At 56.1% G+C, this 57671-nt stretch carries 48 protein-coding genes and 2 tRNA genes (2 of these 50 running past the window's edge); 31 read left to right on the top strand and 19 right to left on the bottom strand.

Annotated features, from left to right (window positions below; translation table 11 throughout):
- The 5 genes from P8A25_RS06410 to P8A25_RS06430 all read left to right on the top strand — a co-directional run.
- Window positions 1-583, top strand: partial view of an autotransporter-associated beta strand repeat-containing protein gene (locus P8A25_RS06410; protein ID WP_215442639.1) — the 3' portion only. Its footprint begins 2795 nt before the window's first position; 583 of the gene's 3378 nt are visible here — the last part of the coding sequence; the start codon falls outside the window, past its left edge; the stop codon is at window positions 581-583.
- A 23-nt stretch (window positions 584-606) separates the two neighbouring features.
- Window positions 607-2049 (top strand): glycosyl hydrolase family 18 protein, encoded by a 1443-nt coding sequence (locus P8A25_RS06415; protein WP_215442638.1) that lies wholly within the window; start codon window positions 607-609, stop codon window positions 2047-2049.
- A gap of 154 nt (window positions 2050-2203) precedes the next feature.
- Complete coding sequence (locus P8A25_RS06420) at window positions 2204-3121, top strand: dihydrodipicolinate synthase family protein (RefSeq protein ID WP_022398258.1); 918 nt, start codon at window positions 2204-2206, stop codon at window positions 3119-3121.
- A 15-nt stretch (window positions 3122-3136) separates the two neighbouring features.
- Complete coding sequence (locus P8A25_RS06425) at window positions 3137-4318, top strand: AGE family epimerase/isomerase (RefSeq protein WP_022398257.1); 1182 nt, start codon at window positions 3137-3139, stop codon at window positions 4316-4318.
- A 337-nt stretch (window positions 4319-4655) separates the two neighbouring features.
- A complete protein-coding gene (locus tag P8A25_RS06430) occupies window positions 4656-6467 on the top strand; it encodes a DUF262 domain-containing protein (RefSeq protein ID WP_022398256.1) in 1812 nt (603 codons plus the stop codon).
- 36 nt (window positions 6468-6503) lie between these two features.
- On the opposite strand, the gene P8A25_RS06435 is transcribed toward P8A25_RS06430, so the two are convergent.
- Both P8A25_RS06435 and P8A25_RS06440 read right to left on the bottom strand, forming a co-directional pair.
- Window positions 6504-7118, bottom strand: coding sequence for an aminotransferase class IV (locus tag P8A25_RS06435; RefSeq protein ID WP_404838603.1), 615 nt, complete (start codon window positions 7116-7118; stop codon window positions 6504-6506).
- The gene (locus P8A25_RS06440) at window positions 7099-8115 is read right to left on the bottom strand and encodes an aminodeoxychorismate synthase component I (protein WP_215442636.1); all 1017 of its coding nucleotides are present in this window, start codon (window positions 8113-8115) and stop codon (window positions 7099-7101) included. Before P8A25_RS06440 ends, P8A25_RS06435 begins: the two co-directional genes overlap by 20 nt.
- 30 nt (window positions 8116-8145) lie before the next feature.
- Here P8A25_RS06440 and P8A25_RS06445 point away from each other — a divergent pair, with 30 nt between their 5' ends.
- Together P8A25_RS06445 and P8A25_RS06450 are read left to right on the top strand one after the other, a co-directional pair.
- On the top strand, window positions 8146-8742 hold the full coding sequence (locus P8A25_RS06445; RefSeq protein WP_404838604.1) for an anthranilate synthase component II: 597 nt from the start codon (window positions 8146-8148) through the stop codon (window positions 8740-8742).
- Between the two features lie 123 nt (window positions 8743-8865).
- A complete protein-coding gene (locus P8A25_RS06450) occupies window positions 8866-10002 on the top strand; it encodes an NADH:flavin oxidoreductase (RefSeq protein ID WP_251827978.1) in 1137 nt (378 codons plus the stop codon).
- Window positions 10003-10012: 10 nt separating this feature from the next.
- Here P8A25_RS06450 and P8A25_RS06455 read toward each other — a convergent pair whose 3' ends face one another.
- From P8A25_RS06455 to ybaK, 3 genes are all read right to left on the bottom strand, one after another.
- Window positions 10013-10759, bottom strand: a complete 747-nt coding sequence (locus tag P8A25_RS06455; RefSeq protein ID WP_215442634.1) for a TIGR02206 family membrane protein — start codon at window positions 10757-10759, stop codon at window positions 10013-10015.
- Window positions 10735-11223: a pyridoxamine 5'-phosphate oxidase family protein gene (locus P8A25_RS06460; RefSeq protein ID WP_215442633.1), complete on the bottom strand. Its 489-nt coding sequence runs from the start codon at window positions 11221-11223 to the stop codon at window positions 10735-10737. Before P8A25_RS06460 ends, P8A25_RS06455 begins: the two co-directional genes overlap by 25 nt.
- Before the next feature lie 180 nt (window positions 11224-11403).
- Complete coding sequence (gene ybaK / locus P8A25_RS06465; protein ID WP_215442632.1) at window positions 11404-11904, bottom strand: Cys-tRNA(Pro) deacylase; 501 nt, start codon at window positions 11902-11904, stop codon at window positions 11404-11406.
- A 156-nt stretch (window positions 11905-12060) separates the two neighbouring features.
- Between ybaK and P8A25_RS06470 the strand changes: the two genes are divergently transcribed.
- Entirely contained in the window at window positions 12061-13482 is a 1422-nt protein-coding gene (locus P8A25_RS06470; RefSeq protein ID WP_215442631.1) for a cytidylate kinase family protein, read from the top strand.
- A gap of 110 nt (window positions 13483-13592) precedes the next feature.
- On the top strand, window positions 13593-14030 hold the full coding sequence (locus P8A25_RS06475) for a pyrimidine dimer DNA glycosylase/endonuclease V (RefSeq protein ID WP_215442630.1): 438 nt from the start codon (window positions 13593-13595) through the stop codon (window positions 14028-14030).
- A gap of 21 nt (window positions 14031-14051) precedes the next feature.
- Here the strand turns inward: P8A25_RS06475 and P8A25_RS06480 are convergent, their stop codons facing one another.
- The 3 genes from P8A25_RS06480 to P8A25_RS06490 form a co-directional block, all read right to left on the bottom strand.
- Window positions 14052-15965, bottom strand: coding sequence for a hypothetical protein (locus tag P8A25_RS06480; RefSeq protein WP_404838605.1), 1914 nt, complete (start codon window positions 15963-15965; stop codon window positions 14052-14054).
- A gap of 127 nt (window positions 15966-16092) precedes the next feature.
- Window positions 16093-17787, bottom strand: coding sequence for an NACHT domain-containing protein (locus tag P8A25_RS06485; RefSeq protein ID WP_404838606.1), 1695 nt, complete (start codon window positions 17785-17787; stop codon window positions 16093-16095).
- Window positions 17788-18168: 381 nt separating this feature from the next.
- Window positions 18169-18244: transfer RNA gene (locus tag P8A25_RS06490), tRNA-Ala, on the bottom strand.
- Here P8A25_RS06490 and P8A25_RS06495 point away from each other — a divergent pair.
- The 10 genes from P8A25_RS06495 (at window position 18245) to P8A25_RS06540 (ending at window position 29101) form a co-directional block, all read left to right on the top strand.
- Complete coding sequence (locus P8A25_RS06495) at window positions 18245-18460, top strand: hypothetical protein (protein ID WP_215442628.1); 216 nt, start codon at window positions 18245-18247, stop codon at window positions 18458-18460.
- A 3-nt stretch (window positions 18461-18463) separates the two neighbouring features.
- The gene (locus P8A25_RS06500; protein ID WP_215442627.1) at window positions 18464-18736 is read left to right on the top strand and encodes a hypothetical protein; all 273 of its coding nucleotides are present in this window, start codon (window positions 18464-18466) and stop codon (window positions 18734-18736) included.
- Window positions 18737-18808: 72 nt separating this feature from the next.
- Window positions 18809-19423: a PA14 domain-containing protein gene (locus P8A25_RS06505; protein WP_215442626.1), complete on the top strand. Its 615-nt coding sequence runs from the start codon at window positions 18809-18811 to the stop codon at window positions 19421-19423.
- A 577-nt stretch (window positions 19424-20000) separates the two neighbouring features.
- Window positions 20001-20531, top strand: coding sequence for a hypothetical protein (locus P8A25_RS06510; RefSeq protein ID WP_215442625.1), 531 nt, complete (start codon window positions 20001-20003; stop codon window positions 20529-20531).
- 93 nt (window positions 20532-20624) lie between these two features.
- Window positions 20625-24386: a methionine synthase gene (gene metH, locus P8A25_RS06515; RefSeq protein WP_215442624.1), complete on the top strand. Its 3762-nt coding sequence runs from the start codon at window positions 20625-20627 to the stop codon at window positions 24384-24386.
- A gap of 31 nt (window positions 24387-24417) precedes the next feature.
- Window positions 24418-25194 carry a threonine/serine exporter ThrE family protein gene (locus P8A25_RS06520; RefSeq protein WP_022398239.1) on the top strand — a complete coding sequence of 259 codons (777 nt, stop codon included), beginning with the start codon at window positions 24418-24420 and terminating at the stop codon, window positions 25192-25194.
- Window positions 25191-25694 carry a threonine/serine exporter family protein gene (locus P8A25_RS06525; RefSeq protein WP_022398238.1) on the top strand — a complete coding sequence of 168 codons (504 nt, stop codon included), beginning with the start codon at window positions 25191-25193 and terminating at the stop codon, window positions 25692-25694. Before P8A25_RS06520 ends, P8A25_RS06525 begins: the two co-directional genes overlap by 4 nt.
- 95 nt (window positions 25695-25789) lie before the next feature.
- Window positions 25790-25864: transfer RNA gene (locus P8A25_RS06530), tRNA-Gln, on the top strand.
- 669 nt (window positions 25865-26533) lie between these two features.
- Window positions 26534-27862: a homoserine dehydrogenase gene (locus P8A25_RS06535; RefSeq protein WP_022398237.1), complete on the top strand. Its 1329-nt coding sequence runs from the start codon at window positions 26534-26536 to the stop codon at window positions 27860-27862.
- Window positions 27863-27883: 21 nt separating this feature from the next.
- Window positions 27884-29101 carry an aspartate kinase gene (locus P8A25_RS06540; RefSeq protein ID WP_404838607.1) on the top strand — a complete coding sequence of 406 codons (1218 nt, stop codon included), beginning with the start codon at window positions 27884-27886 and terminating at the stop codon, window positions 29099-29101.
- 202 nt (window positions 29102-29303) lie between these two features.
- On the opposite strand, the gene P8A25_RS06545 is transcribed toward P8A25_RS06540, so the two are convergent.
- Window positions 29304-29903, bottom strand: a complete 600-nt coding sequence (locus tag P8A25_RS06545; RefSeq protein WP_215442622.1) for a hypothetical protein — start codon at window positions 29901-29903, stop codon at window positions 29304-29306.
- Between the two features lie 91 nt (window positions 29904-29994).
- Window positions 29995-30873 carry a T6SS effector amidase Tae4 family protein gene (locus P8A25_RS06550; RefSeq protein ID WP_404838608.1) on the bottom strand — a complete coding sequence of 293 codons (879 nt, stop codon included), beginning with the start codon at window positions 30871-30873 and terminating at the stop codon, window positions 29995-29997.
- Window positions 30874-30961: 88 nt separating this feature from the next.
- Between P8A25_RS06550 and P8A25_RS06555 the strand changes: the two genes are divergently transcribed.
- Window positions 30962-31111, top strand: coding sequence for a hypothetical protein (locus tag P8A25_RS06555; protein WP_215442620.1), 150 nt, complete (start codon window positions 30962-30964; stop codon window positions 31109-31111).
- A gap of 216 nt (window positions 31112-31327) precedes the next feature.
- Here P8A25_RS06555 and P8A25_RS06560 read toward each other — a convergent pair whose 3' ends face one another.
- Window positions 31328-31837: a co-chaperone YbbN gene (locus P8A25_RS06560; protein ID WP_022398232.1), complete on the bottom strand. Its 510-nt coding sequence runs from the start codon at window positions 31835-31837 to the stop codon at window positions 31328-31330.
- Window positions 31838-31940: 103 nt separating this feature from the next.
- Between P8A25_RS06560 and P8A25_RS06565 the strand changes: the two genes are divergently transcribed.
- Window positions 31941-32660, top strand: a complete 720-nt coding sequence (locus P8A25_RS06565) for a TIGR02206 family membrane protein (RefSeq protein WP_215442619.1) — start codon at window positions 31941-31943, stop codon at window positions 32658-32660.
- A gap of 103 nt (window positions 32661-32763) precedes the next feature.
- On the opposite strand, the gene P8A25_RS06570 is transcribed toward P8A25_RS06565, so the two are convergent.
- A complete protein-coding gene (locus tag P8A25_RS06570) occupies window positions 32764-34137 on the bottom strand; it encodes an NADase-type glycan-binding domain-containing protein (RefSeq protein ID WP_215442618.1) in 1374 nt (457 codons plus the stop codon).
- A 730-nt stretch (window positions 34138-34867) separates the two neighbouring features.
- On the opposite strand from P8A25_RS06570, the gene P8A25_RS06575 reads away from it, so the two are divergent.
- The 7 genes from P8A25_RS06575 (at window position 34868) to P8A25_RS06605 (ending at window position 42552) form a co-directional block, all read left to right on the top strand.
- A complete protein-coding gene (locus P8A25_RS06575; RefSeq protein ID WP_215442617.1) occupies window positions 34868-38413 on the top strand; it encodes an adenosylcobalamin-dependent ribonucleoside-diphosphate reductase in 3546 nt (1181 codons plus the stop codon).
- Window positions 38414-38516: 103 nt separating this feature from the next.
- The gene (locus tag P8A25_RS06580; protein WP_215442616.1) at window positions 38517-39224 is read left to right on the top strand and encodes a DUF5131 family protein; all 708 of its coding nucleotides are present in this window, start codon (window positions 38517-38519) and stop codon (window positions 39222-39224) included.
- A gap of 164 nt (window positions 39225-39388) precedes the next feature.
- Window positions 39389-40321, top strand: coding sequence for a shikimate dehydrogenase (locus P8A25_RS06585; RefSeq protein WP_215442615.1), 933 nt, complete (start codon window positions 39389-39391; stop codon window positions 40319-40321).
- A complete protein-coding gene (locus P8A25_RS06590) occupies window positions 40314-41339 on the top strand; it encodes an A/G-specific adenine glycosylase (protein ID WP_215442614.1) in 1026 nt (341 codons plus the stop codon). Before P8A25_RS06585 ends, P8A25_RS06590 begins: the two co-directional genes overlap by 8 nt.
- Window positions 41336-41914 (top strand): leucyl/phenylalanyl-tRNA--protein transferase, encoded by a 579-nt coding sequence (gene aat, locus P8A25_RS06595; protein WP_022398223.1) that lies wholly within the window; start codon window positions 41336-41338, stop codon window positions 41912-41914. The genes P8A25_RS06590 and aat overlap by 4 nt, the downstream gene beginning before the upstream one ends.
- Before the next feature lie 74 nt (window positions 41915-41988).
- Entirely contained in the window at window positions 41989-42348 is a 360-nt protein-coding gene (locus P8A25_RS06600) for a four helix bundle protein (RefSeq protein ID WP_251827993.1), read from the top strand.
- A gap of 15 nt (window positions 42349-42363) precedes the next feature.
- Window positions 42364-42552, top strand: a complete 189-nt coding sequence (locus P8A25_RS06605) for a four helix bundle suffix domain-containing protein (protein ID WP_215442609.1) — start codon at window positions 42364-42366, stop codon at window positions 42550-42552.
- A gap of 129 nt (window positions 42553-42681) precedes the next feature.
- Here the strand turns inward: P8A25_RS06605 and ppdK are convergent, their stop codons facing one another.
- From ppdK to P8A25_RS06630, 5 genes are all read right to left on the bottom strand, one after another.
- Window positions 42682-45426, bottom strand: a complete 2745-nt coding sequence (ppdK, locus tag P8A25_RS06610) for a pyruvate, phosphate dikinase (RefSeq protein ID WP_102722298.1) — start codon at window positions 45424-45426, stop codon at window positions 42682-42684.
- A 214-nt stretch (window positions 45427-45640) separates the two neighbouring features.
- On the bottom strand, window positions 45641-46102 hold the full coding sequence (locus P8A25_RS06615; RefSeq protein ID WP_102722299.1) for a hypothetical protein: 462 nt from the start codon (window positions 46100-46102) through the stop codon (window positions 45641-45643).
- A gap of 189 nt (window positions 46103-46291) precedes the next feature.
- Entirely contained in the window at window positions 46292-47830 is a 1539-nt protein-coding gene (locus P8A25_RS06620; RefSeq protein WP_251827977.1) for a glucose-6-phosphate isomerase, read from the bottom strand.
- Between the two features lie 24 nt (window positions 47831-47854).
- Complete coding sequence (locus P8A25_RS06625) at window positions 47855-48943, bottom strand: tetratricopeptide repeat protein (protein ID WP_215442602.1); 1089 nt, start codon at window positions 48941-48943, stop codon at window positions 47855-47857.
- A 95-nt stretch (window positions 48944-49038) separates the two neighbouring features.
- Entirely contained in the window at window positions 49039-49932 is an 894-nt protein-coding gene (locus tag P8A25_RS06630; RefSeq protein ID WP_215442600.1) for a class I SAM-dependent rRNA methyltransferase, read from the bottom strand.
- Window positions 49933-49980: 48 nt separating this feature from the next.
- Between P8A25_RS06630 and P8A25_RS06635 the strand changes: the two genes are divergently transcribed.
- Window positions 49981-50187: a hypothetical protein gene (locus P8A25_RS06635; protein ID WP_404838609.1), complete on the top strand. Its 207-nt coding sequence runs from the start codon at window positions 49981-49983 to the stop codon at window positions 50185-50187.
- 99 nt (window positions 50188-50286) lie between these two features.
- Here the strand turns inward: P8A25_RS06635 and scpA are convergent, their stop codons facing one another.
- Both scpA and P8A25_RS06645 read right to left on the bottom strand, forming a co-directional pair.
- Entirely contained in the window at window positions 50287-52431 is a 2145-nt protein-coding gene (scpA, locus tag P8A25_RS06640) for a methylmalonyl-CoA mutase (protein WP_022396076.1), read from the bottom strand.
- A gap of 23 nt (window positions 52432-52454) precedes the next feature.
- On the bottom strand, window positions 52455-54509 hold the full coding sequence (locus P8A25_RS06645) for a methylmalonyl-CoA mutase family protein (RefSeq protein ID WP_102728814.1): 2055 nt from the start codon (window positions 54507-54509) through the stop codon (window positions 52455-52457).
- Between the two features lie 204 nt (window positions 54510-54713).
- Between P8A25_RS06645 and P8A25_RS06650 the strand changes: the two genes are divergently transcribed.
- Together P8A25_RS06650 and P8A25_RS06655 are read left to right on the top strand one after the other, a co-directional pair.
- Window positions 54714-57332, top strand: a complete 2619-nt coding sequence (locus tag P8A25_RS06650) for a hypothetical protein (RefSeq protein WP_215442596.1) — start codon at window positions 54714-54716, stop codon at window positions 57330-57332.
- On the top strand, window positions 57329-57671 hold the 5' portion of the coding sequence (locus tag P8A25_RS06655) for a hypothetical protein (protein WP_022396073.1). It continues 323 nt past the right edge of the window; only the first 343 of its 666 coding nucleotides appear in the window; its start codon is at window positions 57329-57331; the stop codon falls past the right edge of the window. Before P8A25_RS06650 ends, P8A25_RS06655 begins: the two co-directional genes overlap by 4 nt.

Below are 57671 nucleotides of genomic sequence, written 5' to 3' on the forward strand. Positions count from 1 at the left end.
CCTGAATGCGGCGGACGTGAGGCTGGAGGACGGAACGGAGCTGTCCGTCATGGGAACCGGCAGCCTGAATGCAGACACGCTGACGCTGGGAAACAACGTCTCCATCCTCGGAACGGGCGAAGGCAGCTTCTCCATCACTGCCAATGCCATTGATATTTCCAACGGAATCACGATTGACCTCTCCCGCGGCTCCATGATCAGCCTGGAACTGCATGCGGACACCCTGACGCTGGGAGGGACGCTGGCCCTGGGCGACGACCAAGTGGACTACACCTCCTCCATCTGGCAGAGGGACCAGTCCTACCTGGTTATGGATGCATCCGGCGTCACGAACATGGACGGGACTTTCTCTGAAATCCTCTCCTCCCTCTCCGACTCCGCTACCATCACGGTGGGGAATCTGGGGCTGGAAGGCTATGACCCCTCTCTGGAACTGGGGCGCTGGGAACTGCGCTGGGACGAAGGAAACGCCCTCCATCTGGACTGGATTTCCAATGGCCTGGTAGTCCCGGAACCCGCTACCTCCCTTCTGCTTCTCCTGGCGGCAGGTGGCCTGCTCGCCGTCAGGAAGCGCACTATCTAACAACCGCCATCTCTTAATAAAACATGAACAGTACCTTTAAAACCTGCATGTGCGCCCTGGCCCTGGGCCTGTCCGGCGCTGCCCCCCTGTACGCGGCTTCCGCCACGGCAGCCTGTGAACAAACGCACTCCATCCTTTATGCGGGCACGGACAGCCAGGCCATCATGAAGATCAAGGTGACCGTTACGGAAACCAGCCAGATCCTGAAGGGAATGACCTTCTCCATGGCCGGAACCACCTCCGTCTCCGACATCGCGAAGGCCCGGATTTTCTACTCCGGCGCCACTCCCTACTTCTCCCCGAACGCGGAGCAGGCCAACCGGAGGGCCATCCCCGTCCTCAACACCATCTCCAAGGGGGCCAAAACCTTCCAATTCGAGGGAAGCCACGCGCTCTCCGCAGGAGACAACTACTTCTGGCTGTGCGTGGACCTCAACCCCCGCGCGCGAGGGTTGAACAAGGTGGACGCCTCCTGCACGGGCGTGGCCCTGCTGGAGGACTCCAATGTAGCGGTCGCCAATCCTTCCCCGGAAGGCTACGCGGAGGTGTATCCCTACCAATTCCGCGTGGTGCCCTACTACCGCAACACCAACCTGATGCAGTGGAACCCCAACCACCTGACCGCCCAGCACTTCAAATCATTCACGGACCTCATTTACTTCAACGTGGGATGTGACACGGAAGGAAACCTGACGGGGCAGAACAACGCCCAGTTCCTGAATGGCCTGGACAAGCTTAAAAACCTTCGCGGAACGGCGGGCAGCAAGATCATTCTGGGCGTGGCCCACTGTGACGGAGGGTTGACGGCTTTCACGGGAAATGCGGAAAAAAGGCGGCAGTTCGCGTACCAGCTCGTTTCCTTCGCCAGGGAAAAGGGATTTGACGGAATAGACATTGACTGGGAATACCCGGACAACGGCACGGAGTGGTACAACTTCTGCCTGCTGCTGGGAGAAGTGCGCTCCGCCATGGGAGCCAGCGGCATGTCCCTGAGCGCGGCGATCAATCCGTACTACCTGGCGCCCACCAGTGAAATGATGGACCTGCTGGACTTCGTCAACGTCATGAGCTATGACCGCGCCGGACAGCACTCCACCTATCCGGACATGCTCATCGACATCCAAACCATCCGCAGGAAAAACATTCCGGACTGCAAAATCGTCGTCGGCCTGCCGTTCTACACCAACGAGACGCGCTCCAACCGCAACTGGGACGCCCAGAAAGGCTATTCCAACGTCGTCCAGCTCTACCCCAACATCGCCCCCGGCACGGACCTCTGCGCCATCGACGGCCAGCAGCACTACTTTAACGGCATCACCACGATTAAGAAAAAATGCCAGTACGTAAAAACCCAGAAGCTGGGCGGCGTGATGATCTGGTGTTATGATGGAGATTTGCTGCTGACGCACGCGAAATCCCTGGCAAAAGCCATGTATTCCATCATCAAGCAACAGGCTGTCCGCTAATGTTTTGAAGCATCTCTTGCTCCGGCGCGCATTCTTTTTTGGAGAACGCGCGTTTTTTTATGTGGTCTTTTTTGATTCAAAAGGATTCAGGGGTTGTCTTTCCCAAGATGATTTGTAATCATTTCCCCGAATTATTTTCATATCACTACACAATATGAACACGTCATTGAAACTCCACGGCCTGGTGGCCGCCGTACACACTCCGTTCAAGGCGGACGGTTCCCTGAATCCTTCCAGCGTTGACGCCCAGGCCAGGCTGCTTGCCTCCCAGGGCATCAAGCTGGCTTTCATTACCGGAAGCACTGGTGAATCCTCCTCCATGCAGCTTGAAGAACGAAAGGAAATCTACTCCGCCTGGAAGGAAGCTTCCGCCAAGTACGGCGTGGACGTCATCGCCCATACCGGTTCCAACAGCGTCTGGGACGCCCGCGAACTGGCCGCCTTTGCCCAGGAATGCGGATTCGTGGCGACCAGCTCCCTTGCCCCCTCCTACTACAAGCCAGGCACTGTCCAGCGTCTGGTGGAATGCTGCGCCTTCGCCGCTTCCGGCGCTCCCGACCTGCCCTATTACTATTACGACATTCCCGTGCTGACGGGCGTGCGTTTCAATCCGGTAGACTTCATCAAGCTGGCCAAGGAACAGATCCCGAACTTTGCGGGCATCAAATTCACCAATCCGGACCTGGCCCTGTACCAGACCACGTTGAACTACGACGAAAACGTGGACATCCCCTGGGGCGTGGACGAATGGTTCACGGGAGCCCTCTCCGTAGGCGCCAAGGGCGCTGTGGGAAGCTCCTTCAACTTTGCCCCGGCCCTGTACCAGAAACTCATGAAATCCTTTGCAGAAGGCGACGTGGAAACGGCGCGCGACTGCCAGTGGAAATCCGTGCAGATGATCAACATCCTGGCCTCCAAGGGCTACATGGGCTGCGCCAAGGCCCTGATGGGCTGGCTGGGCGTTGACCTGGGTCCCGCCCGCCTGCCGCAGGGCAACCCCACCGCGGAACAGCTCAAGGAACTCCGCTCCGAGCTGGAAGCCATCGGCTTCTTCCAGTGGTCCATGAACTAAACCGCTTTCCCTCTTATGGCTGCAACACTTGACCTGACCACCCTGGGCGCATTCTACCGCCGCCAGCTTCTGGAAGACGTTCTGCCGTTCTGGTTCCCGCGCGCTTACGACGAAAAGAACGGGGGCCTCTACCACTGCTTTGACGCGGACGGCACCCTGGTGGACACGGACAAATCCGTGTGGGCCCAGGGCCGCATGGCCTGGATGCTGCTGACCATGTACAACAGCATTGAGAAAAACCCGGACTGGCTCAAATGGGCGGAAAGCGCCCTGAACTTCCTGACGGCGAAATGCGTGGACCCTGCCGACGGCCGCATGTACTTCCATGTGGAGGCGGACGGCACCCCCATCCGCAAGCGCCGCTATGCGTACAGCGAATCCTTTGCCGCCATCGCCTTTGCCGCCCATGCGAAAGCTGCAGGAAATGAAGAATCCGCAAAAGCCGCGCGCCACTGGTTCGACGTCTTTACGGACATCTGCTTCACCCCCGGCAAGATGGTTCCCAAATTCACCGGGAACCGTCCCACGACGGGACTGGGAACACGCATGATCACGCTGGCGACCGCCCAGGAACTGCGCAAGTACCTGGGTGACGAGGACGGCTTCTACACCGGATGGATCGACCGCTGCATCAACGACCTCCGCACCCTGTTCATGAAGCCGGAGCTCAAGGCCGTGATGGAAGTGGTGAGCCCTGACGGCGCCATCATCGACCACTTTGACGAGCGCACGCTCAATCCCGGCCATACCATTGAGGGGGGCTGGTTCGTGCTGGAGGAAGCCCGCTTCCGCGGCAATGATCCGGAACTCATCAAGGTGGGCTGCGACATGATCGACTGGGCTTTCGCGCGCGGGTGGGACAAGGAAAACGGCGGCCTGCTCTACTTTACGGACGTGTACGGCAAGCCCGTCCAGGAATACTGGCACAACATGAAATTCTGGTGGCCGCACGACGAGGCGCTCATTGCCATGACGCTCGCCTACAAGCTCACTGGAGAGGAACGCTACGCCATCTGCCACGACATGGTGCACAACTGGGCCTTCTCCCACTTCCAGGACGTGCAGCACGGCGACTGGTTCGGCTACCTGAACAAGGACGGCTCCAGGGCAAACACCCTCAAGGGCAGCCTCTGGAAGTCCTTCTTCCACCATCCCCGCGCCATGTGGTTCTGCGCCCACTACTGCGGCGCCATTTAAGGAAAAACAAAACATATTACTCTTACTAAAAGCCGTTTGCCAAATATGACAAACGGCTTTTACTTTTTATCTATCTTTAAAATGAAGATAATAGGAAATCTCTGCTGAAAAGGCATTCCAAAAAAATCCAGTCTGTTTTTATTTTCAGAGGATCAAAAACAATTGCTCCTCCTTCTGCGGTGTTTTATGATGCCGCTAACATGCTGGGAAAAGATCTGCACATCTTTTTTCATGAAATCATATATTTCAAGCGTGAACCCAACTTCTAATATCCATGAAAAGCACTCCTCATGCTAAATAAGCTCAATAGTGGATGAAGCAATAAAAGAGAAATATCATGACCGGTGAAAAATTCACGTTGATGCAATATTCCGTCAGCGCCGTCTTGGGGCTGATAGAAGCGGAAGATTTTGTTATACCAGAAATTCAGCGCCCCTTTGTCTGGAAACGAAGCCAAGTACGGGATTTAATTGATTCCTTATATAACGGCTACCCTACGGGCTATATCATTACTTGGAAGAATCCTGACGTGAAAACCAAGGATGGAGGAAAAGCCAACGGAAAAAAAGTACTTATCGACGGACAGCAACGTGTAACCGCCCTGATGGCCGCTATCGCCGGCAAAGAAGTCCTGGATGAAGATTTTAATAAAGACCGCGTCAAAATCGCCTTCAATCCTCTTGCTGATGATCCGAGCAAGCGTTTTGCGGTTCAAGACGCTTCTCATTTAAAAGACAAACGATGGATACCGGATATTTCCATCGTATTTGATGCCGATTTCGATGCGTTCGAGTTCTCCGTTGAATATTGTACCATCAATGAAGGAATCAAACCCAACATAATCAATAAATCCATTGCCTCTCTAAAAGGAATCGCCAACAGGCAAATTGGCGTGATTGAGCTGGATGCTACATTGGATATTGATGAAGTAACTGAAATTTTCATTCGTATCAATTCCAAAGGAACGTCTCTCAGCCAATCAGACTTTGTCATGTCCAAGATGGCCGCGGACATGGAACATGAAGGCAGTATGATGCGTAAAACAGTGGACTATTTCTGCCATCTGGCCGTGAAACCTGATTTTTACTCCTTATTGGTACGTGATGAGGAATTCCAGAATTCCAAGTATGCGGATAAAATTAAGTGGCTGGCTCATGATTATGATGACATTTACGATCCCGATTACGGCGATATGCTACGGGTATCATTCATGCACCAGTTCCGCAGAGGAAAACTTGCTGATTTGGTCAGCTTATTGTCCGGGAGGGATTTCGAAACCAAGGAATACCGGGATGATATCGTAGCGGAATCCTACCGGAAACTGGATGCCGGCATTGTACAATTTATCAACCAGCACAATTTTACACAATTTGTAATGGCCCTTAAGGGTGCGGGCTTTGTCTCCAGCAAACAGTTGAATTCACAAATGACGTTGGATTTTGCTTACACTTTGTATCTGATGCTGCGGAGTGATCCAACCATTCCAAACGAACAAATCAAACGGCATGTTCAAAAATGGTTCGTCCTCTCCACCCTAACTTCAAGATACATCGGATCTCCGGAGACGCAGATGGACCGTGATATGCGCAATATCGAAGAAAAAGGCTTCCTGAATTTCAAAACAGAAGTGGAGGCCTCTGCCCTATCGGAAACATTTTGGACGGTTACGCTGCCTCAGAACCTGGAAACGTCTTCTGTAAACAGTCCCGCCTTTAATACCTTCCTTGCTGCTCAAATTAACCTGAACTGCAATTCCCTGCTGATGAAAGGGACTAAAGTCTCCGATCTCATTACCATTTCAGGAGACGTGCACCATATTTTTCCGCGCAATTATCTGAAAAAGAACGGCATTGATAATAAGACAAAATATAATCAGGTAGCCAATTATATCTATCTTGATACGCAGGTAAATAAAGCCATTGGAGACGATCCTCCCTCTGTCTATTTTGCCAAAGTGCAAGAGCAATGCGGGACTAAAGCCATTACACTCGGAAATATTTCCGATGAAGAAATGCTTTACCGCAATCTGGAGGAAAATAGTATCCCTCAAAATATTGTCAGCATGGATATAAGTGATTACGAATCATTCCTTCAAGAACGCCGCAAACTGATGGCGAAGCTGATGCAACGGTATTATCAGGAATTGTAGATCATGCTCCTGTAATATATAAATTTATAAAACCGGTTAAGGATAGACGATATCCTCCGTCCGCACCACCACGTCGCCGGGGTCCAGCATGGCGTTAATCAGGGAACAGAAGCGGGATTTTTTTATATCCTCCGCTTTGATGGAAAGCTCTTCAATGGCTCCGCATGCCAGCAGGAATGCGCGCTTGGTGCCGGGAAGCAGAAAAGTTTCCGGAGTCACCCAGGAGGAGCCGTCCCCGAACACGACGTTGCTGTACCGCGTATCCGTCACCTGCCCGTGCCGGAGGATCAGCACTTCTTCATCCTCTCCCAACCCCAGCCCTGCCGTCTGAAGCTCCGTCCGGTCCTCCCACTTGCAGAAGTAATCCAGCCGTGGATTTTCCACGCATGCCAGCCTTTTCACCAGCCGGGGACGGTAAGGTTCAAAGACGGGACGGCGCGCCTTTCCCTGCGTATCATACGTGATATGGCATTTGTAAATGCCTGCGCCCTCCGGACCGGGGTTCCCTTCCAGCACGGAGGCCAGGTCCGGAACGGAGGAACCTTCCTCACCGTGAAGCTTCATGCTCCTCTCCACCCTCCGCTGGTGCCAGGGCAGCAGGCAGGGCGCTCCATCCTTCCATTTTACGGTTTCAAAGATCAAACGGCACATAAACTTTGGCAATAGCTTCCCGGTATTCCTCCTCCATACGGCTCATGACGGTGATGCCGCCTCCGCTCTTGTACACTATTCCCTCCCCGGCCTCTTCCATGAAGCGGATGGCGACGGCGGAATCCAGCTCCCGCCCGTTGAAAAAGCCGAAAACTCCCGTGTAAAATCCCCGCTCCATGTCTTCCGCCTCCGCAATGGCCCGGCAGGTGGCCTCCTTGGGCGCTCCGGTCACGCTTCCGGCGGGCAGCAGCTTCATCATCATCTCCCCCAGACTGGAACGCCAGTCTTCCGGGAGAGTGCCTGAAATTTCAGAACTGCACTGCAGGATGGCGCCGCCGCGCGTTTCCACAGGGCTGATATAGCGGTAGCGCTTCACCCGCACGCCAGCCGCCACCATGGAAAGGTCATTGCGCATCAGGTCCACAATGGTGGCGGACTCACGGTTCTCCTTCTCATCCGTCTCCAGCCATTGGCGGGCTTCCGGCGTGGCGGCAGGAGCCGTCCCCTTCATCGGAAACGTGGAGACGGTCCGTCCGCGCACCGTGACGAATGGTTCCGGAGAAAAACAGACGCATCCGCGGCCATGCACGCCGGGAATGCGGGCGTCCGGCCCCAGCAGCATCCGGTAGGGCGCGCGGGCGAACCGGAACAGGTGGCTCAGCGCCAGATTGGTTTCCACGGGAGTGGCCACGCACAAATTCAGCAGGTAGGAGTCTCCCCTCAGCAGATGCTTCCGGACGGAGGAAAAAGCCTCCGCATACCGGGACACGGAACAGGGGGAAGGAGTGAACCGTATCCGTTCCGGAAGCGCAGGGACCATCCCTTTCAGCTCCATTCCCCCCAGAGGAAGCGCAAAGGCCGCCGTACGCCCTTCCCCTGCACCGCCAGGCTCCAGCAGCAGGTTGTGCTCCAGGTCATGGGAGATCACGAAAAAGAACGGATGTCCCGCACGGCCCAGGGCATTCATGCGGCGGATGGTCTCTTCCCGTGTGTACATTGGCGGAAATTACTCTATCATGTGCGCGCCATGAGTCAACCGAACGTCTGGATCATTGACCACCGGGATTCCTTCACCTGGAATCTCGCGGAACTCGTCCGGGTGACCGGAATGGCCGTTCCGCGCGTGGTTCCCAATGACTCCCCGGAACTGGAACAGGCGGTCCAGGCCGGGGAAAAGCTCATCCTGTCTCCGGGGCCCGGCATGGTGCGGGACGCGTGCCACCGGGCAACCTTCCGCCTGCTGGACAGGCTGCCACCTTTCACCCCGGTGCTGGGCGTCTGCCTGGGGCATCAAATCCTGGGCGTCCATTACGGGGCGGAGCTGGAGCACCTCTCCCGGCCTCTGCACGGGGCGCGGGAATCCATACGCCGGGTAGCATCATGCCCGGTCCTTGACGGATTGCCGGAGGAATTCCCCGCAGGCCTGTATCATTCCTGGCGCCTTGCCCCCTCCCCGTGGCCGGAAGAACTGGCCGTGACGGCCAGAGACTCCGGCGGGAACATCCAGGCGGTCCGCCACAAGTCACGCCCCCTGTACGGCATCCAGTTCCACCCAGAATCCATTCTGACCCCGGACGGAGTGCTCCTGCTGCGGGATTTTCTCTCCCTTCCGGAGAAGGGATAAAACCCCTGAATCCCGTGATCAAATTTTCCAGGGATGAACGGGAGTGAACCGCAAAGTGTCTCATTCCTGTACCATGCCGGCCCATTTACGGGCCAGGTCAGGATATAACGCCTTTTTATTCTCATGAACGCACAGAACGAACTTAAAATCAGGGACATGGAAATCCTGTTCCAGCCTTTTCATTCACGCAAGCTCAACACCCCGACGCGCCTGGTCCTTCCGGCCATGACGCGGGGATTTTCCCCCAACGGGGTTCCCACGGACCAGGTGGCCGAGTATTACAAGAGCCGGGCAAAGCATGAAGTGGGCCTTATTATTACGGAAGGCACCTTCATTGACGAGCCCAGCGCCTCTCCCTCCTCCAACTATCCCAACTTCTTCGGCGGCGCCTCCCTGCGGGGATGGAAAAAGGTGCTGGAAGCCGTCCATACCACGGACTGCAAAATAGTCCCCCAGCTCTGGCACGTGGGCATGGACCGCCCCTTCAAGGGAGACAACCTGCCCAACCCGGAACTGCCGCCCATAGGCCCTTCCGGGATAGACGTGAACACGCTGGAGCAAACGGCAGAACCCATGAGCATCGCCAAGATTGAAGAAGTCATTGACGCTTTCGCTCGTGCGGCAGCGGACGCCAAACGGCTGGGCTTTGACGGCGTGGAACTGCACGGAGCGCACGGCTACCTGATTGACCAGTTTTTCTGGAAGGAAACCAACAGGCGCACGGACGAATACGGCGGCGACCTGGTGGGCCGCACCCGTTTTGCCAGCCGCATTATTCATGCCGTACGCAAGGCGGTAGGCAGCCAGTTCCCCATCATCTTCCGCTTCTCCCAATGGAAAACGGGCCATTACGACGCCAAGCTGGCGTATTCCCCCGTGGAGCTGGAAGACTTTCTGGCGCCCCTGGCGGAAGCGGGCGTGGACATCTTTGACTGCTCCACGCGCCGGTTCTGGGAACCGGAGTTTGCAGGTTCACGCCTCAACCTGGCCGGATGGACCAAAAAGCTCACCGGAAAACCCACCATCTCCGTCGGTTCCGTGGGACTCAAGGGAGACTTCACGAATGCCTTTGACGGCGGCCCGGAGGCGGAAGCCGCCAGCCTGGAACCGCTGGTGGAACGGATGCAGGCCGGGGAGTTCGACCTCATTGCCGTGGGGCGCGCGCTGCTGGCGGATGCGGAATGGGCGGAAAAGATACGCCATGCCCGTGAAAAGGACATCCACCTGTTCACGAAGGAAGACCTGAAGACGCTGAAATAGGAACTGACGGTCAGGCGTTTTCCCCTGGACACCCCTGCTTTTTCCCGGGGCGAACCGTCAGGTACAGCAGCCGGAGCACTACCAGCGCCGGAACCTGAAGCGCCAGGAAATACCACGGCGCAGGCCCGAAGTACTCCAGAACGGTTCCCGGAGGGGCGTACCGGGTGAACCCGTAATTAGTCCCCAGCCAGATATTCACGGGAATGACCAGCAGCAGGTACGCGTCGCAAAGGGCCAGCGTTCTTACGTCGTCCCAGGGGCGTGCGCGCCATTGCAGCACCACGGGGATGTACAGAGCGGAAACCAGCAGCAGGCCGTGCCCCACGAAAAAGGCAAAAAAGGCGCCAGAGGGAAATCCCTCATACAGCATGGGAGTAATCAGCCCCTGGACGCTGGCGGCCAGCACGCCGAAGTAAGCGACGGCGCACGCCCAGGGCCTGCGGTACCACAGGGCGATGAAGCAGACCAGCGTCATCAGGCTGCAAAAATGCAGGGGAAGCCGGTCCTGCCAGGGTTCCCAGTGCTCCCGGACGATGCGCCCGAAGGTTTCAATCAAAAAAGTGAGCAGGAAAACGGCGCCCAATACCTTGCCGACAAGCACGCGTTTTTCCATCCGCAGCCGGCGGCAGCCCCACAGAAGGGCTCCCGCAGCAGCCGCCACGATGCCGAGCGCCATCCAATGCGGCAGGCTCCAGCGGATAAACAGGGTGACGGCGTCTCCGGACATGGAAATCAGGCGGAAGGAAGTTCCGGGCATGCCTGAAGCTTGCCGCTCATGGACTCCACCCGGAGGCGAAGGACGCATACGGCGCGGGCCATGGCGGGGGTGAAGGCCACTTCCCGCCCCGTCTGTTGCAGCATGATGCGGCTCAAGGCATGTATCTTTTCCCCGTCCTCCTGAAGAATTTCCACCGTCCCCCGGCCCATCACGCAGGCATAGGCATAACTGTACAGGCATGGGTTTTTCCCCTCTATCAGCATATGGTCCCCATCCATTTCAAAAGAAGCTGCCGGGCGGGATTGCAGGATATCCAGCTTCCGCCCCTCCCTGGCGCAATGGAAAAACAGCTCCAGGGAACCGTCCCGGTCCTCATAACCGAAGTTCAGGGGCACCATGTACACCTCCGTGCCGTCCCATAATCCCAGGCGGCACACCTTGAACCGCGCTATCATCTCCAGCAGGTCTTCCCGCCGGGTTACTTCCTTGTCTTTTCTTCTCATAAGCGAAACCTTTCCCCTTCCACTCATGCAGAGCGCAGAATCCGGCCCTGTAAAAGAACAGGAAACGGAGCGGCTGCCCATGGCAACGGAGAAACGGACCGGAACAGGGATATAGAAAAAAATCCTCCGTGAAAAGCTTTTTACCCCGGCCCTTCCCCTTTTCCGGAACACCGGAAAACATCAGGAAGCGGAAGCCTCCGTCACATCAGCAAAAACAGCCTCCGCCGCCCGGCATAAATCCAGGGGATTGAGTTCAATCTGGCACCCCAGGCGGCCGCCGCTCACCACCATCTCCGGCAGAGCCTCCGCGCTGGAATCAATCACCGTGGGGTACTTCTTCTTCATTCCCAGGGCCGTACAGCCGCCGCGTACATACCCTGTCACCGCCGTGATCTCCTTCACGGGAAGCATGGCAACGGCCTTGGCGCCTGCGGCGCGCGCCGCCTTCTTCAGGGAAAGCTCCGCTCCAATGGGAATAACGAACACGTAATACTGGCGGGGAGCGCCCACCGTCACCAGCGTCTTGTACATCTTCTCCGCCGGCAGCCCCAGGGCCTCCGCCGTATGCCGGGCATCTACAAACTCATGGCACTCATAGGAATAATGCCTGTAGGGAACCCGCAGCGTATCCAGCAGGCGCATGGCGTTCGTCTTTACTTCCTTCTCCTTCTTTTTGGCCATAAGCTTGAAACGGAATCTGCCCGCAAGAATAGGAAAAACGGCGCCCTTTGACAAGACCGGGGACCTTTCTCCCCCGCACGCGCGGAAAGGGAAAAAGCCGTTCCCTCCCCCTGCACCCTTGACTTGACGCTGACAGAGGGGCTAACATCCGGTATCATGGCAGATCATCACGTCCGGAGAAGCATTGGGGAACACATCCTGCGGTGCTCCGTCCTGATCGTGGCGCTCTTCATCATGTCCCTGGGCATCGCCCTCTCCGCCAAGGCCAACCTGGGAGTCTCCCCCATCTCCTGCACGCCGTATGTGCTCAGCCTGGCGCTTCCGCTGACGATGGGAACCGTCACCATCCTGATGCACCTGACCTTCGTGGCCGTGCAGGCGGCCCTGCTGAAAAGGAACTTCCGCCCGGCGCATCTGCTCCAGATACCCGTGGTATTCCTCTTTGGGGCGTTGACGGACTTCTCCATGTGGCTGATGGCCCCTCTGGAACCGGGCGGCTACCTGTGGTCCGCCGTACTCTGCCTGCTGAGCTGCCTGGTCATCGGCTTCGGCGTCTTTCTCCAGGTCAAGGCGGATGCCGTTCTGCTGGCCGCGGAAGGAATGAGCCTGGCCTTCGTCAAACTCTTCAAATGGGAATTCGGGGCCGTGAAAACCAGTGTGGACTGCACGCTGGTCTGCATTGGCCTGGTGTGCTCCCTGACGCTCCTTCCGGGACTAACGGGCATCCGGGAGGGAACCATTGTGGCGGCCGTCCTGGTGGGAATGATCGTCCGATTCTTCAACAGGCACGTCTTCTGGCCGGACAGGCTGCTGGAACAGCTGACACGCTCCGGAGCGGCGGAAGAACTCCTTCCGCTGGCACGGACAGCTGCTTACGCGCCGGACGCTCCGCTGGTCATTTCCATTGACCGGGAATACGGCTCCGGCGGCCACGCCATCGGCAAAATGCTGGCGGAGAAACTGGGAATCCCATTCTACGACTCGGAACTGGTGTACCTCACCGCCTCCCAAAGCGGCCTTACTCCGGACTACATCCGCAAGCATGAACAACAGCTCACCAGCCGCTTCCTGCACGAGCTCTACGCGCAGAACTACGCCTACACGGCGGAAGAACTGCCGCCGGAAGACGCCACCTTCCTGGCCCAGAGCAAAGTCATCCGGGATATCACGGCCAGACAGGCCTGCGTCATTGTGGGCCGCTGCGCCAACTTCATCCTGAAAGGAAGGCCCAACCTGTTCAGCGTCTTCCTGCATGCGGATCCGTCCGTACGCATGCAGCGCGTCATTGAAAACTACGGGGTGCAGCCTGCCCGCGTAGCCAAAACCATGGACACCATGGACTCCCGCCGCCGCACCCACTGCCTGCACTATACCGGGCAGGAGCTGGGCAACGCCCGCCTTTACGACCTGTGCGTCAACACGTCCGACTACGGGCTGGAACGCACCGTGGAATTGATTTTGGAAGCCATCAGCACCAGAACGGCGGACTCCCCCGCCGCGGAAACAGTCCCCGTCAGGAACTCCGCGCTACCGGAACCGGACGCCGAAGACATCCAGGGAGAAATCTCCCTGGCCTGAGGATGATTCCGGACTCCGGGAAATCCGTATACGCTCCCGGCCTTCCATTACAGAGGCCCCCGGAGACAGATAAAATCAACGCCGTCCCCGTATTCACAGTCCAAGAGTTCATGAGACTCTGGTCCCTCCACCCTTCCTACCTGGACTCCATCGGCCTGATTGCCCTGTGGCGGGAAGGTTTGCTCGCCCGGAAAGTCCTGCTGGGCCAGACAAAAGGCTATACGCATCATCCCCAGCTCATCCGCTTCCGGGAAACGGAAAACCCCATTCAAACCATAGACGCCTACCTGAAAGCCGTCCATGACGAATCTGTGCGCAGGGGCTACAACTTTGATTTAAACAAAATTTCTCCCTGCGAGTGTCAACCGCCTCCCCGCCTCCTCCTGCCGGACAAACAACTGGAATACGAATTCCACCATCTCCTGAATAAGCTTAAGACAAGGTCTCCCCAGCAATATTCTATTTTGCAACAGATCACCCCCGTCCTTCCTCACCCACTTTTCCAAGTGATGTTGGGAGACATTTGTTCATGGGAAAAATATGATTAATCAAAACGATTAAAACAAAATTCATTTAGCCAAATCAATACAAATAACTTCTATATTATTTTCATAATCAATAGGAATCGAATCTTTTACCCTCTCTAAAAAAGAATCGTGACCACTGAAATTAAATATTAAATAAATTCCATGTTGTACATTTGAAGAAAAATACTTGTCTATCAATTGATTTTTAATACTTGTATACAACTCTCTATTACTATCTTTCTTACATTCAATCTGTATTTCAAAATCTTCTACGTTATAACGTACATTAATGTCCACTCTATTATTGGCTTCATATCTTTCCTTGGCCATATCAAGATCATTTCTATATCTATCTTTCAAACGACGAAGAATAATATCTCTACAGCATTCTTCATCTTTCGAAGAACCATCCTGATTATAAAAAGAATCTTTATCATTATCACGATTATCCTCTATCGTTTTCTTCAACTCAATCAATCTACAACAAACATCTATAAAGAAATCCTCTTTTGATAAAATTGTGTCAGATATAATAAATTCCTTGAGATTATCAATAGGAATCGAATTTTTTACACTGTCTGCTTCTTGTTGAATCAGTTCACTAATTCGATGTGTGATTAGATGTGTCCAAACATCATTTTTATTCTGACGCCTGACTTGCAATTCTTGCATCTCTCCTAAATTTAAAAGATGGAAGCTATCTCTTCTCAAGAACGTTGTACACCAATCACTATCTGATTGAACTTCTTTTACATATTCTATTGATTCGGGTGTTGTAAAACAACTAATCATATAGTCGATGGATCTTACTTTCATATCCGAGGATAAAAAATGAAAACTATATCTACTTGGTACACAAAATTTACTTAATATAATTGCATGTCTTTCAATAAATTCTTCCTTTTTGTCTTCTAAAAAAATAATCAACGTTCGAATTTTATCTTTATTCTCGTCTGTTAGTTCATACTTCTCCAATTGCTGTAAAGTTTTCAAATCTAATTGAAAAGCCGTTAAACGCAAAAATGTCTGGACAATATAATCTACATCAATTTTACAAGCCACGGCCATTTCTTTTAATTTTTCAATCTCATTTTCTTTTTCAAAATACGGCAGTAATACATTTTTTAGACTTGGAGCTTTCTTGGCAACCGCATATTGTAAAAAGCATTTCAGAGATTCTTCGGCCAACTCTGATTTGTTTATATTAAAATATTCTGCAAAGTCATTTTTGATAATTCCTCCTGTATTGGAATGTAAAATACAATTAATGTAAATGTATTTTTGAATTTGCATATCCAATTGAGAGAGTTCCTCATTTGTATTCAACGAGCATGCAACATAGTAAACCATATGAATGGAATTATCTTCCATCAATGAATATACATCTAAATTATCAAATCTCAATCGATCCGCATGATATAAATTTTTAATAATATTTTTTAATCGTTTTTGTTCATCTTTAGAAACAGGAATTTCTTCTTTAAGATAAATAAATTGTGAAATCCAGCAAAGATTTTTATCTACAATATCATTGTCACTTCTATTTTTAAAATATTCATCACTTTCTATTATTAAATTTTTATGATTTTCTTCTTGTTCTATTTTATGATTTTCATATTCAATCATCCATTCTTCTTTAGTAGGATTTATGAGTTTTTTATATAAATCTAAAAATTGAAATTTTTGAGCAATTTCCTTTACATTGTCGGAAGCTTGATTTTCTTTTGGCAATCCACAAAATGCAAAATGAAACAGTTTCTTATTTATATTATCATTAAGATTTAAGCTCATTTTCTCAAATAATATATCACTCCATTTAGTTACTCCACATACCGCAAATAAATATCTGAATTTATGAATTTCATATTGTTCTCCATTGCTCTTCAAAAAATCGTCTACATACAAGGAAAACAATTCATTAGCCAATTTATATATTTTTTTCGAATTTTTCTTCATTAATTCTTTTGCTAAATATGAAGATTCAATGGGAAGAGTTTCATACCAACAATAATATTTTTTAAAATGAGTTAGGATACTATAAATTTGAAAAGCAGATAAAACTTCTTCAAACTTTAAGATTGTTTCAAAGAAATATTCTTTTATAAAAAAATTCTGTATTTCCAGGAAACTTCACACCAGTTTTACATTTACTAAGCTGATAAATTCGATCTATTAGCTGAAACTTATGTTTATATCGTATATTGTACAAAAAATCCCCGTGACCTCCCATCCATGATCTTTGGTAGATCATCAGCCATTCAGGGATTTTCTCTAACGATATATGATTAGGATACAGTAACTTCAGTAATTTGTCTTTTAAAACATCATCGCCATCCTCGATATTTCCATTCTTAATTAAATCAAGTACTTCCATTAAAAATGCCCAATCCTTAGATACACCTTCGAGCATTTCAGTTTTATAGTAAGCGGAAATTCCTTTTGCTACTATTTTCTTTTTCAAAAAATCAATCATTTTAGCACTCAAAGATGTATTTGATACAACAATCCGTGTAATCAAATACACATAATGGTTATTTAAGCGCAATGCTTCTTCTAATTCACTAATAAAAAAATCATCAAATTCAGGATCATAAATATCGGAAAGAAATTCTGTTCTGTTGAAATTCCAGAAATATGGATTATCCAATGAATATTTTTTAATCTCCAGAAGAATCTCTCTTTTTTGTTGATCATTAAACAGCGATGAATCACCGTAAACTAGCTGATAATAAGGGTCTATTTTAATGAATTCATTATTCCGCGACAAAGAACACAACCATGCATAGGTACCTCTTAATTCTGTCGCTACCTTGCCCTTATATGCAAACATATTTTTAACACGCAAAAATGATGATGGACAACTTTCTGACAATTTATACTTCTGAATGAACATTGCTGCTGCAAATTCGGCAATGGTTCTGTGAATAAAGTGATGTTCTGCAAACAATGCTGTTCTAAGAGTTGCTTCCAATTTCTCTTTAGGATAACCATTGGAAGTGTCACATATTTTGTCCAATAAATCTCCTCCCAGTTCTCCGATATCTGAAAACATATAGAAAAACGCAATATACCCTACATATTTCAGCATTTCATCAGGTTCAAGCCTGTATTCCCTTCTACGATTATGCGAAATATTATGTTCACGTGCGGTTATAATAAATTCCTTATAGAGTTCAGATTTGGCATCAAAATTTTTCTCAGGATTATTTTTATACAGCTGCACTAACATTGTAAACATCTGAGGATTACTCAAAAAACCATGACTTGAAAATTTCCTCATAAATATTTCAATATTATCAACGCTATATAATTCAGCCAATTCTTTCTGTTGCAATTCATTCATCGGTTGGATTTTATAAACGTTTGCGATGTTTCCAACTACATCTTTTAATGCTTGAATATCACTTTCTCCATACCAGTCCATTTCCCGACAAGTTATGACCACTTTTATTGTATCTGGTAGTTCTTTTATCCTATGGGCTAGTTCTTCCATTAGAAATATTTCATCTTTTTCGAAACATCTACTTTCATCCAAACCATCCAACAATACTATTTCAGTACAATCTTCCATAGCTATTGGAAATTTTAAAAAAGATTTTATCTTTATAAACTTGGTCCTTGAGGGATGATCTTGATAATATTTTTTTAAGAGAGATGTTTTCCCACTTCCAGGAGCTCCAAGAATGATTATGATTCTGCTTTCTTGAAGTGCATCATTAAATGAAATAATTTCTTTTGTTTCATTAGAATGCTTCTTTAAAAATAAATCTATATACATAAAATATTAATTATAATTTTTCACTTATGCTAATTTCATAGTAGTATCCCCTGTAGTATTCTCTAGACCCGGCCTATTAAATATCTATATCTGGTAGCAGGTACCACAAATCTCGATAACTCCCATATGCTTTAAGGATTATTGTCAAGGAGATTTTGTATGTTCAAAAGCTTCCCTTATTTTTATCCGTGAACCTTACAACTGGCAACACCATATTCATCATGGGCTGTGTTTTTACTAAGATACAACAAGGAAACGAGCGGGTTCCGTTTGGTGATATTTCCTCAATCTCACCAAACTAATATGGATGATTTTTTCCGGACCACTAGTAGTTGATAAAAGGAAAAGGCCTTAAAGCGTTTTTGCTTTAAGGCCTTTATTTGGTGGAGCATAGCGGGTTCGAACCGCTGACCTCCTCAATGCCATTGAGGCGCTCTACCAACTGAGCTAATACCCCTTGACTTTCGTCTTGGTGCGTCCTGTTGAGGACGGGGAGAAAGTACCATTACTGGCGCAGACGCGCAAGCTTTTTCTGCAAAAAAAGATGCGGATGGATGATTTTTTCCGGGAAATCCCGGACTGGGAAGATTCACCAGGCCACGCCTGCCCGGAAATCGGGACAGCCCAAATAAATGTGTTTGAATGGGATGCACGGCTGTTTTACCTTTCATGAAAGATGAAACGGCCCCTTTTCCAGCATCGCATGCTTTCCGCTGCCGCCCTGGCGGCTTTCTTCCTGGCAGGTTCCCTTCACGCGCAGGAACCTCCCGCTGCTGCCGGACAGCCGGCTCCCACGGCGGACAGCGGCATTTCCACACCCCGGCGGGTAGCCGGACTGGGCGTTCTGGCGTTCCTGATTGGCTGGATGATCTGGAGAAGCGGTTCCCGCCGCCAGAAGGACGGCAGCCAGGAGCAGGAGAAGCCTCATGACACCGAACCCCGGGAATGACGCCGTTTTTGAAAGGTTGCCCCTGTCCTTTCCGTAGTCGTTGCAGAGAGTATCCCTCTGCCCCATTCATTCATGAACGTTTTTTTACCCATCCTGAGCCTCCTGTGCGGCGCCTTGCTGACGGAAGCCGCTTCCGGCTCGTCCGATGCCGGAGAGCCTTCCCCGGGCGTAGCGCAGGAGTTATGGTTCGGTATTCCGGGAAGCTCGGTAAGAGATTTAACGCACGGGAAGGTTTTTGAGACAGCGGCATCAGCCGTTTACAAGATAAGCAGCCTGGATGTAACTAATCTGGGCGACCAGTACGGAGCCCGTTATTCCGCCCTGATCCGGGTACCCGTCAGCGGCAAGTACCGTCTTTACCTGTCTTCCGACGATTCCGCGGAGCTGTGGCTTGGCAAGGACGCCACCCAGAAGGACATGGCCTGCATTGCTACGGTTAAAGGGTATTCCGATCCCCATAATTGGAGCAACCAGCCCAACCAGGCTTCCGAGCCTGTTCAGCTGGAAGCAGGCCGTTTTTATTTTCTGCTGGTGATTCACAAGGAGGACGGAGGCCCGGACCATATGTCTGTCGCCTGGTCGGGGCCCGATATTCCTGCCCCCGTCATCATTCCGTCCACGGCCCTGTTCGTTCCTCCAGGCATCCTCCCGGAAGACAAGCTCCAGGCTCCTAAAACGGCCGAGTAACCCCTCTGTGCCGTTCCGGGTGCCCTTGGAAATTTTTTCAGGGTATCCTCCCATATTTAGCCCTTTAGAAAAAGGGAGGCGTTTCATGTGGTGCGACAGGCGGAGTACGGGAACGTTTTACCTACCGAGGAATAAACTACCGGGCCTCCCCCTTCAGGGAAGCCCGGCTTTCTCGTCGTATATCACGTAGTTAATCGGAGCGACCTGACACCAAAAATGTCAAAACACCCACTGAAATCAATCTAGCGGATTTCTAATCCGTCTTCATTCCGGATGCCCTGAATTTCTTCTTAAAGAGTTGAATTTCTTAAGTTATTCAAAGAAATAAAGTTTACACGGAGGAAGTATCAGGAGAACTTTTCTACAGGAATGGAGAATTTCCCGGCATGGGGACGGGAGCGGCAGAGCCTCTTTTCACGATTCCTTATTTCATTTTTTATCACCATTCATTTATTTTATGCGCATTTTATTAATTTTTTCAGATACTCCGCTTTAGTTGCACACCTGTTATTCACATTCTATTTACATCACCTTTTATCTTCGGGGAAGCTTCCGTCCTGTTTTTACACGGCCAATCATGAATGCGAAACCCCAGCAGGGAATAAAAAAGAATGAAGACCTTCAAGCTACACTCAAAAACGGACAGGAGAAGAGCGGGAAACCCACTCTCCCAGCCGCCTTTCCTGTTCTGGAAACAGGCTCCAGAAAAGAACTGCAAATCACCTGGAACGATTTTCCAGACCGGGATCAGCTTCAAGAGTTATACACATCTTATAAACATGTTATTATCAAACCTCCCATGATTTGCTGTGATTTTTGCCGTCATCGGCAAAGTTTCATAACAGGCGGCATCAAGGAAAACACCGGAAACGGCTCTGACCGGGAGAAGGCTGTTTCCCGTAGATTTCTTCCAGATATTGAAGAGAAGAGTTACCGCCACCGTTATCACATTCATATTATTAAGCCACAAAATGCACCATTCTCGTGCTTTTTTTCAAGCACCAGAGGATCAGACGTCCGCAAATATTTTCACGTACGCATTTCTCCCGGAGCACGGATTTTCCATCCATTTCCGCAGGACAGAATGAGAGTAAACGGAAGGATTTAAAAACGCATGGCCATGAATGGCTGTTTCCACGGCAAGCGTGACGCCAATTGTCCTTGTTCCAAACGCGGACGAACGGTAGATTTTCCGCGCCATATGACCAGAGCATCCAGAATAGAACGCCTTGATTATCTGAAGGACCAATTGAGCAAAAGGATTGTTATCCTGGATGGCGCCATGGGCACCAATATCCAGAAGTTCAGGCTGGGAGAGGAGGATTACCGCGGGGAACGTTTTGCGGATACGGAGCGCTACCCCAACGACCTGAAGAATAATAACGACCTGCTCGTCCTGACCAGGCCGGAGGTGATCCTAGACATCCACCGCCGCTTTCTGGGTACGGGGCATGCGGATATCCTGGAAACGTGCACGTTCAGCGCTACCAGCATCGGCCAGCATGATTATTTCTGGCACCGTCCGGAAGAAGGGCGCCGCAAGGACCAGGAGTATTTCCAGGAGGTGGTGGACGCTCCTGAATTGAAGTCCCTGATCCGGGAAGTGAATTTGGCCGCCTGCGCCCTTGCCCGCCAGGCATGTGACGAAGCGGAAGCGTCAGACGGCAGGCCGCGCCTGGTGGCCGGCTCCATCGGTCCCATGCCCGTTACCTGCTCCCTGTCCCCGGACGTGAACGATCCCGGCTTCCGGGCCGTGAATTTCCGCCAGCTGAGGCAAGCCTACCGCGACCAGGTTCTGGCCCTGCTGGAAGGAGGAGTGGACATGCTGCTGGTGGAGACGATTTTCGACACGCTGAACGCCAAGGCGGCCCTGTTCGCCATTGAAGAGATTTTTGAGGAACAGCCGGAGGACGCCGTTCCGGTCATGGTGTCCGTAACGCTGACGGACAAGGCCGGGCGCACGCTGTCCGGCCAGACGATTGAAGCGTTCTGGAATTCCATTCGTCACGTCCGCCCTTTTTCCGTGGGCATCAATTGCGCCCTGGGGCCGGACCTGATGCGCTCCTTTGCGGAAGAGCTTTCCGGCCTGGCGGATTGCTACGTGTCCATTTACGCGAATGCCGGGCTTCCCAACCCTCTCAGCCCCACCGGCTACGACCTTCTTCCGGAGGACATGGCCCGGTTCATGAAGGAGTATGCCTCCCTGGGCCTGCTGAATATCGTAGGCGGCTGCTGCGGGACCACTCCGGAGCATATCGGCGCCATTGCTGCAGCCATGGAAGGGGAGCCTCCGCGCATTCCGGCTTCCCAGGAGCCCGCGCTGCGCCTGTCCGGATATGAAGCGTACAATCATACGCGGGAGAAGAATACCCTTTTTGTGGGGGAACGCTGCAATGTGGCGGGTTCCCCCAAATTTGCGCGCCTGATTCGTGAAGGGAATTATGAGGAAGCGGTATCCATTGCCCGCCAGCAGGTGGAGAATGGAGCCGTGGTGCTGGATTTCTGTTTTGACGACGGCCTGATCGACGGTCCCGAGGCCATGGTCCGCTTTCTTAATCTCGTTTCCGCGGAGCCGGATATTGCCCGTGTTCCCTTCATGGTGGATTCCTCCAAATGGGAAGTATTGGAGGCCGGCCTGCAATGCATGCAGGGCAAGGGAATCGTGAATTCCATTTCACTGAAGGAGGGGGAAGAGGAGTTCCTGAAGAAAGCGGCGCTGATTAAAAAGTACGGCGCTGCTGCCGTGGTGATGGCTTTTGACGAACAGGGGCAGGCTTCCAATTACGACGACCGCGTCCGCATCGCCAAACGGGCCTATGACCTGCTGGTGGAGCGGGTGCAGTTCCCTCCGGAGGATATCATTTTTGACCCGAACGTGCTGACCGTCGGCACCGGCATTGCGGAACACGCCAATTACGCGCTAGATTTCTTCAAGGCAGCAGGCTGGATTTCCCGGAACCTTCCCCACACCCACATTTCCGGCGGCATTTCCAATGTCTCCTTCGCCTTCCGCGGCAATAATCCGGTGCGGGAGGCCATGCATTCCGCCTTCCTGTACCACGCCACGCGGCAGGGGCTGGACATGTGCATCGTGAATGCCGGGATGCTGGAGGTGTACGATAATATTCCCAAGGACAGGCTGGAGCTGATTGAAGACGTTCTGCTGAACCGGAATCCGGACGCTACGGAACGCCTGACGGATTACGCTGAAAAACTGGCCGCGGAGAAGACGGAAGACGGAAAGGAAAAGAAGCCCGTGCTGGCCTGGCGGGAGCAGGACGTCGCCAAACGCCTGGAGTATTCCCTCATCAAGGGCATTACCGAGTTCGTGGATGCGGATACGGCGGAGGCGTTCCGGGAGCTGGGCTCTCCGCTGAACGTGATCGAAGGCCCGTTGATGGACGGCATGAAAGTCGTCGGGCAATTGTTCGGGGACGGCAAGATGTTCCTGCCCCAGGTGGTGAAGAGCGCCCGCGTGATGAAGCAGGCCGTGGCATGGCTCACTCCGTACATTGAAGCGGACAGCAAGGGTTCCTCCAAGACGGGAAAAGCCGTGATCGCCACCGTGAAGGGGGACGTGCATGACATCGGCAAGAATATCGTCGGCGTGGTGCTGGGCTGCAACGGCTTTGAGATGATTGACCTGGGCGTAATGGTCCATTGCGATACCATTCTGGACCGGGCGGAAGCGGAACAGGCGGACCTGGTGATGCTTTCCGGCCTGATTACCCCTTCCCTGGAGGAGATGTCCCACGTGGCCGCGGAGATGGAGCGCCGGGGGATGACCATTCCCCTGATGGTGGGGGGAGCCACCACATCCGCCCTGCACACGGCCCTGAAAATCGCCCCCCATTACAAGGGTGCCGTGGTTCATACGGTGGACGCCTCACAGGTGGTGCCCGCTGCCGCCTCCCTGGTGAGCGAGAAGAAGGATTCCTACATTGCCGCCGTGAAGGCACGGCAGGAGGAGTTGCGCAACAGGCATGAAAACAAGCCCGTCCGCGACCTCCTGCCCCTGGAGGAAGCCCGTGAACTGCGCTGGAAGGGGGCGGAGGACGGCTACGTCCCCCCCGTGCCCGCACGCCTGGGACCGGTTTCCATCGGCAGCCTGCACAGCTCCGTCAGCTGCGGCTGCTGCAGTGACGACCCGCGCTATTACGTGACCGTGCAGGAGCTGATTGAGCATATTGACTGGACGCCCTTTTTCCACGCCTGGGAATTGCACGGTTCCTGGAACCGCGCCAGCCAGGAGTTCCGGACGAAGGACCCTTCCAAGGCGGAGGCGGCCGCGGCCCTGTACCAGGACGCACGCGACCTGCTGGAACAGGCCGTAAAGGAGAACCGCTACCAGGCCCGCGGCGTCATCGGCATTTTCCCGGCCAATTCCACGGCCAGCCATGACGACATCACCGTCTGGACGGATGAGTCCAGAAACGTTCCGCAGGCCATCCTGCTGACCCAGCGCCAGCAGTTGAACAAGCAGGGAAAGACCAGGCTGGCGCTGGCGGATTTCATCGCTCCCGAGGGGGTGAAGGATTATGTGGGGGCCATGGCCGTCAGCATTCACGGGTCCAGGCGCTGGGCGAAGGAATGGGAAGCCAGGAATGATTCCTACCGCGCCCTGCTGGTCAGCTCCCTGGCGGACCGCCTGGTGGAGGCTTTCGCTTCCATCGCCCATGGCAAGCTGCGCCTTTTGTGGAATATTCCGGAAGAGTCAGGGGTGCGCCCCGCCTGCGGTTACCCCAGCCAGCCGGACCACCAGGAGAAGGAAACCGTGTTCGACCTGCTCCATGCCCGGGAGGAAGCGGGCATGAACCTGACGGAGACCTGGATGATGCAGCCCGTTTCCTCCGTCTGCGCCCTCGTGTTCTCCCACCCGGAAAGCACCTATTTTTCCGTGGGCGTCACCGGGGAGGACCAGCAGAAGGATTACGCCGCCAGAAGACAGGCCGCCCATTCCTGACTTTCCCGTTTTTATTCCGCCTTTCCCCTTTATGCAGCATACCGACCAAATACAGGCCCTTTCAGAGTTCCTGCTGGAGTACGCCACCACGCTTATGGGCGCGGGGGTGCACACCAACCGCGCCGTGCGCAATATTTCCCGCATTGCCGCCGCGTACGGGTACAGCGCGGATATGACCATTTTCCAGCGCAATATTACCATGAGCCTGATTTGCAAGGATGACGAGACGCTGCGCCGCACCTCCGTCCGGAAGCTGAAGCCCCTGGCGTTCAACTTGAACCTGATCCAGCAGCTCAGCGAATTGAGCTGGCTCCCGGTGGACAACAACGTCAGCATTGCGGAGATGGAGCAGGCGTTCCGCTCCATCGTGCGCACCAAGAGGTTTTCCCGCTGGACGGACCTGCTTCTGGTCAGCGTGGGCAACGCCGCCTTCTGCCGCCTGTTCAACGGGGACCTGTGGGCCATGCTGACCGTGTTCGCCGCCACCCTGCTGGGCTTCCTGGTAAAACAGCAGCTTTCCCGGTTGAAGTACAATCCGCTGGGCGTCATTATCCTTTCCGCCTTCGCCGCTTCCATGGCGGCCGCGTGCGCCGTCATCTTCCAGCTCGGCTCCACGCCTCAGATCGCCCTGGCCACCAGCGTCCTGTTCCTGGTTCCCGGCGTTCAGATGATCAATTCCATCATGGACCTGATGCACGGCCACATCCTGATGGGCATCTCACGCGGCGTCCATTCCATCATGATGATTTCCTGCATCACCATCGGCCTTTCCGCAACCATGCTCATCGTGGGGGTAAACAGCTTATGAGTCCGGATTTTCTTTCCTCCATCCTCCTGGACGGCCTGATGGCCGCCATTGCCGCCACGGGGTTTGCCGTCATCTCCAATCCGCCCAAGCGCGCCATTGCCGTTTCCGCCCTGCTGGCGGCCATCGGCCACGCCTTCCGGTTTTACATGCTGCATTCCTGGTCCATTGACATTTCCAGCGCTACCTTTATCGCCGCCTTCACCATAGGCATGCTGGGCGTCATGACGGCCAAGCTGGTGAAGTGCCCGGCGGAGATTTTCGCCTTCCCCTCCCTGCTGCCGATGATTCCGGGCGTGTACGCCTACAAGACCATCCTGGCCCTGATGCAGTTCATGCAGGAGAACCAGGACACGGCCACCATGAACCGGCTGATTGTAGAGATTTGCAAGAACGGCATCACGGCGTTCTTCATCATCTTCTCCCTGGTGATCGGAGTAGCCATTCCCATGCTGATGTTCAAACGGTTGAGCTATACCCGCATCATCAAGCCGGAACATTGACCGCCAAACGCCGGAACCGGGACATTTTTCTCTTGCCAGACTACGCCCCGTATGGTTTACTACGCCCCGCAACGGCAGGAATGCCAGTGCAAGACAGCCCCATAGTGTAATTGGTAACACACCTGATTTTGGTTCAGTATTTCTAGGTTCGAGTCCTGGTGGGGCTGCCAATCCAACCCTCTCTTCAAGGAGGGTTTTTTGCTGCCTTTTTCCGGCGCCGTTTCCCTGCCCGATTTCGCCAGCAGTGAGATTTCCCCCGGCCCCAGTGAATTGCCGGCCTGCGGCACGGCGGTTGTCCTGGCGGAACCTTCGTGAACCTGCAGCGCACCAGGGATGCCACCGGGCGTAAGGAAGCCGTCCTTCCCGCATGTTCATTCACGGCCGTGCGCCGGGAATAAGGGTTCCGGCCCCTTTAGACTCCGGACGGCACAAAGAAAGAGAGAAATTCCCCGCCGCTGTGCTGCGGAAAATGTTTTAAATACGCTAGCCAGGAAACCAGACAAGCCTGGTGGACAGAAAGGATAGCTTGAAGCGCTCAGGAGGAACTAATCAAGCTTCCATTCCCAGGCAACGGCAGAATGAACATGGCGGGATATGATATTCCCCCCCACTCCATTTATTTCTGGAGAATACAGAAGGATTTCCCCCTTACAAAATTTGGAACAGAAAACGGAACGGGCACTTCCGGAGATTATCCGGAGGAGCCAGGGGAACGGAGTAACGGCCACCCTTTCCACTTTCCCCCGTTTCCACGCCCTCCGGACGAGGGTCACGTGGCATTTCCAGACGGTAAAAGCTCTTGCGTTACAGGGATTTTTTTGCATAATCCCCCGGCAGGAATGACGGAAAAACCTATACAACTTGGGCTTGCCGGGCTGGGGACGGTTGGTTCCGGCGTTTATGAAACGCTGTGCCGCAACCACTCCCTTCTGGAAGCCCGGAGCAAGATTCCTTTCAGAATCAAGCGCATCGCCGTGCGCAATCTGGAAAAACCCAGGGAAACCGCCGTTCCCCAGGAGCTGCTGACGGACGACTGGCAGGACCTGGTGAATGACCCGGAAATAGACATCGTCATCGAACTGATCGGCGGCACGCGCCAGGCTTACGAGCTGGTGACGCTGGCCCTCCGCGCCGGGAAACCCGTCGTCACGGGAAACAAGGCTCTTCTGGCGGAGTACGGCGCGGAGATTTTCAAGCTTTCCGCGGAAATGGGCACGCCCATTTATTTTGAAGCTTCCGCCGGAGGCGGCATCCCCATCATCCAGAGCCTGCAGAATTCCCTGATCTGCAACCATATCAATTCCATTGTCGGCATCATCAACGGAACGTCCAATTACATCCTCTCCGCCATGGGGGAACACGGGGCCGATTACGCGGACGCCCTGGTCCAGGCCCAGAAGCTGGGCTTTGCGGAAGAAGATCCCTCCCTGGACGTCAACGGCTGGGACGCCGCCCACAAGGCCCTCATCCTGGCGATGCTGGCGTACGGAACCACTATTTCCCCTGACAAGATTTACGTCAGCGGCATTGAGAACATTACCAGCCGGGATTTCGAGTTCGCCAGGAAGCTGGGGTATACCATCAAGCTCCTCGTCGTCATCCGCTACCATGAAGGGCAGGAAGACGCCCTGGAACTGCGCGTCCAGCCCTGCTTTGTCCATGACTGGCATATCCTGGCCTCCGTGAACGGCGTATTCAACGCCATTTCCGTCAACGGAGACATTGTAGGGGAAACGCTGTTTTACGGCCGCGGAGCGGGCAAAAATCCCACAGCCTCCGCCGTCATCAGCGACGTGATCACCGCCATGCGTGAAAGCCGCTATCCTGAATACCATACGGGCTTCAATCCGTATGCCAAGTCCTGCGGAATCATGCACATCAATGATACGGTCACCCCGTATTACGTCCGCTTCCAGGTGGCGGACCAGCCCGGCGTCATTGCGGAGATAGCCCGCATTCTGGCCACCTTCGGCATCGGCATTTCCGCCACCTCCTCCGCTCCCAGCCATATCGCTGAAGACGGAGCCCAGTGGAACGACCTCGTTTTCATCCTCCATTCCTGCCCGTGGGGCCAGCTTCAGAAGGCCCTGGAGGAAATTGCCCGCATTTCCTGCGTGGCGGCGGAACCCCGCGTACTCCGCATCGAACACCTTCTTCCTCAATCCTAACCTACATCATCATCCTGTTACATGGCTCTTATCGTTCAAGAATTCGGGGGCAGCTCCGTCGGCACCATTGACCGCATCCGCAATGTGGCGCGCCGCATCCATGACACCGCCAAAGACGGCAACCAGGTGGTCGCCGTCGTTTCCGCCATGAGCGGGGTGACGGACAAGCTGATCGGCCTGGCCAAAGAGTTGTCCGAATCCCCTTGCGAACGCGAACTTGACGTGCTGATGGCCACCGGAGAGCAGCAGTCCATCGCCCTGCTCTGCATGGCCCTGCACGAGCTAGGGGAAAAAGCCATGTCCTTCACGGGGGCGCAGGCGGGCATCACGACCTTCGGCAGCCATACGCGTGGCCGCATCCACAGCATCAACCCCACGCTGATGAACAAGTACCTGCTGGAAGGCAACATCCTCATCTGCGCCGGCTTCCAGGGAGCCACGGAGGAAGGAATGGTCCAGACGCTGGGCCGCGGGGGGTCCGACCTTTCCGCCATCGCCATCGCGGCCGCGCTGGAAGCGGACGTGTGCCAGATTTTTACAGATGTGGACGGCGTGTACACCTGTGATCCCCGCGTGGTGAAAGACGCCAAGAAGATACAAACCCTTTCATATGACGAGATGCTGGAGATGGCCTCCAACGGTTCCAAGGTGATGCAGTCGCGCTCCGTGGAATTCGCCAAAAAATTCGGCGTCGTCTTTGAAGTTCGCAACTCCATGAACACCAACCCCGGTACAATCGTGCAAGAAGAAACTCCCTCCATGGAAGCCGTCGTCATCCGCGGCATTTCCATTGACCGCAACCAGGCCCGCGTTACCATTACCGGCATTCCGGACCAGATTGGCTACACGGCCCAGATACTGGGCGCCCTGGCAGAAGCGGAAATTAACCTGGACATGATTCTGGCCAATACCGCTCATGACGGCTACGTCCGCCAGTCTTTCACCATGCCCTCCAACGAACTGGGCCGCGCCCAGGCTGCCCTCAAGCCGGTCATGGCCGCCCTGGGTTCCACCGTGAAGGTGGAAACGGAAGCGGGTCTTGCCAAGCTTTCCCTGGTAGGCATCGGCATGCGCTCCCACTCCGGCGTGGGAGCTACCGCGTTCAAGGCCCTGGCGGACGCCAACATCAAGACCGGCATGATTTCCACCTCGGAGATCAAGATTGCCGTGATGGTGGACGAGTCAGACATTGAGGAAGCGGCCCGGGTGGTGCACAGGGCGTTCAATCTGGGCGTCTAACACTTCCCCCTTTTTTCAGGCCCGGTTCACGGAAACGTGAACCGGTTTTTTCATGTATTTCCCCCCTGTCCGGGACAGAGAGGGGAATGCTGAAATACAAAAAAAGGCCTGCTTCCTGAAAGGAACCGGACGGGGAGATGAAACATGCCCGGGCAACAAGGAAGGGCCTGCCGGAAAGAGGGAAAGAAAAAAGAGTAAGGCGTTATTTGCCGGAAGAGGGCCGGAAGCGGGCGGCCTCCGATTCTGCGGTGATCCTGGCGGGTTCGATATGAAGGAGTTTCCTTATAGCTTGGCCCCGATCGCTCTCCGTCATCGGGAAGTAAATAACGTCGTCTCCCAGATCATAGGAATCCAGGCCCGGGATACTGTCCGCCGGAGCAAAAGATTCCGGCGTGTCCGGCAGTTTTTTTACCTCCTTGGAGGAGGCAAGGGTATAATACATATAATTACCGGAATACAGTTCCGTTTTAGGGGAGCTGCCCGGTTCCGGTTTAGAGAAGCTGACCGCAGAGTGTTTATGGGCAGTCCAGCTCCACTGGATCAAAGCCTCCACAGGAATGTCTCCCCGGAGGGATTGGACGACGCGGGCGTAGTACGTTATCTCCTGGTCCGTTTCCACCGTCTTATAAATAATAACCGCCAGGAGAATGTCGCTTTTCCGCAGGTACATGGCCGGGCTGTAAAGAGAAGCATCCGCGGCCACTTCAGCCTGCGTGGGAAGGGGGGATGGAGATGGCGCCGCGCTGGCCGATACCGCTATCAGTCCGGAAAGCAAACAACAAAAGAGTGGTTTTTTATCCATAGAAATGGGTAGATTACTTTCTTTTCCATTATGTTCAAAAACGGAGCGAATGCTTTTAAAGCATTCGCTCCGTAAAAAAGAAGTTGATGAATTATTCAGCGTCTTTCAATGTCGCCCGGTTGATTAACCAAATGGGGCCAGTCAGGAAACTGCCAATGGAGATGTTGTCTCCCGGGCACATGCCTACGTGGCCCTTTCCGGCAAACACAATAATGTCGCCCGGCTGCGGGCTGCAATAGCCTGTATCCTGGCCGTCGGCATAGTCCGGGTCGCCCAGGAGCTTTTGCACATAAGCGGCCATGTCCCTTGCACGGATGATCACGTGGGTTTTACCTCCCAGCGCATCGGCGTTCGCCTCGGCTCCGATGGGCATAGCCCCGGCTTCATTCTTCAAGTCCTTTCCGAAGGAACTCAGCGTGATACTCATGCGCAGGGCGCAGCTGTTATAATAGCTGCGCAATTGCTCAGGTACATTGTCCTCAATTTCCTTCAGGTGGGCCTGATAGAGCCACCCCCCGATGTAGGACCAAACCTGTCCGGGATTGGGCATGGTGACATAATCCACCATATTGTAGCATTTCAGCAGTTTTTGGGCATCCTCCGTCTTCCAGAGATTGACGGGGGCATCAATTTCCCAAAGTTCCAGGTCAGCCCCATCCATTTGAGGAACGAATTCTTCCGCATTGGGATAGGGGGCAATGGCATCCGGAACCTTCAGGTTCTCATGATGGAGCTTGACGTAATGGTAACCTTGCTTGAGTTCCTTCTTGCCCTCCGCCTTCTTGGATGAGTTGCCGTCCTTGAGTTCCACCACTTTCTGGTTGTCTATTTCCAGGTAACCGTTGTCGTCCATCTGAATGGTAAAGGCATATTCCTTATCAAAGGGAATACGGATGTATCCTTCCCAGTCATGGACGCCGGTTTCTTCCGTCTTGTGCCAGACGATTTTGGGAGCGTCTTTTTTCCTCACCTTGTAACGAGGATTATTTTCAGCGTCGAGCGGGTGAAATGGTATAGTTGATATAGCCATAGTGTTTATGTTTTCAATTCATTTATTGTTGAATGAACTGGTCATTCAGTCCATGGTCACCTTGAAAGATTTCCCTCTCCCCATCAACACGTTCAACGCGTATTCGGCAGACAGGGAAAGGGCCGAAACGGCGCAGGAATCAGGTGAAAATAAAGGGCATCAAAAATACAAGCATTGATGGCCAATAATTAAACATTCCAATCTCTCCGTCCCGGGAGGAAATAAATGCGCCTTCCGCCTGCACATTCCGGAATTTTGCCAAACCGTCTCCAATACGAAATATAAGAGGCGCCTCCAGAAGGAATATACCTCTCCGGACTATTGACGAGTGTTCATCTACAGGTAATTGGTCATTTTTCCCTGTAACCATGCAAAGGCCGCAAAGGAAATTCCTTTACTGCACCCGTATGGTCTGTTCAATCAGTTCGTTCAGGCGGGGGGCGGAAACGCCGCCGACCATTTCCTTCAGCTTCATGCCTTCCAGATACAGGACCGTTAGCGGAACGGCTTCCAGCCCGTACTTGCGGGCCACGTCCGGATAAGCGTCCGCGTCAATCAGCACGGCGAACGCCTTGCCGTCCTGCGCCGCGGCGTAGGACTTGACCGCCTGCACGTAGTCCGTGGCCGGGCGGCTCCATGGGGCATAAAAGACAATCAGCACCTTGCGGCCGGAGAGTTCCGTGAGCTGCCTCATGTCCTCCCCCTTGTAGTCCATCCACACGGGGGCCTTTTTTTTAGGCTCCGCGGGGGGGAGAACTTTTTTGGGAGGGTCAAACGTCCTTTCCAGGGGGCGCGGAGCGGGCTTCTTCTCCGCGTAGCGGGCGCGCCGTTCGCTGGAATCGTCGCATCCGGTCAGGCCGGCCATCAGCAGGCCGCTGACCAATATGAACAAGCCCTGTTTCATTCCGCAGGCAAGTATGCCCGGGGAAGGCGAATTTGCAAGACTGAAACCCGTTCCGCTTTTCGCGTTGCCCCCGCCCCCCCTTCTCTGTTATGGTAGCCGTTGCATGAACGGCGTCCCTCCACTGGAATTTGCAGGGGTTTCCCACTGGGCGGCTTTGGCCGTTCTTCTGGCGGCGGGACTGTGCATCATGGAACTGGGGCAGTCCTACAAGAAAACCGTCAGGAACCGCACCACGTTCTGGCTGGGAGTCGCCTGCCTGTTCAGCCTGGTTCCGGACCTGGCCGCCATGCTGGCGGATGAACCGGAAAAGAGCTGGACGTGGATGCTTCCCCTGCATTTCTGCTCCGTCATGCAGGTGCTCTGCGCCCTGAGCCTGTGGATTCCCTCCCGCCTGCTGCGCTCCGTGGTGTACTACTGCGTGCTGTGCGCCACCTTGCAGGGGCTGCTCACCCCATCCGTGGCCCACGATTTCCCGTCGTGGACGTACTTCGCCTTTTTCCTGTCCCACGGCGTAACGGTCATCACGGCCCTTTACCTGCCGCTGGCCCTGGAATGGAAGCCGGCGCGGTGGGATTTCCTGTGGGCCCTTCTGCTGGCGAACGTATATCTGGCCGCCGTCCACCCCGTCAACATGCTTCTGGAAACCAATTACGGGTTCACCGTGGCTACGCCTGCGGGCGGCTCCGTGCTGGACCTGTTCGGGCCGTGGCCCTGGTACCTGCTGTGGATGCAGATTCCGGCGCTCGTGCTGATGTACCTGCTCACGCTTCCCTTCCGCCATTATCCCAGAGGACGCACGGGCAGTTCCCTGTTCCATCATTGAGAAAGGCCCCACCATCCGCGCCAGACTGTTCATGCCGGAACTACTGCGAAAGAGGAAAGGCGCGGACTCCCGATTCCGGACAAGAAGGGCCGGAACAAGCCTTTTATTGGACAATAGGCTTGAGGATGCCGATGTAGGTGTCCGACGTTCCGGTTCCGCGATAGATGGAATCTATCCTGATCTTGATGGTGTGCACAGGCTGCCTGTAGTACGGCGGCACGACGATCTGGGGCGTCCAGTCATCCCGCAGCGTGGCGTCAAAGGTGTAATTCCCGTTCAGCGTTACCTGGATGACTTTGGGGCGGCTGAACATGGAATAGGCTATGTTCGGATGCCGCCGCGCTTCCGTATCCCTTTCCGGATTGGTCACCGGGGAAATGCCGGTTTCCAGCATGATGCCCAGCAGCCGTCCCGGATTCTTGAGCTTGATTTCCAGGGTTTCCCCCTGCCCGTCTCCGGAAACGCCTTCCGCCCAATAGCCGGTGCCGTTCTTCAGGTTATCCGGGGAACACGGCGCGCCGTAGGGGTCCTTCTCCAGAGTAGAGCTGGCCGTCACATCATACTGGTCCGTCAGGGTTCCCTTTTCACCGCGGATGGTGACCTGGCCGTCCTTGTCCAGCACCCAGCCGGGGCCGGGCGTCAGCACCACGGAGGAAGCATAGGGCCTGCCGTCCGCTCCCAGCAGGGACCAGGTATAAACGCCTTTGGGCGTAGTCACAATGGATTTGGCATCTGCGGACGGGTCCAGCTTGACGGATTGGTTGGTCATCTCCGAGCTGTATACATTCACAACCGCCCTGGGGGTGCCTCCCGTCCAGGTCATCACCGGAGAGGCGAGCAGCGTCAGACGGGGTTCCCCCATGTTGACCTTCGGTTCCGGCGTAATGGCAATATCCTGCGTATAAGGCACGGAAAACTGGAAGGTAAGCACATGAGTACCCGCCTTGTTGGGAACCTGGGCCACCAGCCAGTGGGTGATTCCGGCAACGGGGGACATGGTGGGAGCGTCCGCCTGAAGATGCCGCCCTTCCACCAGGGAGGAATCACATTTCAAATCGTCCACGGACGTCACGATGTCCTGCACCGCCCTCGTAAAAGGCAGGTTGCGTATGGGCTCCGGCTTTGCGGCATTGGCCTGTTCATCCGGCGGATCATACTGGAACGGCACGCCCACGGAGATGGTCTTGCCCTTGACGCCTTTGGGGATGTCCAGCGCGCAAGTGTAAATCAGAAAGGCCTGGTGCTGTTTCAGGGACACGGTAACGTCCAGGGCGTTCAGCCGGATTCCGTCCGCCTGCGTCAAATCCATGGGGACCGGCAAGCCGGGCGCCGGAGCAATGCATTGAAGGGAGACGTTCCGCGACCGGGGCTGCGGGGCCTTTTCTGCGGCGCTCTGTTCCTTATGCTGAGGGTCTGCGGCCAGGACCGGCATGCAGCACACGGCGCCGGTCAACCAGATCAGGGTAGCCAATCTCATGGCCGTTAAAATAACGCCTTGCAGCACGTTCATCAAGGCTCATTTGAGGCAGATGGATAAGCCTTTTCCTCCTCCTGCTTCCCGCCTTAAAAAACAAGGGAGAAGCCATTTTTTAATCCGTAAAATCCGTAGCAGGCAGGCATTCGTTTCAAGCCCAGGAATGTTGTCCCATGTTTTTTAAAAGGGCTTGTTGAGAGTTTTCCGGAACGACTTTTTGCCGGATGGGTGAAGAGCGGCGCCCTTATGAAGGGGAGCAGAAGGAGGCCGCTCCCAACCGGATAGAAAACCGGCATGGACATCAGATGCTTTACTATGTTATTAATCAATAAAATTCATTCACTGTTAATAATCAACAGGAATTTTTACATAACAGGAAATACACGCTGCAATACCCATCCATCCGGCCCCTTAACGCCTTCTTATTGCCGGGGGTTTCCCATGGAAAAGCCCCCTCCGCGGGAGGCGAATAACGTTCTGCAGGAAGGCGCCCGTCAAGCAAAAAAAATGGAGTGTCAGGCAGACAAAAAAAATTCACGCAAGACAGGAGTAAAATTTCTCGGAAACCGGGATAAAGCACAACATGTGGGATACAGAAAAAAAGACTGTACAATATTTCCTTTTCATCGCGATTATTTTTCAGTAGATAATGCAAACGCTACGCGCCGCCCCAACCCCGCGACGGAGCGCTGCCTCACGGGATTTCTCCCAAACGCTTTCTACTTCGCAAGCCATGACTATAGACAACTCGCAAACCATACTCAAACTGCGTACAGGACAGGAAATCATCCTCCCCCAGAGGAAGGACCTGCTGGGCGGTTTGAAATTCACCAGAAGATTTTCCCACAACGAAGTCCACCCTTATGATGAAGTGGACTGGACGCGCCGCGACGTGCGCATCATGGACTGGAAGACCGGAAAGACCATTTACGAGCGCCTGGGACTGGAAGCCCCCGCCCACTGGGATGACAACGCCGTCAAGATCACGGCGGACAAGTACCTTTTCGGCAGTGAACCGGGGTCCTTGGAATATGAAGACAGCTTCCGCAATATTTACGACCGCATTTCCAACACCTACACCGTATGGGGCTGGGAGGAAGGCTACTTCGCCACGCTGGAGGACGCGGAGATTTTCAACGAGGAAATCAAGGCCATGCTGGTGCAGCAGATTTGGGCTCCCAACTCTCCCGTATGGTTCAACATCGGCCACTGGGAACAGTGGCGCTGGGGCCGCCCGGACCTGCGGGAAAGCTATACCGGCCACGGCAACAAGGCCTACCACACCAAGGGCACCAAGAACAACCTGAAGACCTTCACGGTCCAGTCCACGTATGAATATCCCCAGTGCTCCGCCTGCTTCCTGACGGAAGTGGGGGACAGCATGGAGGACATCCTGGACCACCTGACCACGGAAGGCCGCATTTTCGCTTCCGGTTCCGGCGTGGGCATCAACCTTTCCACCCTCCGTTCCTCCAGAGAGCCCATCAGCGGCAAGGGCCGCTCCTCCGGCCCCATTTCCTTTGACCGCGGCTGGGACCGCATGGCCGGGGCCATCAAGTCCGGCGGCAAGACGCGCCGCGCTGCGCGCATGGTGCTGATGTTCAGCGACCACCCGGACATTTTCGAGTTCATCAGCACGAAGAACCGCCAGGAAGACATCGCCAAGGTGATCCTGCGCGAGCACAACGTGCACGTGGAGCTGAAGCAGATTGCGGAAACCAAGCTGGTGGCGGGAACCCCGGCGGAAAAAGCCGCCGCGCGCCTCATTCTTTCCCTGCCTCTGGCTACCCGGAACAGCTTTGACCCGCACATGGACGCCCTGCTGTACGGGGAAACGCTTTCCCACCAGAACGCGAACCATTCCGTCTCCCTGAAAGGCGACTTCTGGCAGGCCCTCGCCAACAACGGCAATACCTACACGCGCTGGGTCACGAACCCGGCCCACATTGAACAGACTTTCCGGGCCCAGGAACTGCTGGAAGCCATGGCGAAGTCCATCTGGGACAACGGGGAGCCCGGCGTGCACAACAATGACGTGATCAACCTCTGGAACCCCGTCAAGTCCATCGGCTCCATCACTACCTCCAACCCCTGCTCCGAGTACGTCTTCCTGAACAATACGAGCTGCAACCTTTCCTCCTTCAATGCCTACCGCTTCCTGACGAAGGATGAGGACGGCAAGCCCGTCTTCGACGCGGACGCCCTGACCCACGCCGCGCGCCTGGCGATGGTCTGCGCTGACCTGAACGTGGAACGCGGCGGCTTCCCGATTGAAGAAATCGCGGAAGGCACCTACAAGTACCGCACCACGGGCATCGGCTTCGCCAACGTGGGCGGCTCCCTGATGGCGCTGGGCGTTCCGTACGATTCAGACGAAGGCCGCTGGATTGCCTCCCAGCTTTGCAGCGCCCTGACGGCGGCCTGCTGGACGGCCTCCGCGGAGATGGGCGCGGAACTGGGTTCCTACGTGGAATACCCCGCCAGCAAGAAGGACCTGCTGGCCGTGCTGCGCCTGCATAACGCGGCCCAGAAGCTGGCGACCGCCCTGCCCTCCCAGAAGGATTCCAAGACTTTGGACGACCTGATTGAGAACATCATCGCCAACGCCGGCGGAGTGCTGCCGGAAGCGCAGGGACTGACCGCCTCCTACGCCCTGCACGCCTATCTCAAGAGCTTCAAGGCTCCAACCCTGATGAACAAGGAGCGCATCGCCCCCGCCGCCAAGCTGGCGGAAGCCGCCTCCGGGATGTGGGCCAAGGTCGCCAAGGCTACGGCGCACCGCAACGCCTTCGTCTCCGTGATGGCCCCCACGGGCACCATCTCCGCCCCGCTGGGCTGCTACGATGAAGGCACCACTTCCATTGAACCGGATTACACGCTGGTGAAGTGGAAGCAGCTTGCGGGCGGAGGCTCCCTGAAAATGTTCAACCGCCTGGCCCTGGAAGGCCTGCGCTCCCTGGGTTATGCGGAAGACTTCGTCAATGAAGCCGCCCTGGAAGTGGCCGGCCTGGACGGCCTGATTTCCGCGTTCCAGGGGAATATGGACGCCGTCGTGAACCAGCTCATCGTGGACCCCTGCAACGACCAGGCCGGACCCGTGCGCCTCGCGTGGCGCCGCCTGCTCTCCGGCACGGAATCCCGCAGCGAGATTCAGGAAAAGGTGGCCTATATCAGCAACCCGGCCAACATGTCCGTGCTGACGGCGGATGAACTGACCGTCATCAATGGCTCCGCCCACATTGAGTCCATCCCGTGGCTGGACAAGAAGGACCTGTCGGTCTTTGACTGCGCCGCCACCAACGGCAACGGCATCCGCGCCATCTCCCCCGCCGGCCACGTGCTGATGCTGGGCGCCCTCCAGCCCTTCATTTCCGGCGCGTGCTCCAAGACGGTGAACATGCCCGTCTCCGCCACCGTGCAGGAAGTCTACGACTCCCTCATCATGTCCCATGAGCTGGGCGTGAAGTGCATCGCCATTTTCCGCGCCGGCTCCAAGGCGAACGCCGTTTACGTGGTGGACACGCCGGAAACCCGCATGTTCAAGGCCAACCACGTCTGGGAACAACTGGTGAACGCCGGATCGGACGCCATTGACGAGATCATCGCGGAAGCCTCCAAGCCGCGCCAGCGCAAGCTGCCCGGCCGCCGCCTGGGCCAGACCGTAAAGTTCTCCGTGGGCGGCCAGCTCACGGGCTACCTGACAGTGGGCGTGTATGCGGACGGTACCTGCGGGGAAGTTTTCGGCCGCCTGGGCCAGGTGGGCTCCTTCGCCTCCGGCATGTTTGAAGCCTATTGCAAATTGCTCTCCACGGCCCTCCAGTTCGGCGTGCCGCTCAAGGAAGTGGTCAAGGGCTTCCGCAATTACTCCTTTGAGCCTTCCGGCTTCTGCCGCGTGGGGGACGATACGGAGGCGGACACCTGCACGGAAATCCGTTCCTGCGCCTCCGTGGTGGACCTGATCGCCAAGATTCTGGCATGGCTCTTCCCGGAAAGCAACGGCTACCGCCTGCGGGACGTGTTCTCCATCCCGAGCGTCAGCCTGCCCGGCCAGGCTCCGGACACCACGGTGAGCGTGCTGCCCCCCCGCATCATCACCGCCCCGGTGCACCTTGAAACCCCGGCGCTGCCGGAGGTTCCCGCCGCCGGCAAGGCGCCGGAAGGCACCATGCTTAACGGCGCTTCCCTGTGCCCGCAGTGCCATTCCCTGGCCTACGTGCAGGACGGCAAGTGCAAGTCCTGCCGCTCCTGCGGGTATAAGGATGGCGGCTGCGGGGAATAAGCGGATTATTCCCGTACCTGTTATTTCAAGGCGGAACCCGGCCAGCTTCCGGGTTCCGCCTTGCTGATGCTTTCCCCAGCTCCAATCCATCGGAAGTAATCAAATGGCTATGTGGAACCCATGGCGCGGATGCCACCGGTACAGCGCCGGGTGCAAATTCTGTTATATTCATCAAGCCGACAGACGGAGGGGAATGAATACGGACGAGATCGTGAAAACGGACAATTTTCATGCCCCCGTGCTGAAGAATAAAAAGGGAGATTACAGAATGAAACCCGGCCAGACCGTGTATCTGGGCTTCTCCACGGATTTTCTCATCCGGGAGGCGGACCCATGGCGCGGCGAATGCTGGGAAATGATCCGGGAACGCCGGGACCTGAATTTTATTTTCCTGACCAAAAGAATTGAACGGTTCATGGAATGCATCCCCGGTGACTGGGCGGACGGCTATGACAACGTCACCATAGGCTGCACGGTGGAAAACCAGGACAGGGCGGACTTCAGGCTCCCCATCTTCAACAAGCTTCCCATCAAGCATAAAAATATCATCTGCCAGCCGCTTCTTGAGCAGGTGGACCTGGCCCCGTATTTGAACCAGATTGAACTGGTCGTCGCAGGCGGAGAATCCAACAGCTGCGCCAGGCCCCTGAATTATGAATGGATCTTATCCATCCGGGAACAATGCATCCGGAGCAAGGTTCATTTTGAATTCAGGCAATGCGGGACAAACTTCATCAAAGACGGGAAAATGTACCGTCTGCACGTCAGGCAGCTATGCAGCCAGGCGAAGAAGGCCGGCATCAACTGCTGACCTCCTGCCCGGCGTGCGGCAGAAAAAAGCGCCGCCCCCACGCGTTCCGGACTACGGGGCAAAAAACCACCCGGAAGAAGGAATGATAGGCGTTTGCCTTGAAATCCGGCGTAATTTCATTCATAGTACAGCGTGAACGCCTGAGCCCGTTCCTCTATCTTTCCATGAAACCCTACTACACCCTGGCCGATCTTCTGGATGAAGAACATCCGTTTGATGCCGGAGAATCCGTTCCCGCCAGACTGGCCGTGATCGGCTTCCCCATCGCCCATTCCAAATCCCCCGCCATGCAGCAGGCCGCTCTGGATGCCGCAGGCATCCGTGCGCGCTACATCCGCATCCAGGCTTCTCCGGAAGAGTTTGCGGACGTGGTGCGCCTGCTCCGGGAAAAAGGATTCCTGGGAGCCAACGTCACGGTGCCCCACAAGCAGGCCGCCTGCTCCCTGTGCCATGATACGGACGCCCTCTCCCGCGCTACGGGTTCCGTCAATACGCTCGTCTTTCAAAAGGACGGCTCTGTTTCCGGCTTCAATACGGACGGTCCGGGCTTTGGACGCGCCATCCGGGAAGAATTTTCCGTGGACCTGCGCGATTTGAAGGTGGTGCTTCTGGGCGCCTGCGGCGGGGCCGGGCTGGCCCTGGCCTACACCTGCGCCATGCAGCACTGCGAGCGGCTGACGCTGGCAGGCAGGTCAGAAGAAAAGCTCCAGGCCCTTAAGGACAAACTGAGTTCCTTTTTCATTGACGAACACAGGCTGGAAGGACCATCCGACCGTCTGGCGGCCCACCTGAACAACACGCCGCGGTTCAATTCCGCCGTGGCGGAAGCGGACCTGATCGTCAACGCCACGTCCCTGGGCCTGAAACCTACGGACCCCTCCCCCGTGCCGTCCGCCCTGCTTTCCGCCCACCACCTGGTGTATGATTTACAGACGCATGACGACGCTTTCCAGATGGAAGCCCGCTTCCAGGGAGCCAGGGTCTCCAACGGCCTCTCCATGCTGGTTCACCAGGGGGCCCTTTCCTTTGAACGCTGGTTCGGCATCAAGCCGGACATTTCCGCCATGCGCCAAGCCCTTGAACAAAAGCATGCCTGACACCAAACCCGATTTTGACATCCGGGCTTTCCGGAACGCGCTGGTGGAGTGGTTCAGGCGCGAGGGAAAGGATTACCCATGGCGGCGGACAACGGACCCGTGGCACATCCTGGTTTCCGAGCTGATGCTGCAGCAGACCACCATTCCCACCGTTCTGGGAAGGTATGAACGGTGGATGCGCCAGTTCCCCACTCCCGGGCACCTGGCCTCCGTGGACGAGCAGACGGCCCTGCGCTCCTGGGAAGGGCTGGGCTATTACCGCCGCGTGCGTTCCCTCCAGGCCATTGCCAGGGAGATTGTCAACGAATTCGGCGGAGAGTTCCCGGACAATCCGGAAGGGCTAAAACGCCTGCCGGGCATCGGCCCGTATACGTCTGGGGCCCTGCTTTCCTTCGCCTTCAACAAGGCCGCCCCCATCGTAGACGCCAATGTGGCGCGCGTGCTGGCCCGCATTGACAATTATTCCGTGCCCGTGGATTCCACGGAAGGGTTGAAGTACCTGTGGACCCGCGCGGAAAACCTGGTGGATCCGGAACATGCCCGCGAATTCAATTCAGCCATCATGGAATTGGGGCAGACCTACTGCAGGATCAGCGCGCCGGACTGCCTGCTCTGCCCCGTGCGCTCCTTCTGCTCCGCAGAGCAGCCGGAAACGCTCCCCGTCAAGAATCCCAAGCCGGAAATTACCCGGGTGGAACACCACGACGTTCTCTACCTCCGCGGTAAATCCATCCTGCTGGCAAGATGCCCGGAAGGGAAGCGCCACGCCGGCATGTACCGTTTCCCCCAGCGGGAGGACGACCATACCCTTTCCCTGCCCCATGTGCTGAAACAGACCTACAGCGTCACCCGCTACAAGGTGACCCGCTACATCCACCATGTGACGGAATCCCCGGCTTTTCTGGAGGGGGAGGAACTGGTTCCTCTGGACAAGGTGCACGAGCTGCCCATGGCCTCCCCGGACCGCAAGGCCCTGAATTCCCCCGTCCTCGGCAAACTGCTGGACCATATCAGATGAATCCCAGACTGACACCGGAACTGGTTCTTTCCGCCTACTGCCAGGGGTGTTTTCCCATGGCGGACCCGGAAACGGGAGAAATTTCCTTTTACGAACCGGATCCCCGCGCCCTGATTCCGCTGGACGAACGCTTCCACATCCCTCACGGTCTCAAGCGCGTCCTGAATAAAAAACCTTTTGAACTCCGGATGGATACCGCTTTTCCGGATGTGGTCCATGCCTGCGCCCGGACGGACGAACCGGAGGAACAATGGATAGACGGGCAGATTGAGGAAGTGTACGGCAGGCTTCACGAGATGGGCTTTGCCCACAGCGTGGAGTGCTGGGATGAGGAAGGATTGCAGGGGGGCCTTTACGGGGTCTCCCTGGGGAAGGCGTTCTTCGGGGAGAGCATGTTTCACCGGAAAACGGATGCCAGCAAGATTGCCCTGGTAGCCCTGGTTCAGTACCTGCGGGCCCACCAGTTCCTTTTTCTGGATACGCAGTGGACTACGCCGCATTTGCTGAAGTTCGGCACGTACGAGGTTCCGGCGGGGGAATACCGGAAGCTGCTGAAGAGGGCGCTGGAGGGGTGAGGAGAAAATTTGGAGTTTATTTATTTTAATGGACAAAATGGGAATAAATGAACAGAATGAACTCCATGGACGGAATGTCTCATGGATTTATTCCCAAGCATGGAGGATACCGGAATCTGGTGGTATACCGGGTTGCGGAGATCATTTATGATTTCACGTTCCGGTTCTGCAATAAATACGTGAAAAATCAAGGCCGGACTTATGACCAGATGGTTCAGGCAGCCCGTTCCGGCATGCAGAATATCACGGAAGGGAGCGTGGATTCAGGAGTCAGCAAAGCGTCTGAATTGAAACTGACGGGAATTGCCAAGGGAAGCCTTCAGGAACTAAAGGAAGACTACCTTTCCTATCTGCGCCAGCGGGGATTGGAACAGTGGGAAAACAACAGTCTTTACGCGCAAGAGCTGATCAGGGCCAGGTTTTCTTCCGCATAGGAAGTTATCCGGTGGGTGGGCAAGCACAGGAATTTCCGCCCGGACCATTTTGGAGCAAATACAGCCGTTATCCTCATTAACGTAGCCCTTGGCCTGCTTGCTAAATTGATTCAAGCCCAGGAAAAGGATTTCATGCAGAACGGCGGCATCCGTGAACGCATGACCCGCGCACGGCTGGAACAGCGCAAACACAGAGGCAAATAATCTTCTTATTTAATATTTTGGTCCACTCCGTCCATCAAGTCCCTTTAGTCCATCCCTCCCCCGTCTCCACAAAAAAGCCCGTGGTTCCGGAGAACCACGGGCTGTCTATTAACCCTTAACAAAAAAGGCTTACGCCTGTTCCAAAGCTGCCTGGGCGGCGGCCAGACGGGCGGTCGGGACGCGGTAGGGGGAGCAACTCACGTAGGTCAGGCCCAGCGTGTTGCAGAACTTGACGGAAGCGGGGTCGCCGCCGTGTTCGCCGCAGATGCCCAGCTTGATGTCCGGACGGGTGGAGCGGCCGAGTTCCACGGCAATCTTCATCAGCTTGCCGACGCCTTCCTGGTCGATGGAGGCGAAGACGTTTTTCTTGATGATTTCCAGTTCCTGGTACTGCGGCAGGAAGGAGCCGGAGTCGTCGCGGCTCATGCCCAGGCCCGTCTGGGTCAGGTCATTGGTGCCGAAGGAGAAGAACTGGGCGGTTTCCGCGATTTCGTCAGCCGTGACGGCGGCGCGCGGGATTTCAATCATGGTGCCTACGAGGTAGTCCACCTTGGCGCCCTTTTCTTCAAATACCTGCTTGGCCACCTTGTCAATGATGGCTTTCTGGATGTCCAGCTCCTTCTTGAAGGCCACCAGGGGAACCATGATTTCAGGCACCACGGCGAAGCCTTCTTCCTGGGAGACTTCCACAGCGGCTTCAAAGATGGCGCGGGCCTGCATTTCCGTGATTTCCGGATAGGCGATGCCGAGGCGGCAGCCGCGGTGGCCGAGCATCGGGTTGAACTCGTGGAGTTCAGCCACGCGGCGCATGATGACTTCCACGGGCATGCAGATTTTCTGAGCCAGGTCAAGCTGCTGTTCCTTCGTCTGGGGAAGGAATTCGTGCAGGGGCGGGTCCAGCAGGCGGATGGTGCCCGGCAGGCCCTTGAGCGCCTTGAAGATGCCCTTGAAGTCGCCCTTCTGGTAGGGAAGGAGCTTGGAAACGGCGGCCACGCGGTCGCTCTTCTTGGTGGAAAGGATCATTTCACGGACGAAGTCGATCCGGTCCCCTTCAAAGAACATGTGCTCCGTGCGGCAGAGGCCGATACCGGTAGCGCCGAAGGCGATGGCGGTTTCCGTCTGCTTGGGGGAGTCCGCATTGGTGCGCACTTTCATCTTCGTGCAGTCGTCGCACCACTGCATGAGCCTGGCGAAGTTCTGGTAGGTGCGGCTGTCTTCCGGCTTCATGGTCTTGGAGATCAGCACCTGGATGATTTCAGAGGGGGAGGTTTCCACCTTGCCCGCATACACCAGGCCGCTCGTTCCGTCGATGGACATGTAGTCGCCTTCATTGAAGGTCATGCCTCCAACGGTGACGGTGCGGTTGTTGTAGTCCACGATGACTTCATCAGCGCCGCAGACGCAGACCTTGCCCATCTGGCGGGCAACGAGGGCCGCGTGGGAGGAAACGCCGCCGCGGGCGGTCAGGATGCCTTCAGCGGCAATCATGCCGCGCAGGTCTTCCGGAGAGGTTTCCAGACGGACCAGGAGCACTTTTTCACCGTTGTCCGCAGCTTCCACGCAGCGTTCCGCATTCAGGTAGATGCGGCCGGTGGCGGCGCCGGGGCCGGCGGGAAGGCCGCGGGTGAGCATCTTGGCCTGCTTGATGGCTTCACGGTCAAAGATGGGGGTCAGCAGCTGGTCCACCTGGTCCGCGGGGATGCGGCGCACGGCGGTTTTCCAGTCGATCAGGCCCTGCTCCACCATTTCACAGGCGATGCGGAAGGCGGCCACGCCGGTGCGCTTGCCGTTGCGGGTCTGGAGCATGTACACGGTGCGGTCCTGAATGGTGAATTCAAAGTCCTGCATGTCGTGGAAGTGGTTTTCCAGCACTTCGCGGATGCGCATCAGTTCATTGAAGGCGGCGGGCATCACGTCGTGAAGGGCCGCTACGGGAGCAGGCGTACGCACGCCGGCCACCACGTCTTCACCCTGGGCGTTCATCAGGAATTCACCGTAAAATTCGTTTTCGCCGGAAGCGGGGTTGCGGGTGAACGCCACGCCGGAACCGGATTCTTCACCCGTGTTGCCGAACACCATGGCCTGCACGTTGACGGCGGTGCCCCATTCGGACGGGATACCGTATTTCTGGCGGTAAACGATGGCGCGGTCATTGTTCCAGGAACCGAACACGGCGCCGATGGCGCCCTGGAGCTGTTCCCAGGGGCATTCCGGGAATTCATGGCCGGTGCGTTCCAGCACCAGCGCCTTGAAGCGGGAGACCAGTTCCTTCAGGTCATCCGCGGAGAGCTTGGTGTCTTCCACGTCCGCGTTGCCGTAGCGTTCTTCCTTGATGGCGGCGATGGCGGCTTCAAAGGGTTCGTGGTCTTCATCCGGGTTCTTCTGCACGCCCAGCACCACGTCGCCGTACATCTGGACGAAGCGGCGGTAGCAGTCCCATGCGAAGCGGGGGTTGCCGGTGGCCTTTACCATGGCTTCCACGGATTTTTCATTCAGGCCGAGGTTTAGAATCGTGTCCATCATGCCGGGCATGGATTCGCGGGCGCCGGAACGTACGGCTACCAGCATGGGCATGGCTTCCGTATCGCCGAACTTGCGTCCCAGGATCTGTTCCATCCTGGCAATGCCTTCCTTGATCTGCGCGTCAAGCTGGGCGGGATAGGTGCAGCCGTGATCGTAGTAGTAAGTGCAGACCTCCGTGGTGATGGTGAATCCGGGAGGAACAGGAAGGCCAATGCGGGCCATTTCCGCAAGGTTGGCGCCCTTGCCGCCCAGAAGATTTTTCATGCTGCCATTGCCGTCGGCGGACCCTCCGCCGAAGGAATAGACGAATTTGTCAGTAGATGCGCTGCATGCGCAGGAATTGGTGGACATATCGATTGTTGTAGTCGAATTAATGATTCTGCCCAAACATCAACCACAGGAGCCAACAAAAGACCCGATAGCGAGTTAGGGTCGAGTAAGGATGCCCGCCGCCCCTCGCTTTGTCAACTCGAAATTGTACGGAAAACGGAAATGTTTTTTATGTTTTTTAGGGAAAAATATCTTCCGCTTTTTCTCCCCGTCTCCGTGCTCCCGGCTGCATTTTTCAAAGCGATTCCCGGAAGGAGGAATCCGGCTCGTAATAAAGGATATCTACGGGACATTCCACATAAATGGTGCCGCCCGTCCAACGGAGTAATGGAAGAATGATCCCCGGGATTCTATAGTTCCGGGTGCGGGCTACCGTCATTTTACCCTTGATCCGCACATTGGGAGGTTCCGAAATATAACAGATATCCTGAATTTGCTTCCTTGTCACCCGGTCGATGTCCAGGATTGCGCGGCCCGTAAAATGGTAGGATACATCCGTGGAAAAAACCAGAATATTGGAACTGAAGTTGCTGTACCCGGCCTTGCGGCATGCTTCCTCCCCCGCCCTCTGCAATTCTTGCGAGGCTGTGGAGGACAAAACGTTGGAAAGGCCTTTTATGTTCACAGGGCTTTCCTGGGTAATGGAGCAGGAGGAAAGAACCAGCAAGGAGCTTCCCGCCAGAAGAATAGGTTTCATGATTTTGAGAGAGAATATTAAATTAATCCGAGTTTTTCGGAACGTATAAGTCTCCGCCTGAAGTTGGGGTTCTTCAAGACAGCTTTAAGGATTCACGAGGACGCCGGCAGCGGCGGCAGTCCTTGTAAATAAAAAGCGTACGCTTATCAACCAGATAAGCGTCCGCCGGAAGGAATATGTTTTTTATTTTTACGCCTTGCAGAAGGTGTCTTCATCCGCGCAGGCGGCCTGGACCCACTTGACGGAGGAATCACTGGAGGCGATATGCACCAGGCAGTGGTACACGGCTTCCTGGTCCGCATCCAGCCGGGCAGCTACCTGGACGGCGGTTTCTGGGGTGGATCCAAGGGCCGCCCTTACTTTCCCCAGCAGGGCCAGGAAGGTCCCCGCGGCCTTTTTGCCGGCCTCCACGCCGGGCTGGTGGTAGGCGTTAATGTTCACGAGGGAGGCATAGAAGGAGACGGCGCGCTCAAACAGGGCGACCAGCATGCCGAGCGTTTTGGCGTTCACTTCCGGAATGGAGATGGTGATGGAGGAACGGCCGGATTCCGCCAGCGCCTGGCGGGTGCCGCGCAGGAAGCCCTGGAGGAAGTCTCCGCAGGTGGCGCCCGCTTCCACTTCCACCGCGTCCGCGGAACATTCCCGCACTTCGATAAAGGTGGCGAAGAAGTTGTTCACGCCGTCGCGGAGCTGCTGCACATAGGCGTGCTGGTCCGTGGAGCCCTTGTTGCCGTATACGGAGATGCCCTGGCAGACTTCGTTGCCATCCAGGTCCAGCCGTTTGCCGAGGGATTCCATAATGAGCTGCTGAAGGTATTTGGAGAAGAGCACCAGGGCATCCTTGTAGGGGAGAACCACCATGTCCTTTTCCCCCTTGCCGTTGGTGGCCTTGTACCAGGCCAGCGCCAGCTTCATGGCGGCGTTGCATTTCACGCAGTCCTGGCGGGTCTTTTCATCCATCAGGCGCGCGCCTTCCAGCAGTTCATCCACGTCCACGCCCTGAAGCACGGCGGGAACCAGGCCGACCACGGACATGACGGACGTGCGGCCGCCCACCCAGTCTTCCATCGGGAAGCGCTTGAGCCAGCCTTCCGCTTCAGCCGTTTTGTCCAGTTTGGAGCCCACCCCCGTGACGGCAACCGCCTGGGGCGCGAATTCCACACCGTTCTTTTTAAAGAAGTCCTGGGCCACCAGCATGCCGTTGCGGGTTTCCGGCGTGCCGCCGGATTTGGAGATGACGACGACGAGCGTTTCTTCCAGCGGCAGGGATTCCAGCACTCTGTACATGCCATCCGGGTCCGTGTTATCCAGGAAGAACATGTCCAGCCCAGCGGCCGGGATGGCGTCCGCCACCAGTTCCGGGCCAAGGGCGGAACCGCCGATGCCGATGACGAGGGCGGCGGAGTATTGTTCCGCGCGGGGAGGCGTGATTTTGCCGTCCAGAACATCCTGGCCAAAGGCCTTGACGTCCGCCAGAGGTCCATCAATGGCGGCTTTCAGTTCCGGCGTGGGAGCCAGTGCGGAGTTGCGCAGCCAGTAGTGGCCCACCATGCGTTTTTCATCCGGGTTGGCAATGGCGCCGGATTCCAGCGCCTTCATGTCGGCGAATGCCCTGTCTATCCGCCCCTGCATGGAGGACAGGAAGGCGTCGTCCAGAGGAAGTTTGGAAAAGTCAAGGGAGATGCCCAGTTCAGGGTAGCGAACGAGTTGTTGTGCGTATAGGCTCATGATAGTAATGGATTGGAAAAAGAGTTACTGGAGTTTTTTCAGGATGCTTTTGGCCTGCACGTCATCCTGGTCCGCCGCTTTCTGGAACCATTCCCGGGCCTTGGCCATATCCTTGGGCAGTCCAAAGCCGGTCTGGTACATCACGCCCAGGTTGTATTGCTCCGAGGCATAGCCTTCCGCCGCCGCCCGGTGGCGTATGCGGGATTGTTCCCGGGCTTCCGCGGCGGACAGGCCCAGGGCCCGCGCCGCATCCGGCCACGTGGCTCCGAATTTGGAGGCGGAAGGGGCATAGCCGGCAGCTCCGGCCTTGCGGTGCATTTCGTCCGCTTTTTTCTTGTCCCGCTTCACGCCGTATTTGCCCAGATCATACAGGAACGCCATGCCCCAGTAGCCGCGGGGGCTGCCCAGCTCCGCCGCCTGCTGGAAGCATTCAAAGGCGTCCTCATATTTTTTGGAGCCCATGGCGCGCACGGCATCGGAGATGTGGAGCTCGGCTTCCTTCAAGCCGGGGAATTCAGGGATGGCGGCCCATTCCCTTTTCAGTTCATCCCTGTCCCTTTTGGAGGCGGGGGGCATGCCGGACGGCCCGGAAAAACGGAAAAGGGGGAAGTAACCCTCCATGGCTCCCATGTTGCCCAGGCCGGACATCAGGAAGACGCCGGGAGATACCCTCCACATGTGCATGTACTGGATGCGGCCTTCTTGAAGGGATTCCTTGGCCACCCATTCCGGCATGTTCGCCGGTTCCCCGAATTTTTCCGTCAGGCCCACCAGAAGAGCCTTGTAGGCGGATTTCAATTTGGTTTCATACTCGGAACCGCGGCATTTGCTCCGGGAGTAGAAGACAACGGCCCTCAAGCCGCCGGAGGGGTCATAGTCAAAGTTCAGGGAAAAGGTCTGGCCGCCGATGGACTGTTTGGTCTTAAATACGCCGTTGAGGCCGGTGCGTGAAAGGAGGGCATCCGTGGGCGGCCCTTCAAGCTGCTTGCTCTGCCTCAGGGTTTTCAGCACCTGGTCCTTGTCCATTCCCACTTCCAGGTTTTCATAGAGGGCGGCAAGCAGAGGGGCGCACGTAAGCGCGAAGAGTCCCGCAACATAGGCTAGTTTTTTCATAGAAAAAGTAATTGGGCGGTTTCCTACCAGACCGGGAGGGCTTTCAAAAGGATAAAATGCGTCAGCGGAGGTGAGGAAAATTTTTCATAAAATATTCATTTCCAATCTATCCACAATCTTTTCAGATAATCCTCTCCGGTGAAGTCCGGAGGCATGGGATCATGGGTCAGCCGGAAGCCGGGAAGAGCCTCCGCCACCATCCTGCGGAAGTCCTCATGGCTCAGCTTGCGGCAGTTGCTGGTGCACAGCATCCAGCCGCCGGGTTCCAGGCATTCGCGCGCCTGGGCCACCAGTTCCCCGTAGTGGGATTCCACCCGGAACACCCTTCCCCGGTCATCCCGGGAGAACGTGGGGGGGTCCAGAATAATGCCGTGGAAGGAGCGGCCCTGCCTGGCGAACCGTTCCAGCCAGCGGCGGACGTCCCCCTTGCAGAAGTACTGGGTGGAGGGATCAATGCCGTTCAGGCTGAAGTTTTCCCTGGCCCAGTCCAGGCAGGGCTGCGCCAGGTCCAGCGTGGTCGTCTGAGCCCTTCCCAGGGCGGCATATACGGAAAAGGCCCCGGTATAGGCGAAGGTGTTCAGCACCCTCATGCCGGGTCTGCTCCGTTCCCTCACCTGGCGGCGGTGGTCGCGCTGGTCCAGAAAGATTCCCTGGGAATAACCGGTGGACATGTCTATTTTGAAACGCACGCCCTGCTCCGTGACCGTAAATTGCAGGGGGAGTTCCGGTCCGGCTATTTGCACGGGCGCTTCTTTCTGGTTCTGTTCCAGCTTTTTGTGGAATACGGGCATGCCCAGTTCACGAAGTTCGCGTTCCAAATCCGTGGGGATGGGGCAGTCCCGCGTGGAGACCAGAACGCGGTCCCCCATCTGGTCCGCGAATACGTCCGGGCGACCGTCCCCTTCCCCGTCAATCACGCGGAAGATGTCGGTCTCGGCAGGAATCAATACTTTTTTGCAGTCCAGGCAATGGCGGTAGGTGCGGCTCACGGCGGGACGAGACTACGGAATTTGACGGCGGGGGGCAATGCAAAAGCAATGAAAAGGGGGGTTTTGGACCAGAGGGTCCTGTGGAGGCAGTGTTGTTCCATTGCCGCGGAAATGGACTTCATGGACTTCATGGACTTCATGGACTTCATGGACTTCATGGACTTCATGGACTTCATGGACTTCATGGACTTCATGGACAAAGTAAAGATTAAGTCCATTCTGTCCATCAGGTCCATTTACTGCCATTCCGGATGAAAGCTCCCTATGGAGAGAGTCCGGGGAGCTCACAAAAAAGGGAGCCGGATCCCGTGATCCGGCTCCCTGATGATTGAGGCTGTTTTTCCAACGAGGGCCTTAGTCGGCGTATTGTTCGTTGAGGGCTTCCATGATTTCCTTGGAGGCTTCCGGGATGTTGGTGCCCGGGCCGAAGATGGCCACCGCACCGTGTTCCCTCAGGAAGTCATAGTCCTGGGCGGGGATGACGCCGCCGCAGAAGACCAGGATGTCCGGACGGCCCTGCTTGGCGAGTTCCTCCACCAGGGCGGGCAGCAGCACCTTGTGGCCGGCGGCCAGGGAGCTCATGCCGATCATGTGCACGTCGTTTTCAATCGCCATTTTGGCGGTTTCTTCCGGCGTCTGGAAGAGCGGGCCTACGTCCACGTCAAAGCCGAGGTCGGCATAGGCGGAGGAGACCACCTTGGCGCCGCGGTCGTGGCCGTCCTGGCCCATCTTGGCGACGAGGATGCGGGGACGGCGCCCCGTGCGTTCGGCGAAGTCGTCCGTCATTTTGCGGACTTCCTCCACCAGCGGATCTTGACCATAGGTTTGAGCGTACACGCCGGTAATGAGTTTGATTGGTGCTTTGTGGCGCCCGAAGTGTTTTTCCAGGGCGGAGGAGATTTCACCCAGGGAGGCGCGGGCCTTGGCCGCCTTGATGGCAAGGTCAAGGAGGTTGCCTTCCCCCGTGCGGGCGCATTCGGACAGGGCTTCCAGCGCAGCTTCGCATGCGGCGGAGTCACGTTCCGCGCGCAGCTTCTGCAGGCGGGCGATCTGGGCGTCCCGGACGGTGGTGTTGTCCACTTCCAGAATGTCCATCTTGGCTTCCTGTTCCAAACGGTATTTGTTGACGCCGATGATGGGCTCCTTGCCGGAGTCAATGGCGGCCTGGCGGCGCGCCGCGGCTTCTTCAATGCGCATCTTGGGCAGCCCGGTTTCAATGGCCTTGGCCATGCCGCCGAGTTTTTCCACTTCCTGAAGGTGGGCCCAGCCCTTGCGGATGAGCTCATTGGTCAGGTATTCCACGTAGTAGGAGCCGCCCCACGGGTCGATCACCTTGCAGATGGTGGTTTCATCCTGAAGATGGAGCTGGGTGTTGCGGGCGATGCGGGCGGAGAAGTCCGTCGGCAGGGCGATCGCTTCGTCCAGGGAGTTCGTGTGCAGGGACTGCGTGTGGCCGCAGGCGGCGGCCAGGGCTTCAATGCAGGTGCGGGTCACGTTGTTGAACGGGTCCTGCTCCGTGAGGGACCAGCCGGAAGTCTGGGAGTGCGTGCGCAGGGCCAGGGATTTCGGGTTCTTGGGGTTGAACTGCTTGATGAGCTTGGCCCACAGCACGCGGGCGGCGCGCATTTTGGCCACTTCCATGAAGTAGTTCTTGCCCTGGGCCCAGAAGAAGGAGAGGCGCGGGGCAAAGGCGTCAATGTCAATGCCGGCCTTGATCCCGGTGCGCACGTATTCCAGGCCGTCCGCAAGCGTGTACGCCATTTCCAGGTCCGCCGTAGCGCCGGCTTCCTGCATGTGGTAGCCGGAGATGGAAATGGAGTTGAATTTGGGCATGTACTTGGAGGTGAACTCAAAGATGTCCGCAATGATCTTCATGGAGGGATCAGGCGGATAGATGTAGGTGTTGCGCACCATGTATTCCTTGAGAATGTCGTTCTGGATCGTGCCGGAGAGCTGGTCCAGCGTGCAGCCCTGTTCCTGGGCGGCCACGATGTAGAAGGCCAGCACGGGCAGCACGGCGCCGTTCATGGTCATGGAAACGGACATTTTGTCCAGCGGAATGCCCTTGAAGAGGATTTCCATGTCCAGGATGGAGTCCACGGCCACGCCGGCCTTGCCCACGTCACCCACCACGCGGGGGTGGTCGGAGTCATAGCCGCGGTGCGTCGCCAGGTCAAAGGCGATGGAGAGGCCCTTCTGGCCCGCCGCCAGGTTGCGGCGATAGAAGGCGTTGGATTCCTCCGCCGTGGAGAAGCCGGCATACTGGCGCACGGTCCAGGGACGAGCCACGTACATGGTGGCATACGGTCCGCGGAGGTTGGGGGCCACACCGGCCGTGAAGTCCAAGTGCAGGCAGTCGTCGTACACGCTTTCCGAGTAGGTGGGCGGCACGGGAATCTGTTCATTGGTCATCCAGGTTTCCGTTCCGGAAGCCGTGGCCGGGGCGCCGGCCTTGATTTCAGGATAGGAGGCGGATGCAAAATCAGGAATATTGCTCATTGAATGAAATAGGTTGGTGGTTGTTAGAGGCCGATCTTGTTCTGGATAGCTTCAACGGTGTTGTAGCAGTTGGCCTTGACGTGGATGAAGATATCCACGCCGGCTTCCTTGAACGCTTCCACATGGTCGGCCGGATAACCGGCGAGGGCCACCATCATGTCCGGCTTGATTTCCTTGAGCGCCTTGCAGAAGGCGGGAACGATTTCCGGATAGGTGTCGTCCGTGGAGCAGATCACGCACACGGCGCAGCCGCTTTCCGCAGCCGCCCTGGCCGCGTCTTCCGGGGTCTGGAAGCCGGACGGGTAAACCACGTCCAGGCCGCCGGCGCGCAGGAAGTCGCGGGAGAAGTCCGCACGGGCCTTGTGCTGGCGCAGCGGGCCCATGTTCGCGAAGAATACCATCGGGCGGGAGCCTTTTTCCTCCACCCAGGCATCGGCCTTGGCAAGCAGGGATTCAAAGCGTTCCGCCAGGCGGCGCTTCGGCAGGGCTTCCATTTCCAGCGGTTCGCCGCACTTGCAGTCGGCGCCGGCCACGAGAGCCTTGTTGATAAGGCAGGTGGAGAAGCCTTCACTGGCGGCCTTGCAGGCGGAGTCCACGCTCATTTCCACTTCCGGGAGCTGCACGTCCGCATTTTTGCAGCAGCCGTGTCCCTTGGGAGCGGCGCAGGCGGCGCCTTCCGGCGTTTCCAGCTTTTTCTCCGCCAGGTTGACGTACTGGTTGACGCCCACGATGGATTGGCGGCGCTGGTCGGCCAGCTGATAGCGCTTGGCGGCGGTAGCGTTCACGCTCTTTTGAATGGAACCGGCCTTGAGGGCCTTGATGATGCCGCCTTCCTTTTCAATGCCCTGGAAGACGTCCCAGATTTTCCGGGAGGCTTCGTCCGTCAGGTTTTCCAGGTACCAGGAACCGCCGGCGGGGTCCACTACCTTGTCCAGGTTGCATTCGCCCAGCAGAATCAGCGGGCAGTTGCGGGCGATGCGGCGGGAGAATTCGTCCGGCATGCGCACGGCCGCGTCAAAGGGCAGCACATCAATGCTGTCCACGCCGCCCATGATGGCGGAGAAGGCCTGGGCGGAGCCGCGCAGAAGGTTGACCCACGGGTCCACCTTGGAAAGGGTCCAGAAGGAGGTGCGGGCATGAAGCTTGATTTTGGCAGCTTCCTCACTGCCGCCGCATTCCTTCACGATGATGGCCCAGAGTTCGCGCAGGGCGCGGATTTTGGCGATTTCCAGGAACAGGTTGGCTCCAATGGAGACCGTAAAGCGCATGTGCGCGGCAGCTTCATTCACGGAGATGCCGCGTTCCTCCATGGCGCGCAGGTAGGCCACAGCGGTAGAGAGCATGGAGCCCACTTCTTCAAAGGAGGAAGCGCCGGAGTCCGCATAAGGCAGTCCGCTGACGCCGATGGTCTGGAAGGCGGGAGCGTTGGCGACGGCCCATTTGGTCATCACCGCCATCTGGTCATAGTAGGCGCAGATGCCCTTCCCCCCGCAGAGGGAGCCCTTCATCACGGCCTTGCCCACCGGGTCGTACAGAACGCCGCCCTTGAGGTCCGCCGTGTTGAATCCGGCCGCCTTGTACGTGTTCAGGAACATGGAGAAAGTGCCCAGGCCGCAGGAGCCGGGCGTGATGTACACGGGCAGCTTGTCAAGCTGCACACCCTTGAGAGCGGTATCCCAGTCGGCCTGCTTGCGCAGCTTCAAGCCGCACTTGCAGTTGAGCTGGACGTTCACGGCAGTGAGGCCGCGGTCCAGATCGTGCAGAAGCTTGCCGTTGAAATCTTCCGGAGTGGAGGCGGGAATGCTCTGGGCAATTTCGCAGGGCTTTTCCATATAGCCCAGGGCGCGCGTTCCGCGGCGGTACGGGAATTGCCCGGCAGGCGCCACCGGAGCGTGTTCATCCCATTTGTTATAGATGGGATGCAGAGTGATTCCCTCCACAAGCTTGGTAAAAAGCTTCTTGTCAAAGTCAGCCCCTTTCAAGGCAGCGACGGCTGCCTCACGCCATTCGGCGTATGTGGCTGGTGCGAATTCTCCGAAGTCAACCTCCGGAGCCGTTGTTTTGTTTCCCTGTTGCATGGCGAAGTCAATGGGTAAGGCCTAATATGTTGGTTTTTAGTCATGCGCAAACCAGGCCAGATTTAAAGCGCAGCGTTATTTTAGGAAATCAAACTATAAAGTCCAGCGAGAAAAACACTCCAAGCCCAATGAACGCGAATTTACCACATCACGCGCGGCGAGCTTGCAAAAACGATGTAAATAGCGTAAATACCAGGATTAAGCATGCCCCCTTCAACTACCGTCAAACTTCCTGCCCAGCTGGTCAGGCAGCTTCACTCCTTCCGCCGCCGCCTCAGAACGGTTAAGATGCTGGAAGCCGTATGCCTTGCAGGCATTGCCGTGATCCTTTCCTACGTTCTTCTGTACCTCTCCGACAGATTGTGGGAAACGCCCTCCGCCGTGGGCTGGATTCTTTTTTTCACCGCCATGGCCGGCCTGGCGGTGTTTATCCCGTGGTGGAGCTTCCGGTGGGTGTGGCAGAGGCGCACGGAGGCCCAATTGGCGCGCCTGATTTCCCGGACGGATGCGGCGCTGGGGGACCGGCTCCTGGGCGTCATCGAACTGGATTCCGAAAAGTACGGGCGCCAGTACAGTTCTGAAAAATTGAAAGCGGCCGCCATGGAACAGGTGGCCCGCGAAGTGTCCGCGCGGGATCTGACGGTGAATATCCCCAGGCCCAGCCACAAGAAATTGTTCGTCCTGCTGGCCATCCTGGCCTTATGCACGGCAGGCGTATGCCTGGTGAGCCCGGAAGCGGCGGGGAACGCCCTGGAACGCTGGCTCCAACCGTTCGATCCTCCGGAACGCTATACGTTCACCCAGCTGGACCCTACGCCGGATTCCCTGGTCATTCCCCTGGGGGAAAGCTACCTGTATGAGCTCAAACTGGCGAACGCCACCAAGTCCCGCCCGCAGACGGCAGAGTATTTCTTCCGCAACAGGGTGCGCCAGCAGGCCCCCCTGACGGACGGCGTGTATAAAATCCACATTCCTCCCATGCAGCAGGCGGACAGGCTGGAGTTTTTCGCGGGGGACGTCGTGCGGCGGCTGAAAATCATTCCGAAGGCCCGCCCCTCCCTGCTGGGCGCTACGGCCACCGTGGCCTACCCCGCCTATATGGCGCGCCCCGACGGGCAGGAGGCCATGCGCGCAGGCGTCATTTCCGCCCCGGAAGGCTCCACGCTGACGTTGAAGGTGACTGCCTCCCAGAACCTGGCATCCGCGGCGGACGCGCAGGGTAAGCCGCTCCGCGTGGAAGGGAGCAGCGTTGTCATTCCGGATATCCGCCTGGAAAAAGACCCCAGGGAAATAGAACTCACCTGGACGGACAGCGACGGCCTTGCGACCTCCCAGCCTGTGCGGATACGCCTGGAACCCATTGAGGACAAGCAGCCTTCCATTTACCTGAGAGGAGGGGAGAATGACCGCTACGTGCTGGAAGACACCAGCATTGAATTGGAGGTGGAGGCGGCGGACGATTTCGGCCTCCGGGAAATGGGGGTGGAATGGCAGGGGGAAAAATCTTTTTATGACGATGAGGAAGAGAACGCCGCCGCTCCGGACCCGGCCAAGGCAGGCAAGCCCGTTCCCGGCCTGCGCGGGGAAAAGGTTCTGGCGGACGGCCATCCCACCCAGGCCAGCCTGAAAGGGACGTACCTGTTCCAGGCCAGGGCGCTGAAATTGTCCCCCCAGCGCGTCGTCGTGCGCGGGTTCACGCAGGATTACAAGCCCGGGGGAAAACGCGTTTATTCGGAACCCATGATCATCTTCGTCCTTTCCAAATCAGAGCATGCCCAGATGATCCGCAATGAACTGGAACGCATCACCAGCGAGCTGGAGGGGATGATCCGCCGCATGGACGCCATGACGGACGAGGCGAAGCGCCTGAAAGGAATGGAAGGCAGTGAATTGAAAAAGGCGGAGTCCCAGGAACGCCTGCACGCCCTGGCGGATGAAGAACAGACCAACAGGCGCGAATTGAGCGACCTGCTCAACCGCTCGGAGGACCTGTTCAAGGAGGCCTCCCGCAACCCCCAGATAGACCCCTCCGGCATGAAGGAGTTCATGAAGGGCATCTCCATGCTCAAGCCCATTCCCAACGGCCCCATGAAGAAGGCGCAGAAGCAGTTCCGGGATTCCGCCTCCGAGAACCGCTCCGAACAGGAGAGCCGGAAGGACCTGGACGACGGGGAGAGCTCCCATTCGGACGCCACCCAGGCGCTTAAAGACGCCATGAACCAGCTTTCCAAGTCCGCGCAGGACATGGAGGCCAGCACCTTCGTGGCGCGGCTCAAGCAGGCCGCCGCCAAGGAGGATTCCATCGCGAACGCGCTTGCCGGCCAGATCAATATCATTGTGGGCATGACCATGGATGAACTTGACCCCTCCACCAAACGGGAGATGGAAACCATCGCCACCCTTCAAAACGCCTCCACGCAGGACATCGGCTGGATTCTGGAAGACCTCAGCTATTACAAGTCCCGCACCGGGGAACGCATTTACAGCGACCTGTACAACCAGATGAACGCCTTCTCCCTCCGCGAGAAGCTGGACCTGGTGCACGGCAACATCCTGAACGCGATTACGGCCCGCTCCATTGACGAGTCCCGTCTGTATGCCTCCACCCTGCGCCACTGGGCCAAGCTGATAGACGATTACAAGAAGAGCCGCGGCGGCGGTGGAGGCGGAAGCGGCGGTGGCGACCAGGCCTCCATTTCCGACGCCGAGTTCGAGTTCATGCTGAAAATCATCCGCATGATCCAGCAGGAACAGGACATCCGCATGCGCACCCGCGCCGCCGAGCAGGAACACCGCAAAACCCTTACTGCGCCAGCCCCATGAATACCGTGAACCTTTCCGCCCTGATTCTGGCAGTTTCCCTGCCCTGCGCCGCCGCTCCGGAGCCCGCTCCGGAATATTCCGCCAAGCACAAGGAAACGGCCTCCAAGCTGGCCGGACAACAGGACGAACTCCAGGCGGACACCTCCGACCTGATCCTGGGAGAAACCAATGAGAATGTGGTGGACCTGCTGAAAAAGTGCCGCCATGCCATGAATGACGCCGTGGACCTGCTGGAGGTTTACAATACGGGCGGCCAGACTCTGGCCGCCCAGTCGGACGTGATTGAGCTGATCTACCAGGCCGCCAAGGCCAAGATGACCGGAGCCGGCGGACAACCCA

It is taken from the genome of Akkermansia sp. BCRC 18949 (assembly GCF_045011645.1).
GTDB classification, from domain to species: domain Bacteria; phylum Verrucomicrobiota; class Verrucomicrobiia; order Verrucomicrobiales; family Akkermansiaceae; genus Akkermansia; species Akkermansia massiliensis.

What these genes read in the sequence shown, in the direction of transcription:
- P8A25_RS06435 (WP_404838603.1), bottom strand. Translation starts at nt 7,118, where the DNA reads ATGTGCCGTTTGATCTTTGAAACCGTAAAATGGAAGGATGGAGCGCCC.
- P8A25_RS06420 (WP_022398258.1), top strand. Translation starts at nt 2,204, where the DNA reads ATGAACACGTCATTGAAACTCCACGGCCTGGTGGCCGCCGTACACACT.
- P8A25_RS06460 (WP_215442633.1), bottom strand. Translation starts at nt 11,223, where the DNA reads ATGAGAAGAAAAGACAAGGAAGTAACCCGGCGGGAAGACCTGCTGGAG.
- P8A25_RS06615 (WP_102722299.1), bottom strand. Translation starts at nt 46,102, where the DNA reads ATGAAACCTATTCTTCTGGCGGGAAGCTCCTTGCTGGTTCTTTCCTCC.
- P8A25_RS06570 (WP_215442618.1), bottom strand. Translation starts at nt 34,137, where the DNA reads ATGAGATTGGCTACCCTGATCTGGTTGACCGGCGCCGTGTGCTGCATG.
- P8A25_RS06545 (WP_215442622.1), bottom strand. Translation starts at nt 29,903, where the DNA reads ATGGATAAAAAACCACTCTTTTGTTGTTTGCTTTCCGGACTGATAGCG.
- P8A25_RS06475 (WP_215442630.1), top strand. Translation starts at nt 13,593, where the DNA reads ATGAGACTCTGGTCCCTCCACCCTTCCTACCTGGACTCCATCGGCCTG.
- ppdK (WP_102722298.1), bottom strand. Translation starts at nt 45,426, where the DNA reads ATGTCCACCAATTCCTGCGCATGCAGCGCATCTACTGACAAATTCGTC.
- metH (WP_215442624.1), top strand. Translation starts at nt 20,625, where the DNA reads ATGACCAGAGCATCCAGAATAGAACGCCTTGATTATCTGAAGGACCAA.
- ybaK (WP_215442632.1), bottom strand. Translation starts at nt 11,904, where the DNA reads ATGGCCAAAAAGAAGGAGAAGGAAGTAAAGACGAACGCCATGCGCCTG.
- P8A25_RS06600 (WP_251827993.1), top strand. Translation starts at nt 41,989, where the DNA reads ATGTCTCATGGATTTATTCCCAAGCATGGAGGATACCGGAATCTGGTG.
- P8A25_RS06575 (WP_215442617.1), top strand. Translation starts at nt 34,868, where the DNA reads ATGACTATAGACAACTCGCAAACCATACTCAAACTGCGTACAGGACAG.
- P8A25_RS06645 (WP_102728814.1), bottom strand. Translation starts at nt 54,509, where the DNA reads ATGCAACAGGGAAACAAAACAACGGCTCCGGAGGTTGACTTCGGAGAA.
- P8A25_RS06525 (WP_022398238.1), top strand. Translation starts at nt 25,191, where the DNA reads ATGAGTCCGGATTTTCTTTCCTCCATCCTCCTGGACGGCCTGATGGCC.
- P8A25_RS06425 (WP_022398257.1), top strand. Translation starts at nt 3,137, where the DNA reads ATGGCTGCAACACTTGACCTGACCACCCTGGGCGCATTCTACCGCCGC.
- P8A25_RS06535 (WP_022398237.1), top strand. Translation starts at nt 26,534, where the DNA reads ATGACGGAAAAACCTATACAACTTGGGCTTGCCGGGCTGGGGACGGTT.
- aat (WP_022398223.1), top strand. Translation starts at nt 41,336, where the DNA reads ATGAATCCCAGACTGACACCGGAACTGGTTCTTTCCGCCTACTGCCAG.
- P8A25_RS06440 (WP_215442636.1), bottom strand. Translation starts at nt 8,115, where the DNA reads ATGTACACACGGGAAGAGACCATCCGCCGCATGAATGCCCTGGGCCGT.
- P8A25_RS06520 (WP_022398239.1), top strand. Translation starts at nt 24,418, where the DNA reads ATGCAGCATACCGACCAAATACAGGCCCTTTCAGAGTTCCTGCTGGAG.
- P8A25_RS06445 (WP_404838604.1), top strand. Translation starts at nt 8,146, where the DNA reads ATGAGTCAACCGAACGTCTGGATCATTGACCACCGGGATTCCTTCACC.
- P8A25_RS06585 (WP_215442615.1), top strand. Translation starts at nt 39,389, where the DNA reads ATGAAACCCTACTACACCCTGGCCGATCTTCTGGATGAAGAACATCCG.
- P8A25_RS06510 (WP_215442625.1), top strand. Translation starts at nt 20,001, where the DNA reads ATGAATGCGAAACCCCAGCAGGGAATAAAAAAGAATGAAGACCTTCAA.
- P8A25_RS06480 (WP_404838605.1), bottom strand. Translation starts at nt 15,965, where the DNA reads ATGAAGAAAAATTCGAAAAAAATATATAAATTGGCTAATGAATTGTTT.
- P8A25_RS06455 (WP_215442634.1), bottom strand. Translation starts at nt 10,759, where the DNA reads ATGCCCGGAACTTCCTTCCGCCTGATTTCCATGTCCGGAGACGCCGTC.
- P8A25_RS06565 (WP_215442619.1), top strand. Translation starts at nt 31,941, where the DNA reads ATGAACGGCGTCCCTCCACTGGAATTTGCAGGGGTTTCCCACTGGGCG.
- P8A25_RS06500 (WP_215442627.1), top strand. Translation starts at nt 18,464, where the DNA reads ATGAAACGGCCCCTTTTCCAGCATCGCATGCTTTCCGCTGCCGCCCTG.
- P8A25_RS06430 (WP_022398256.1), top strand. Translation starts at nt 4,656, where the DNA reads ATGACCGGTGAAAAATTCACGTTGATGCAATATTCCGTCAGCGCCGTC.
- P8A25_RS06450 (WP_251827978.1), top strand. Translation starts at nt 8,866, where the DNA reads ATGAACGCACAGAACGAACTTAAAATCAGGGACATGGAAATCCTGTTC.
- P8A25_RS06635 (WP_404838609.1), top strand. Translation starts at nt 49,981, where the DNA reads ATGAAAAGGGGGGTTTTGGACCAGAGGGTCCTGTGGAGGCAGTGTTGT.
- scpA (WP_022396076.1), bottom strand. Translation starts at nt 52,431, where the DNA reads ATGAGCAATATTCCTGATTTTGCATCCGCCTCCTATCCTGAAATCAAG.
- P8A25_RS06580 (WP_215442616.1), top strand. Translation starts at nt 38,517, where the DNA reads ATGGCTATGTGGAACCCATGGCGCGGATGCCACCGGTACAGCGCCGGG.
- P8A25_RS06470 (WP_215442631.1), top strand. Translation starts at nt 12,061, where the DNA reads ATGGCAGATCATCACGTCCGGAGAAGCATTGGGGAACACATCCTGCGG.
- P8A25_RS06620 (WP_251827977.1), bottom strand. Translation starts at nt 47,830, where the DNA reads ATGAGCCTATACGCACAACAACTCGTTCGCTACCCTGAACTGGGCATC.
- P8A25_RS06560 (WP_022398232.1), bottom strand. Translation starts at nt 31,837, where the DNA reads ATGAAACAGGGCTTGTTCATATTGGTCAGCGGCCTGCTGATGGCCGGC.
- P8A25_RS06540 (WP_404838607.1), top strand. Translation starts at nt 27,884, where the DNA reads ATGGCTCTTATCGTTCAAGAATTCGGGGGCAGCTCCGTCGGCACCATT.
- P8A25_RS06590 (WP_215442614.1), top strand. Translation starts at nt 40,314, where the DNA reads ATGCCTGACACCAAACCCGATTTTGACATCCGGGCTTTCCGGAACGCG.
- P8A25_RS06485 (WP_404838606.1), bottom strand. Translation starts at nt 17,787, where the DNA reads ATGTATATAGATTTATTTTTAAAGAAGCATTCTAATGAAACAAAAGAA.
- P8A25_RS06650 (WP_215442596.1), top strand. Translation starts at nt 54,714, where the DNA reads ATGCCCCCTTCAACTACCGTCAAACTTCCTGCCCAGCTGGTCAGGCAG.
- P8A25_RS06625 (WP_215442602.1), bottom strand. Translation starts at nt 48,943, where the DNA reads ATGAAAAAACTAGCCTATGTTGCGGGACTCTTCGCGCTTACGTGCGCC.
- P8A25_RS06505 (WP_215442626.1), top strand. Translation starts at nt 18,809, where the DNA reads ATGAACGTTTTTTTACCCATCCTGAGCCTCCTGTGCGGCGCCTTGCTG.
- P8A25_RS06415 (WP_215442638.1), top strand. Translation starts at nt 607, where the DNA reads ATGAACAGTACCTTTAAAACCTGCATGTGCGCCCTGGCCCTGGGCCTG.